At 66.8% G+C, this 57,631-nt stretch carries 47 protein-coding genes and 2 pseudogenes; 26 read left to right on the top strand and 23 right to left on the bottom strand.

All coding sequences use genetic code 11. From position 1 onward, the window contains the following. Positions 1-513: 513 nt before the first annotated feature. The 4 genes from ASD86_RS09245 (at position 514) to ASD86_RS09230 (ending at position 4,164) form a co-directional block, all read left to right on the top strand. Positions 514-1,848 (top strand): M20 family metallopeptidase, encoded by a 1,335-nt coding sequence (locus ASD86_RS09245; RefSeq protein ID WP_056109690.1) that lies wholly within the window; start codon positions 514-516, stop codon positions 1,846-1,848. A gap of 465 nt (positions 1,849-2,313) precedes the next feature. Further along, positions 2,314-3,126, top strand: a complete 813-nt coding sequence (gene queF / locus ASD86_RS09240) for an NADPH-dependent 7-cyano-7-deazaguanine reductase QueF (protein ID WP_056109688.1) — start codon at positions 2,314-2,316, stop codon at positions 3,124-3,126. Positions 3,127-3,295: 169 nt separating this feature from the next. Beyond that, positions 3,296-3,604, top strand: a complete 309-nt coding sequence (locus tag ASD86_RS09235) for a LysM peptidoglycan-binding domain-containing protein (protein WP_056109685.1) — start codon at positions 3,296-3,298, stop codon at positions 3,602-3,604. A gap of 50 nt (positions 3,605-3,654) precedes the next feature. Continuing rightward, the gene (locus tag ASD86_RS09230; RefSeq protein ID WP_056109683.1) at positions 3,655-4,164 is read left to right on the top strand and encodes a hypothetical protein; all 510 of its coding nucleotides are present in this window, start codon (positions 3,655-3,657) and stop codon (positions 4,162-4,164) included. 539 nt (positions 4,165-4,703) lie between these two features. Here ASD86_RS09230 and ASD86_RS09225 read toward each other — a convergent pair. Beyond that, positions 4,704-5,105, bottom strand: a complete 402-nt coding sequence (locus tag ASD86_RS09225; RefSeq protein WP_056109681.1) for a YchJ family metal-binding protein — start codon at positions 5,103-5,105, stop codon at positions 4,704-4,706. A 70-nt stretch (positions 5,106-5,175) separates the two neighbouring features. Between ASD86_RS09225 and ASD86_RS09220 the strand changes: the two genes are divergently transcribed. The 3 genes from ASD86_RS09220 (at position 5,176) to ASD86_RS09210 (ending at position 6,743) form a co-directional block, all read left to right on the top strand. After that, positions 5,176-5,883, top strand: coding sequence for a UPF0149 family protein (locus ASD86_RS09220; RefSeq protein WP_056109680.1), 708 nt, complete (start codon positions 5,176-5,178; stop codon positions 5,881-5,883). A gap of 102 nt (positions 5,884-5,985) precedes the next feature. After that, complete coding sequence (locus ASD86_RS09215; protein ID WP_056109678.1) at positions 5,986-6,306, top strand: hypothetical protein; 321 nt, start codon at positions 5,986-5,988, stop codon at positions 6,304-6,306. A gap of 56 nt (positions 6,307-6,362) precedes the next feature. After that, the gene (locus ASD86_RS09210; RefSeq protein WP_056109676.1) at positions 6,363-6,743 is read left to right on the top strand and encodes a YkgJ family cysteine cluster protein; all 381 of its coding nucleotides are present in this window, start codon (positions 6,363-6,365) and stop codon (positions 6,741-6,743) included. Positions 6,744-6,783: 40 nt separating this feature from the next. On the opposite strand, the gene ASD86_RS09205 is transcribed toward ASD86_RS09210, so the two are convergent. The 4 genes from ASD86_RS09205 to ASD86_RS09190 all read right to left on the bottom strand — a co-directional run bounded on the left by ASD86_RS09205 (position 6,784) and on the right by ASD86_RS09190 (position 8,847). Continuing rightward, positions 6,784-7,122, bottom strand: a complete 339-nt coding sequence (locus tag ASD86_RS09205; protein WP_082578207.1) for a zinc-ribbon domain containing protein — start codon at positions 7,120-7,122, stop codon at positions 6,784-6,786. Positions 7,123-7,390: 268 nt separating this feature from the next. Further along, complete coding sequence (locus ASD86_RS09200; protein ID WP_056109672.1) at positions 7,391-7,762, bottom strand: DUF4288 domain-containing protein; 372 nt, start codon at positions 7,760-7,762, stop codon at positions 7,391-7,393. A gap of 73 nt (positions 7,763-7,835) precedes the next feature. Further along, on the bottom strand, positions 7,836-8,306 hold the full coding sequence (locus ASD86_RS09195) for a hypothetical protein (protein WP_056109670.1): 471 nt from the start codon (positions 8,304-8,306) through the stop codon (positions 7,836-7,838). A 121-nt stretch (positions 8,307-8,427) separates the two neighbouring features. Next, complete coding sequence (locus ASD86_RS09190) at positions 8,428-8,847, bottom strand: hypothetical protein (RefSeq protein ID WP_157476367.1); 420 nt, start codon at positions 8,845-8,847, stop codon at positions 8,428-8,430. Positions 8,848-9,118: 271 nt separating this feature from the next. Between ASD86_RS09190 and icd the strand changes: the two genes are divergently transcribed. Beyond that, positions 9,119-10,447: an isocitrate dehydrogenase (NADP(+)) gene (icd, locus tag ASD86_RS09185; protein WP_056109666.1), complete on the top strand. Its 1,329-nt coding sequence runs from the start codon at positions 9,119-9,121 to the stop codon at positions 10,445-10,447. Positions 10,448-10,591: 144 nt separating this feature from the next. Here icd and ASD86_RS09180 read toward each other — a convergent pair whose 3' ends face one another. Further along, positions 10,592-11,626 carry a DUF4344 domain-containing metallopeptidase gene (locus ASD86_RS09180; protein ID WP_056109664.1) on the bottom strand — a complete coding sequence of 345 codons (1,035 nt, stop codon included), beginning with the start codon at positions 11,624-11,626 and terminating at the stop codon, positions 10,592-10,594. A gap of 308 nt (positions 11,627-11,934) precedes the next feature. Here ASD86_RS09180 and ASD86_RS09175 point away from each other — a divergent pair, with 308 nt between their 5' ends. After that, positions 11,935-12,309, top strand: coding sequence for a hypothetical protein (locus ASD86_RS09175; RefSeq protein WP_056109661.1), 375 nt, complete (start codon positions 11,935-11,937; stop codon positions 12,307-12,309). Positions 12,310-13,220: 911 nt separating this feature from the next. Here ASD86_RS09175 and ASD86_RS09165 read toward each other — a convergent pair. Then, the gene (locus ASD86_RS09165; RefSeq protein ID WP_056109657.1) at positions 13,221-13,763 is read right to left on the bottom strand and encodes a hypothetical protein; all 543 of its coding nucleotides are present in this window, start codon (positions 13,761-13,763) and stop codon (positions 13,221-13,223) included. A gap of 77 nt (positions 13,764-13,840) precedes the next feature. Here ASD86_RS09165 and aceK point away from each other — a divergent pair, with 77 nt between their 5' ends. Next, the gene (gene aceK / locus ASD86_RS09160; protein WP_056109655.1) at positions 13,841-15,583 is read left to right on the top strand and encodes a bifunctional isocitrate dehydrogenase kinase/phosphatase; all 1,743 of its coding nucleotides are present in this window, start codon (positions 13,841-13,843) and stop codon (positions 15,581-15,583) included. Between the two features lie 9 nt (positions 15,584-15,592). Here the strand turns inward: aceK and ASD86_RS09155 are convergent, their stop codons facing one another. Then, positions 15,593-16,873, bottom strand: coding sequence for a pYEATS domain-containing protein (locus ASD86_RS09155; RefSeq protein ID WP_056109653.1), 1,281 nt, complete (start codon positions 16,871-16,873; stop codon positions 15,593-15,595). A 107-nt stretch (positions 16,874-16,980) separates the two neighbouring features. After that, positions 16,981-17,286: a hypothetical protein gene (locus ASD86_RS09150; RefSeq protein ID WP_056109650.1), complete on the bottom strand. Its 306-nt coding sequence runs from the start codon at positions 17,284-17,286 to the stop codon at positions 16,981-16,983. A 213-nt stretch (positions 17,287-17,499) separates the two neighbouring features. Here ASD86_RS09150 and ASD86_RS09145 point away from each other — a divergent pair. The 4 genes and pseudogenes from ASD86_RS09145 to ASD86_RS09130 all read left to right on the top strand — a co-directional run. After that, positions 17,500-18,378 (top strand): annotated as a pseudogene (locus ASD86_RS09145) (LysR substrate-binding domain-containing protein); the annotation flags it as partial. Positions 18,379-19,206: 828 nt separating this feature from the next. Beyond that, positions 19,207-19,953 (top strand): annotated as a pseudogene (locus ASD86_RS27220) (methyltransferase); the annotation flags it as partial. 3 nt (positions 19,954-19,956) lie between these two features. Further along, complete coding sequence (locus tag ASD86_RS09135; RefSeq protein ID WP_056109648.1) at positions 19,957-20,214, top strand: hypothetical protein; 258 nt, start codon at positions 19,957-19,959, stop codon at positions 20,212-20,214. A gap of 70 nt (positions 20,215-20,284) precedes the next feature. Further along, positions 20,285-20,818, top strand: a complete 534-nt coding sequence (locus ASD86_RS09130) for a pseudouridine synthase (protein ID WP_056110653.1) — start codon at positions 20,285-20,287, stop codon at positions 20,816-20,818. A 51-nt stretch (positions 20,819-20,869) separates the two neighbouring features. Here the strand turns inward: ASD86_RS09130 and ASD86_RS09125 are convergent, their stop codons facing one another. Next, positions 20,870-21,268, bottom strand: coding sequence for a hypothetical protein (locus tag ASD86_RS09125; RefSeq protein ID WP_056109646.1), 399 nt, complete (start codon positions 21,266-21,268; stop codon positions 20,870-20,872). A gap of 683 nt (positions 21,269-21,951) precedes the next feature. Here ASD86_RS09125 and ASD86_RS09120 point away from each other — a divergent pair. Together ASD86_RS09120 and ASD86_RS09115 are read left to right on the top strand one after the other, a co-directional pair. Further along, positions 21,952-23,709, top strand: a complete 1,758-nt coding sequence (locus ASD86_RS09120) for a hypothetical protein (protein ID WP_056109644.1) — start codon at positions 21,952-21,954, stop codon at positions 23,707-23,709. A 115-nt stretch (positions 23,710-23,824) separates the two neighbouring features. Next, positions 23,825-25,615, top strand: coding sequence for a hypothetical protein (locus ASD86_RS09115; RefSeq protein ID WP_056109642.1), 1,791 nt, complete (start codon positions 23,825-23,827; stop codon positions 25,613-25,615). A 21-nt stretch (positions 25,616-25,636) separates the two neighbouring features. Here the strand turns inward: ASD86_RS09115 and ASD86_RS09110 are convergent, their stop codons facing one another. Together ASD86_RS09110 and ASD86_RS09105 are read right to left on the bottom strand one after the other, a co-directional pair. Then, entirely contained in the window at positions 25,637-26,608 is a 972-nt protein-coding gene (locus ASD86_RS09110; RefSeq protein ID WP_056109640.1) for a DMT family transporter, read from the bottom strand. Between the two features lie 132 nt (positions 26,609-26,740). Then, positions 26,741-27,694, bottom strand: coding sequence for an aldo/keto reductase (locus ASD86_RS09105; protein ID WP_056109638.1), 954 nt, complete (start codon positions 27,692-27,694; stop codon positions 26,741-26,743). Positions 27,695-27,945: 251 nt separating this feature from the next. Between ASD86_RS09105 and ASD86_RS09100 the strand changes: the two genes are divergently transcribed. Continuing rightward, complete coding sequence (locus ASD86_RS09100; RefSeq protein WP_162253639.1) at positions 27,946-29,052, top strand: hybrid sensor histidine kinase/response regulator; 1,107 nt, start codon at positions 27,946-27,948, stop codon at positions 29,050-29,052. 480 nt (positions 29,053-29,532) lie between these two features. After that, positions 29,533-33,396, top strand: coding sequence for a patatin-like phospholipase family protein (locus tag ASD86_RS27410; RefSeq protein ID WP_056109635.1), 3,864 nt, complete (start codon positions 29,533-29,535; stop codon positions 33,394-33,396). 91 nt (positions 33,397-33,487) lie between these two features. Here the strand turns inward: ASD86_RS27410 and ASD86_RS09090 are convergent, their stop codons facing one another. The 3 genes from ASD86_RS09090 to ASD86_RS09080 form a co-directional block, all read right to left on the bottom strand. Then, positions 33,488-33,856, bottom strand: a complete 369-nt coding sequence (locus tag ASD86_RS09090) for a hypothetical protein (RefSeq protein ID WP_056109633.1) — start codon at positions 33,854-33,856, stop codon at positions 33,488-33,490. Between the two features lie 195 nt (positions 33,857-34,051). Next, complete coding sequence (hrpB, locus tag ASD86_RS09085) at positions 34,052-36,598, bottom strand: ATP-dependent helicase HrpB (protein WP_056109631.1); 2,547 nt, start codon at positions 36,596-36,598, stop codon at positions 34,052-34,054. Between the two features lie 105 nt (positions 36,599-36,703). Beyond that, positions 36,704-37,132, bottom strand: coding sequence for a hypothetical protein (locus ASD86_RS09080; RefSeq protein WP_056109628.1), 429 nt, complete (start codon positions 37,130-37,132; stop codon positions 36,704-36,706). 170 nt (positions 37,133-37,302) lie between these two features. Here ASD86_RS09080 and ASD86_RS09075 point away from each other — a divergent pair, with 170 nt between their 5' ends. Next, positions 37,303-38,097 (top strand): TatD family hydrolase, encoded by a 795-nt coding sequence (locus tag ASD86_RS09075; protein ID WP_056109626.1) that lies wholly within the window; start codon positions 37,303-37,305, stop codon positions 38,095-38,097. Between the two features lie 37 nt (positions 38,098-38,134). Here ASD86_RS09075 and ASD86_RS09070 read toward each other — a convergent pair whose 3' ends face one another. The 3 genes from ASD86_RS09070 to ASD86_RS09060 form a co-directional block, all read right to left on the bottom strand. Continuing rightward, positions 38,135-38,593, bottom strand: coding sequence for a hypothetical protein (locus tag ASD86_RS09070; protein ID WP_056109624.1), 459 nt, complete (start codon positions 38,591-38,593; stop codon positions 38,135-38,137). Positions 38,594-38,927: 334 nt separating this feature from the next. After that, positions 38,928-39,350 carry a hypothetical protein gene (locus ASD86_RS09065; RefSeq protein WP_157476361.1) on the bottom strand — a complete coding sequence of 141 codons (423 nt, stop codon included), beginning with the start codon at positions 39,348-39,350 and terminating at the stop codon, positions 38,928-38,930. 236 nt (positions 39,351-39,586) lie between these two features. Continuing rightward, positions 39,587-42,754, bottom strand: a complete 3,168-nt coding sequence (locus ASD86_RS09060; RefSeq protein WP_056109619.1) for a TonB-dependent receptor — start codon at positions 42,752-42,754, stop codon at positions 39,587-39,589. A 481-nt stretch (positions 42,755-43,235) separates the two neighbouring features. Here ASD86_RS09060 and ASD86_RS09055 point away from each other — a divergent pair, with 481 nt between their 5' ends. Then, the gene (locus tag ASD86_RS09055; protein WP_056109617.1) at positions 43,236-44,102 is read left to right on the top strand and encodes a hypothetical protein; all 867 of its coding nucleotides are present in this window, start codon (positions 43,236-43,238) and stop codon (positions 44,100-44,102) included. A gap of 116 nt (positions 44,103-44,218) precedes the next feature. On the opposite strand, the gene ASD86_RS27405 is transcribed toward ASD86_RS09055, so the two are convergent. From ASD86_RS27405 to ASD86_RS09040, 3 genes are all read right to left on the bottom strand, one after another. Beyond that, entirely contained in the window at positions 44,219-44,776 is a 558-nt protein-coding gene (locus ASD86_RS27405; RefSeq protein ID WP_056109615.1) for a hypothetical protein, read from the bottom strand. A gap of 136 nt (positions 44,777-44,912) precedes the next feature. Continuing rightward, positions 44,913-45,731, bottom strand: a complete 819-nt coding sequence (locus tag ASD86_RS09045) for an ABC transporter permease (RefSeq protein ID WP_056109613.1) — start codon at positions 45,729-45,731, stop codon at positions 44,913-44,915. Next, positions 45,728-46,765: an ABC transporter ATP-binding protein gene (locus tag ASD86_RS09040; RefSeq protein WP_082578203.1), complete on the bottom strand. Its 1,038-nt coding sequence runs from the start codon at positions 46,763-46,765 to the stop codon at positions 45,728-45,730. The genes ASD86_RS09045 and ASD86_RS09040 overlap by 4 nt, the downstream gene beginning before the upstream one ends. Positions 46,766-47,073: 308 nt before the next feature. On the opposite strand from ASD86_RS09040, the gene ASD86_RS09035 reads away from it, so the two are divergent. From ASD86_RS09035 to ASD86_RS09020, 4 genes are all read left to right on the top strand, one after another. Continuing rightward, a complete protein-coding gene (locus tag ASD86_RS09035; RefSeq protein ID WP_056109610.1) occupies positions 47,074-47,820 on the top strand; it encodes a ferredoxin--NADP reductase in 747 nt (248 codons plus the stop codon). Positions 47,821-48,355: 535 nt separating this feature from the next. After that, positions 48,356-49,942, top strand: a complete 1,587-nt coding sequence (locus tag ASD86_RS09030; RefSeq protein WP_082578202.1) for an alpha/beta hydrolase — start codon at positions 48,356-48,358, stop codon at positions 49,940-49,942. A 106-nt stretch (positions 49,943-50,048) separates the two neighbouring features. Next, on the top strand, positions 50,049-50,795 hold the full coding sequence (locus tag ASD86_RS09025) for an ATP-binding cassette domain-containing protein (protein ID WP_056109606.1): 747 nt from the start codon (positions 50,049-50,051) through the stop codon (positions 50,793-50,795). Beyond that, entirely contained in the window at positions 50,792-51,979 is a 1,188-nt protein-coding gene (locus ASD86_RS09020; RefSeq protein ID WP_056109603.1) for an ABC transporter permease, read from the top strand. The genes ASD86_RS09025 and ASD86_RS09020 overlap by 4 nt, the downstream gene beginning before the upstream one ends. A 547-nt stretch (positions 51,980-52,526) precedes the next feature. Here the strand turns inward: ASD86_RS09020 and ASD86_RS09015 are convergent. Both ASD86_RS09015 and ASD86_RS09010 read right to left on the bottom strand, forming a co-directional pair. Continuing rightward, entirely contained in the window at positions 52,527-53,117 is a 591-nt protein-coding gene (locus tag ASD86_RS09015; RefSeq protein WP_056109601.1) for an SMI1/KNR4 family protein, read from the bottom strand. A 219-nt stretch (positions 53,118-53,336) separates the two neighbouring features. After that, on the bottom strand, positions 53,337-54,374 hold the full coding sequence (locus ASD86_RS09010) for an energy transducer TonB (RefSeq protein ID WP_056109599.1): 1,038 nt from the start codon (positions 54,372-54,374) through the stop codon (positions 53,337-53,339). Positions 54,375-54,816: 442 nt separating this feature from the next. Here ASD86_RS09010 and ASD86_RS09005 point away from each other — a divergent pair, with 442 nt between their 5' ends. Both ASD86_RS09005 and ASD86_RS09000 read left to right on the top strand, forming a co-directional pair. Next, positions 54,817-55,884, top strand: coding sequence for an SPFH and helix-turn-helix domain-containing protein (locus ASD86_RS09005; protein WP_056109596.1), 1,068 nt, complete (start codon positions 54,817-54,819; stop codon positions 55,882-55,884). After that, on the top strand, positions 55,884-57,245 hold the full coding sequence (locus ASD86_RS09000; protein ID WP_056109594.1) for a hypothetical protein: 1,362 nt from the start codon (positions 55,884-55,886) through the stop codon (positions 57,243-57,245). Before ASD86_RS09005 ends, ASD86_RS09000 begins: the two co-directional genes overlap by 1 nt. Positions 57,246-57,631: the final 386 nt, after the last annotated feature.

Raw genomic sequence — 57,631 nt, 5'->3', positions numbered from 1 at the left:
GGTCTAGGTCTAGGTCTAGGTCTAGGTCTAGGTCTGCGTGATTCTCGCCCTTACCTCAAACGCCCGCGCAACCTACCGACCGTCATTCCCGCGAAGGCGGGCTCTGCTTCACTTCGGCGAAGCCGAACATCCAGTGCCTTTCGTGCGAGAACGCTTGAAGTCGCTGGATTCCCGCGTTCGCGGGAATGACGTTCTGGAAGGATGACGCTTAAGTCTCTGGATGTTCGGCTTCGCCGAAGTGAAGCAGAGCCCGCCTTCGCGGGAATGACGGTAGGTGGGTTGCGCGGAGATCGTCTGACGAAAATCGTCCAGACGTCGCAACGGCATGAGCTTCGAGGTGAGCGCAGAGCGCCGCACCGCTTTTCCCGCCTCCCGCCTCCCGACGTCCGACGTCCGACTCCCAATCCCGAATCCCAAATCCCGAATCTCCGCCCCAACCAACCGACCAACGTAGCGCAGCCCGGCCGCCGCCCATCGGCTAGCATCGAACCTTTCCCGCCCGGAGTTCCGTCGATGAAGCGTCCGCTGTCCGTCGCGTTGCGTTGCGCCCTGAGTCTCGGCGTCCTCGCCGCCCTGCCGCTGGGCGCCGCCGCGCAATCGAGCGAACGGCCCGAGGTCGCCGCCGCCGCGGCCAAGGTCAAGGCCGACGTGATCGCCTGGCGCCGCGACTTCCATCAGCACCCGGAACTGTCCAACCGCGAGGAACGCACCTCGGCCAAGGTCGCCGAACACCTGCGCAAGCTCGGCCTCAAGCCGCTGACCGGGATCGCCCGCCACGGCGTGGTGGCGATCATCGAAGGCGGCAAGCCCGGCCCGAAGATCGCGCTGCGCGCCGACATGGACGCGCTGCCGGTGACCGAGCAGGTCGATCTGCCGTTCGCCTCCAAGGCCACCGCGAGCTTCCGCGGCGAGACTGTCGGGGTCATGCACGCCTGCGGCCACGACGCCCATACCGGCATCCTGCTCGGCATCGCCGATGCGCTGGTGGCGATGAAGAAGGACCTGCCGGGCCAGGTCATGCTGGTGTTCCAGCCGGCCGAGGAAGGCGCGCCCGCGAACGAGGAAGGCGGCGCCTCGCTGATGCTCAAGGACGGGTTGTTCAAGGACTTCAAGCCCGAGGCCATGTTCGGCCTGCACGTGTTCTCGACCCTGCCCGCCGGCCAGCTCGGCGTGCGCGGCGGGCCGCTGATGGCCGCGTCCGACCGCTTCAGCATCAAGATCAAGGGCCGCCAGACCCACGGCTCCACGCCGTGGGGCGGGATCGACCCGATCGTCGCCGCCGCCGACGTGGTCGGCACCGCGCAGACCATCATCAGCCGCCGCACCAACATCGCCAAGCTGCCGGCGGTGGTGACCTTCGGCTCGATCAAGGGCGGCATCCGCTACAACATCATTCCCGACGACGTGGAAATGACCGGCACCATCCGCACCTTCGACGAAGGCATGCGCCAGGCGATCTTCAAGGATCTCAAGAACGTCGCCGACCACGTCAGCGCCGCCCACGGCGCCCACGCCGAAGCGCAGGTGCCCGATCAGGACGGCAACCCGGTCACCTACAACGACCCGGCGCTGACCGCGCGCATGCTGCCCAGCCTCAAGGCCGTGGCCGGCGACAAGAACGTGATCGAAATGCCGCTGGTGATGGGCGCGGAGGATTTCTCGTACTACGCCAAGGAAGTGCCGGCGATGTTCTTCTTCGTCGGTTCGACCGAAGCCGGCGTGGATCCGTCGACCGCGCCGAGCAACCATTCGCCGAAGTTCAAGCTCGACGAGAGTTCGCTGGATGTTGGGTTGCGCGCGATGCTGCAGGTGACGCTGGATTATTTGAATGGGGCCAAGGCTGGTTGAGGCGCGGGTAAGCGGGTAAGCGGGTAAGCGGGTAAGCGGCGGAATTTTGCCGGCCGTGCGCCGTCGTGCATGTGGGCGGATCGTCGGATCGGCGACGCACGCGAACCTTTGCCCCCTTTAAAAAAGGGGGCGAGCGCCCGGCGAACGTCCCGGTTGCTGTACTTGAACCGGAGCGCGGGGGATTTGCTTTTGCCGGCAGATCGCTGCGATCTGACTGCAAAAGCAAATCCCCCCCACCCCCCCTTTTTCAAAGGGGGGAACCGTTCTGCAGCGGCTTGGAGATCGTCGGTTGGACAGTTAAACGATGCGATCGGCGTCCTTGTGGCGACTGCATCGGGTGGACATCGCCTGCANCTGCATCGGGTGGACATCGCCTGCAACACCCGCCGCGATCACCGCCCCCGCCCCTCCCACCCGCCCGATCCCACCCCGGCCGCCCCGACCCGGAGCGGCTAAAATCGCCGCATGACCACCCACGACCTCCCCCTCGGCCGCCACGTCGACTACCCGCGCGAGTACGACGCCTCGCTGCTGTTCCCGATCGCGCGCGCGCTCGGCCGCGAGCACCTCGGCCTGCGCGACGACGCCCTGCCGTTCGTCGGCCACGACCGCTGGCACGCCTACGAACTGAGCTGGCTCGACCGCCGCGGCAAGCCGCGCGTGGGCACCGCGACCGTGTCGGTGCCGGCGACCTCGCCGCACCTGATCGAGTCCAAGTCGCTCAAGCTCTACCTCAACTCCTTCAACGCGACCGCCTTCGACGACGAAGCCGCGGTGCTGGCGACGATCGCGCGCGACCTGTCGGCCGCGGCCGGCGCGGCGGTCGAGGTCGCCTCCGGGCTGCCGGCGATCGGCCACGACGAGGCCAGCGAATCGATCGACGAGCTCGAGGTCGCGATCGACGACTACGGCCCGCCCAAGGCCGAACACCTGGCGATCGAGTCCGACAGCATCGTCGAAGAGCGCCTCAGCAGCGCCCTGCTCAAGTCCAACTGCCCGGTCACCGGCCAGCCCGACTGGGCCCGCGTCACCATCGCCTACCGCGGGCCGAAGCTCGACCGCGCCGCGCTGCTGCGCTATCTCATCTCGTTCCGCGACCACGCCGAATTCCACGAGCAGTGCGTCGAACGCATCCACACCGACCTGAGCCAGCGCACCGCGCCGCAGTGGCTGTCGGTGGAAGCGCGCTACACCCGCCGCGGCGGACTGGACATCAATCCGTGGCGCGGCAGCCCCGGTCTGAGCCCGCCACGCGCCGGCCGCGACGAGCGCCAATAGACCGGTGCGCACACCGCCTACACAGGGCGTGTGCCACCGCGTTACCGGCAAAAACCCAGGTGTAATCCGCTCATTCAGTTTCGTTATGGGTGTTCACGCCGACGCTATGTCTTTTTAACAAGCGTCATGTCATGTTCCGCTTCGCCACTTCGGCAGGAGCCCTCAACCCATGACTACCCCGGATAAGAAAGCCGATTTTTCCGATGTGCAAGGCGGTGTGTCTAGCACCGACGAAATCAAAGAGAAGGCCGACTTCAGCGACGTGCAAGGCGGCGTGAGCTCGACCGATGAGATCACCGGCGGTGGCGAGCAGACCTATACGGTCGAGAAGGGCGACACGCTTTCGCATATCGCCAAGCAGGTCTACGGCAAGTCGAGCAAGTGGAACGCGATTTTCGAAGCCAACCGCGACCAGCTCGACGATCCCGACAAGATCCAGCCTGGCCAGGTCCTCAAGATTCCGACCCTCAACGACTGATTCGTCGACTGCGTTTCACCATCATTGCCATCGTTCTCAGGAGATCCACCATGTTGATCCGCACTCGTACGCATTACGCCGTTGCCGCCGCTCTGGTCGCCACCCTGGCGCTGGCCGGCTGCAAGAAGAAAGAAGAAGCCGCGCCGACCCCGCCGCCGGCCGCCGAAACTCCGGCGCCCGCTCCGGCTGAGCCCGCTCCGGCTCCGGTGGCTGCGACCGCTACCGTCGCCAGCGTCGACCTGGGCAGCGCGATCGGCGCCGACAAGAAGGTCACCGCCGCGGCCGCGTCGTTCAAGCCGAAGGACACGATCTACGCCTCGGTCAGCACCAGCACCTCCGACCCGGCCGCGACCGTCGCGACCAAGCTCGGCGCCAAGTGGACCTTCCAGGACGGCCAGACCGTTCACGAAGAGCCCGCGGTTGACGTGCAGGCCACCAACGGCGGCGTGACCGCGTTCGAACTCAAGAGCCCGAAGGGTTTCCCGGAAGGCAAGTACAAGGTCGAAATCACTCAGGACGGCAACGTCGTCCAGAGCAAGGAATTCGACGTCAAGAAGTAAGCGACTCTCTCCGCCTGCGTGGGCGGGCAAGCAGGGCGCGGCTTATTGCCGCGCCCTTTTTTTTTCGGTTGCGATTTATCCGGGCGCGGTCGACTTGTTCCGGCGAACTCGTTGGCTGCCGCGCCTCGAAGGCAACCGTCTATGGCGACGGTCCGCACACCGCTCTGCGCAAGCATTCCCCCCTTTGAAAAAGGGGGGTTAGGGGGGATTTGCTTTTGCTTTGCGAACTCCGAAAAGCGAAAGCAAAAGCAAATCCCCCGCGCCATGGCGACGATCCGAAACTCACCCGCGCCGGGCGCTCGCCCCCTTTGTCAAAGGGGGCGACGATTGACGCGACTGGTCGGGAGTCGGGAGATCCGCGCCTGGATTCGGCATGGCGATTCGATTCGATTCGATTCGATTCGATTCGANGGGAATCGGGAATCGGGAATCGGGAATCGGGAATCGGGAATCGGGAATCGGGAATCGGGAAGATCCTAAGCACCAGCAGAAGCGGAAGCGGAAAATCCCGCCAGCCACCCGCCATCGCCATCCGCGCCCTAAGCCCGCGGAAACTCCCCATCCACATACACCCACCGCCCATCGACCCGAACGAACCGGCTGACCTCGTGCAGCCGCACCGCCGAGCCGCCGCCGATCCGATAGCGCGCGACGAATTCGACCACCGCCGCGTCCTCGCCCTCGCGCAGGTGGCGCTTGACCTGCAAGCCCAGCCAGCGCACCGACGGATCCAGGTCCAGCTCAGCCGGACAGGTGTCCGCATGCCAGCTCGCGCGCAGATACTCCAGATCGCCGACCGCGTATGCGCTGTAGCGCGAGCGCATCAGCTGTTCGGCGGACTCGGCCGCGAGCGTGCCGGCATGCAGCCGCCCGCAGCAGGCGGCGTAGCGGCGCGCGGGATCGCAGGGGCAGGCGGAGGGCAGGGGCAGGCGGGCGGTCATGCGGTATTTTCGGCGCAGACACGCCGCTGCGACTACCATGCGCGTCCCCCTTCGCCGCACGAGTCCCACCATGAAAGCGCCCGCCTACCTCGACGACGCCCAGATCGAACGCCTGGCCGACCTGCTCGACCAGCGCGCCGTGCCGCACAAGGGTTTCAATCTGGAGGCGCTGGACGGCTTCCTGTCCGCGCTGGTGGTGAGCCCCGAACAGCCCGCCACCGAGCAATGGCACCCGGTGGTCTGGGGCGGCAAGGAACCGCGCTGGAACGACGAGGCCGAGGCCGCCGAGGTCCACGCGCTGCTGCAAGGCCACTGGAACATGGTCAGCGCGCGGGTCCGCTACGGCGACGACGACCTGCCCGACCACCTGGCCCCGCTGCTGTGGCTGCCCGAGGAACCCGAGACCGAACAGCCCGACGAACTCGACGTCGGCCGCGACTGGTCGTTCGGCTTCTTCCGCGCGGTCGAATTGAACGAAGCCGCCTGGGACGCGTGGCTCGACGACAACGACTGGATCGATGAGATCTTCACCCTGTTCGACCGCCTCGCCAGCGGCGAAGTCATGGGCGAAGACCCGGAAGCGCCGGGCACCCCGATCAGCTACCGCGAGCGCCTGGAAATCGTCGCCGGCCTGCCGGGCATGCTGGCCGACCTGCACCACCATCGCATCGAAGCGCTGACCCCGCGCGAACCGCTGCGCCGCGAAGACACCCCCGATCGCAACGATCCGTGCCCGTGCGGCAGCGGCAAGAAATACAAGAAGTGCCACGGGGCCTGAGGCCGACCATGCAATCTCCACCGCGCCTGCTGGCCTACTGGCAGGTGGCGGTTCGCTCGGTTAGGGTGCGCCCAACGCGGCGGGCATTCCCGGGGGGGCGGCATGCACGAATCCAAGTTCGGCTTCGAGTACCACGGGTCCGACCTGCAGCCGATCCGGCCGCTGGTATGGGTCGTCACCGCGGCGCAACTGGCCGGCGGCGTCCTGGGCTACACCGAGCTGAGCATGCCGGACGCGTTCGACCGCATCTGGACCGGCGGTGCGATGGCGTCCTTGCCCGGCTACTTGGCCGGTTGCGCCTTGCAAGCCTTGATGCGACCTGGCAGTTTCCCGGCGCATCGCGTGATGCTTCTTCGCCTGGGTTTGCTCGCGGCGCTGGTGAGCGTGGCGGGAGCGGTCAAATACTGGTGGAACCAGTACTGACCCGAGCCATCGGTCTCGGCATTCCCGACCACCCGCCCCGATCCGTTTCAGCCGCCATGTCCACCGCCCACCCCTGCCTGAGCTGCGGCGCCTGCTGCGCCCGATTCCGTGTCGCCTTCCACTGGAGCGAGACCGACGCGCACCCGCACGGCATGGTGCCCGGCGAACTCACCCAAGCGCTCGACCCGCACCGCGTCGCGATGCGCGGCACCTATGCCGGCGCGATCCGCTGCACTGCATTGCGTGGCGAAGTCGGCGCCGACGCGCACTGCGGCATCTATGCGCAACGTCCCTCGCCGTGCCGCGAACTCAAGCCGGCCTGGGAAGACGGCACCGCGAGTCCGCAGTGCGACAAGGCGCGCGCGGCGTATGGGATGGCGCCGTTGTCGCCGCAACTGTGGCGGACATTGAGCCCGGAGCCATCCGAAGCCGGCTAGGCCTCCAGATCGGGTTGCAGTAACGAATACCTCATGGCGATTAGCCCGATCCGGTATCTCGCCGATGCTCGGCGCTTAGCAGACGTTCCAGCATCGCGATCTGCGCCACATCCTGCCGGCACCCGTAGAACGGAAGTTGCCGCAACAGTTCGCGCCATCGCCGCAACGCGGAGAAGTCGCGTTTCAGCGTCGCGCGCTGTGCTCGCCATTGGCTTTGCAGCCGCCGCAGTTCGTCTGTCAGCGCAAGCCGCTGTCGCCAACACTGCGCGCACAAGGTCCGCTGTTGCCAGATGTAGGCCTTGCGCACCTCAAATGCCTCTCGTTGCTGAGACGCGGTGAATACGAATTCGCTGTCGCATCGACGGCAGCGCAGAGACATGTCCTGGTAATGCGTGCCGGCGAATTCGGCCGCCAGCGACCGGCGGCTTGGTGCCGACCAATTCTGCGTGTTCAGCTCAACTTTCGTAGCTCGCCCCGGCACATCGACTCCCTTTTCGACTTATCTGTGGATCGGCGTGACGCTACAGATCATCGCCTCGCAGCTGACCACATCACTGAACCTGTCGATCGTTGGCCCTCAACAGTTGATCAAGACATCAATCCACCGTCTGCTCATCGTAGCCGTGGGTCATGGCAACGATCCATCGTCATGGCCGCAACGCGGACAGCCTGCTTTCCTCCGGCAGCAGCTGCGCGGCGCGCTCCATCGGCTGCTTGCGCACGACGATGTCGTACCAGACTTCGTCGTCGTCGCATTCCGGCCCCAGTTCCAGCAGATCCATCACTCCGACGAACTCGAAGAACACCCGATTGCCGTCGCTGTTGGAATAGTCGTGTTGCGCCTTGCGCCCGCGCCGCTTCGCCTCGGCCAGCGCCTTGCGCGCATCTGCGGCGTGGAACACCACGATTCGCTCTTCGCAGGTCCGCATGATGCCGGGATCGGCGCCGATCATGACCCGGAACTGGAACAGCAGTTTGGCCGAATAGCGCGGTTGCGTCGGGTCGATCGATGGATTCATGGCGAAGCGTCCTGTTACAGCAACTTAAGGCGACTTACGGCGACTTTCAAAGCACCCTTCAACGAGCGCGAGTTCACGACGCGGCGTCGACTTTGTCGAGCTGCCAGAACGTCAGCTGGTAGTCCTCCAGCGCATCGGCCGATTCGGGAATCAGGAACTCCACTGCGCAAGGCCGATGCGGGAACTCCCGCGCGAGTTTGGCTTCATAGATCGCTTTCATCGCATGGCCCAGTACCAGGGCCTTATCCACGCTGAACCCTTCGGCATCGGGTCCATGCAGGTCGGCCAGATGCAGATGGTTCATCACCGCTTCCACGCCGCGCCGGTTCGCGCCGGCCGCGCGTTCGAAACCGCGCAACGAATCCACTGAGAAACCTTCGCGCAGCACATAGCCTTCAAATTCGACCAGCTGCGGCCAGAACAAGGTCAGATAGCCCACGGCCAATGCATAGTTGCCGGACCCGGCGAGCCAGCCTTCCAGATCGATGCCCTTGCCGCCGTTCCAGCGCGCGAGCTCGACTTTCATGCTTTGCGGCGTTTCCATAGGGGTTCCTTTATCCAGGCAAATCGCAAGCGCGATTGCTTCAGCGTATGCGTGAGGTCGGCCTCGTGAGGGCCGCAAGCGGCGGTATTGTTTCGGCAACGGTATGCGAAACGTCGGCCGTTCAAATCGCTTCGGGCTCTTCGTCGACACGGGCCAATACCGTACCCACCAGATGCGCGCCCAGATCGCTTGCCGAAACCAGCCGCAACCGGGGCGCCCACACGATCGCGCAGCCCTTCGCGCGAGCCAGCAACGCCCGATGTCCCGTCACGACTGTGGCGCGTTGCACTGCGTGGTAATCGGGAGCGAACGCTTCGCGCGCCAGTTCGTTGAGCGAACGTCGGGCGGGAATCGGCCCGAACTCGGTAAAGCCGCCGCGAAAGTCCAACCAATGCGAACTCCCCGGATCGGTGCGACGGATGCCGATGACGCGCTGAAATTTCGTCAACAAGGGACGCCCGTCGTCGTCCGCCTCCCAGATGCGCGAATCGCGCAAAGGACGTGGTTGGGTGAACAGCCAGATTCCGTATCGACGCAGCACATGCCCCTCCCCGCGCTCGGGCAGCCGGAGGTGGCATCGCCGCAAGCAGCCTGTTCGCAGTATCGCCGACGGCGGTCGGCTGCGGATCGGGCCGCATGCTCGTCGCGGCGCCTTCGGGTACAACGGCCTGAAACACAGCGACCCACCGCGCACTTTGCCTCGCCCCGCCCGAACCGCGACAATGGCGGGCCGGGTCGCAGCGCCATCGCGTCCCGCAAGGACCCTGCTCCGCCCCGTGCGCCCGCGCACGGTGGCCCCACTGGAGATCGTAATGACCGAGTTCGTAGCGACGCCGCCCGCAGGCGGCGCCAAGATCACCAAGAGCCCGACCGGCCTGAATGTGCCGGATCGCCCGATCATCCCGTTCATCGAAGGCGACGGCACCGGCCCGGACATCTGGCGCGCTTCGGTGCGCGTGCTCGACGCCGCGGTCGCCAAGGCCTACGGCGGCAAGAAGAAGATCGAGTGGCTCGAGGTCTATGCCGGCGAGAAAGCCAACAACACCTACGGCACCTGGCTGCCCGACGGCACCGTGCAGGCCTGCCGCGATTACCTGGTGAGCATCAAGGGCCCGCTGACCACGCCGGTCGGCGGCGGCATCCGCTCGCTCAACGTCGCGCTGCGCCAGATGCTCGACCTGTACGTCTGCCTGCGCCCGGTGCGCTGGTTCGAGGGCGTGCCCTCGCCGGTCAAGAAGCCCGGCGACGTCGACATGGTGATCTTCCGCGAGAACACCGAGGACATCTACGCCGGTATCGAATGGGCCGGCGGCAGCGCCGACTCGCAGAAGGTGCTGGACTTCCTGCAGAAGGAATTCCCGCAGGCGTTCGACAAGATCCGCTTCGGCACCGCCGAAAAGAACGCCGCGTGGCTGAGTGAACTGCAGGCCATCGGCGCTCCGGCGCGCGAGCTGCCGGTCGAAGTCGGCCTGGGCATCAAGCCGGTCAGCCGCCTGGGCACCGAGCGCCTGGTCCACAGCGCGATTTCCTACGCGATCGAGAACAAGCGCAAGTCGGTGACCCTGGTCCACAAGGGCAACATCATGAAGTACACCGAAGGTGGCTTCCGTGATTGGGGCTATCAGGTGGCGCGCGACTACTTCGGCGCGGTCGAACTCGACGGCGGCCCGTGGCACGTGATTCCGGAAGGCAAGCCGGGCGCGGGCCTGGTCATCAAGGACGCGATCGCCGACGCCTTCCTGCAGCAGATCCTGCTGCGTCCGAAGGAATACGACGTCTCGGCGACCTTGAACCTCAACGGCGACTACCTGTCCGACGCGCTCGCCGCGCAAGTCGGCGGCATCGGCATCGCGCCGGGCGCGAACATCAACTACGTGACCGGCCACGCCGTGTTCGAGGCGACCCACGGCACCGCGCCGAAGTACGCCGACCTGGACAAGGTCAACCCGGGCTCGGTGATCCTGTCGGGCGAGATGATGCTGCGTTACCTGGGCTGGACCGAAGCGGCCGATGCGATCATCTCCGCGATGGACAAGGCCATCGGCAGCAAGCGCGTGACCTACGATTTCGCCCGTCTGATGGACGGCGCGACCGAGGTCAAGTGCTCGGAGTTCGCCGACGAGATCATCAAGCACCTGTAACCGGGCGCGTTTTGATGATCGTGCAAGAGGGCGCTTCGGCGCCCTTTTGTTTTTGTCGCGTCAATCGGGCGCTCCTACAGAGGCTAAACAAAAAGGCCCGGCGGATGCCGGGCCTTTCGCATGCAACGGTCACCGCCAGCGCCCTCAGCGCATATACGGCGCCTGGGTGTTGTCGACCTGCTTGCGCTGGATCTCTTCGATCTTGGCGCGCTCTTCCTCGGCGGTCATGCGGTGCTTGGGCGCGATGTTGGGCTCGATCAGGCGCATCCAGTTGCGGGTGATCTGCTTGCTTTCCTCTTCGCAGCGCAGCGCGCGCGCTTCGGGCAAGCGGCCGCTGGTGACGATGCGCAGGTACTTGCCCGGGTTGTGGCCGTAGACCATGCACTGCAGGTTGAAGTAACGCTGCGCGCCGACCGAGTGTTCGTCGGCATAGGTCGCCATGTCGTGCTGGCCGTCGTCGGTGGCGATGAAGAAGGTCGCCGCCAGCTGCAGTTTCTGCGCGATGTCGCCGGCCGATTCGTCGGCGCTGACGAACGACAGCATCAAGGTCGTGGCGAGCTGATCGACCGCGTCTTCCTCGCGGCCGGTCGACGGCAGGTCGAGCATGTCGACCAGCGCGTGGCCGGTTTCGTGCAGCATCAGGAAACGCAGGTTGGCCATCAGGTAATTGAGCTGATCGCGGGTGCTGCCGCCGCTGGCCTGGGTCATGGCCGCGCCCTGGCGGACCAGGAACTCGAGCATCTCGTAGCACAGCACGATGTCGCCCTTGTCCTTGGCGTAGAACGCGTTGACCGTGCCGCATTCGGCGGCGATGTAATGGATCGGTCGCGGCAGGGTCAGCCAGCCGTCGAGCTGGTTGACCTCGGGCAATTGCTTGAGCACGTCGATCTCGCGCGCCATGTTGTACATCGGCAACAGATCGGGATTGCGCGGCGACACGTATTCGTAGGTGAAGTGGGTGCCGTCGGCTTTTTCGGCCGGCACTTCGGCGGCGACCGGCACCACTTCGGCCGGCGGGGTGATGGCTTCGACCGGCTTGACCGGCACCGCGGCGGTGGTGGCGAGAGGGGCCACGACGGGCGCGGCGGCCTGCTTGGCCTGCCACACGCTGTAGCCCCAGATCGAGCAGACCGCGATCAGGGCCGCTGCGAGAATGCCGATGATGATCTTCTGTACCATGTGGGTGGCTCTTGTCAGGAATGGCGCGGGACAGGACGATCCCGATTCCGAGCGCACAAGACGCGGCTGACGATTGGACTTCCCCGATGGCCGTTCCAACCGGCGCCAGTTGCCTCCTTGCACCGTCGGGATCGGATGGTACTCCGATATTTCTGAGGATTGCATCGAATTTTTGACAGTTGCGCTCGCCGATTTCCGGCCGGGCACGGGCCGCGCGCGACAGCGCGACAGGTCGGGCTGGCCGCCATCGGCGATACGCCGCGACCTTGCATACGATGTTGCACACGACGTTTTAGGGACGACACGCCATGACCGACACCGACCTGCCCCTAGACGGCCCGTTCGCCGGCATCAATCTCGGCCAGGTGGACCCCGCGCTGCGACGTGGCTTCATCGAAGCGGCGCAGGATTTCTCCGACGTGATCGCCGGCCGGCCGCCGCGTCACGCCGGTGAGGATCGCGAAGGCCCGGTGGCGTCCGACGGCGGCAGTCGCTGCTACCGCGGCCACGGCTATAACCTGCTGGTGCTCAAGCGCCTGTCGCGATTCGGCGGCGTGGACGGGCTGGTGTATGGGCCGATCCTGAGCTTCGACGAAGCCTTCAGCCCGCACGAGCGGCAACTCAGCGCCACCCGTTTCTACACCTACGATGCCTTGCGCGCGTTGCTCGGCGCATCGACCTGAACTATGCCGAGTTGGGCGCGCGGTCTTTGGTTGCTGTGGGTCGCGGTGGCGTTGCCGGCGTGGGTGCATTGGCATTACGTGGTCGGCCAATTCGACCTGGCCTCGTTTAGCGAGATGAGCCCGGCGCGGCTTCTCGGCGAACTGGCGCTGGTGGCGCTCGCGCTGTTCGTGGTCTCGGTGCTGCCGTGGTCGCTGTGGCTGGCTCGGCGGCGACGCCGGCATGGCCCGCGCCGTCGCGACGCCTGGATCGGCGCGCTCGCGATGGCAACGGCCACGCTGCTCGCGCTGCACGTCAACTTGGCCGCGTACGCGCCGTTCTACGGCAACACCTGGGCGCGGTGGGAACCGACGTTTGAACTGGTGCTGCCGCGGTGGCCGTGGTTGTTGGCTGTTGTGGCGGTGACGGTTGGGCTGGAACTGGCGGTGGCGGCGCGTGTGAGGCGACGGCTGCAAGAACAGAGCGTGCCGCGCTATNGGGCGGCGGCTTGCGCAACGCGATGCGCGCGAAAGACTGTCGCGCGGGGGATTCGCTTTTGCTCGCGCAGTAGAAGCAAAAGCGAATCCCCCCTGCCCCCCTTTTTCAAAGGGGGGAAAAGCATGAAGTGCGCGGTGACATAGCTACCTGGACCGAACGCGTGTGTGTTACTTGCCATGCCGACACGTGTTCGGGGGCGGCTACGGAAATGGAAAGCGCGGCGCCAANGGGCGGCGGCTTGCGCAACGCGATGCGCGCGAAAGACTGTCGCGCGGGGGATTCGCTTTTGCTGGCGGGGCAGGAGCAAAAGCGAATCCCCCTGCCTCCTTTTCCAAAGGGGGAAAGCACGGGGCGCGGGGCGTGGCGAAGAACGGGCTACGGGTGCAGTGTTACTGCGGCCATGGATCGGACAGCGCTTCGCTCAGCAATCGTCGCTTCAACAATCGTTGTTCTCGTACACCGTCCGCTCAAGCTGATCATCGAGCTTCTCGCGCTCGGCCTTGCCGACAACCGTCTTGCTCAACTGCACCGGCAGCAGCCGCTCACCATCGGGGCTGATCCATTTGCCCTTGAGTGTGCCGCGCTTGTCGACCAGCATCATCGCGCCGGTGACGCCGGTGCCCAGGCCCGATTCGACCAGGGCCAGGTGGCCCTTGCGATCGTCGGTCGCCTGCAGCAGCAGCCATTTCGATACGCCGTCGTAGCGGTAGATCGCGCTGATCAGGCGACGGTCGCCGCCGCAGGGCACCGGTTCGCTCTTCAGGTACAACGTCACCGCACGTTCGCCGACGCGGCCTTTGTACAAGGTCGTGGTGGTCGCGTCGCGGCCTTCAACCTCGGCTGCGTTCGCCATCGGCAGTTGCAGCGCCGCGCCCGCGCCGCACAGCAGCGCGAGCACGCACAACGCCCGCGGCCACAGCGCCTGCATCCAACGTGCGTGCGCCACGCGCGGCGTCGACGTCCCGGTCGGGTGGCTCATGATGGTTTCATCCGTAAACGAATCGATGCAGCCGCGAGCATGCCACAGGCCCGCGACGGTCGCCGTACACTGCGGCCATGGCCATCGCATCCGCCCCAACGCACGCCGCACCCGGCGAAGCCGAAGCCGTCGCCGGCCAGATCCGCGACGCCTTCGCCGATTACCACGCGCGCTTCGCCGCGATCACCCGCCGCGCCCAGGGCCGGTTCGAACGCAGCGACTGGCAGGGCGATCGCGCCGACGCGGTCGAACGCATCGAGTTGTACGACCGTTGCATCGCCGAGGCCAGTGATGCATTGCAGGCGCGGCTGGGCGAACGCGCGGGCGACCGCGTGCTGTGGTCGGCGGTGCATGCCGCGTATGCGCGGATCGTCGCGCCGTTGCTCGACGGCGAGTTGTACAAGACTTTTTTCAACACGCTGACCCGGCGGTTCTTCAAGACCCGCGGCGTCGACCCGTCGATGGAATTCGTTGCCCTCGACATCGAACCGACCGATTCGATCACCCATCCGGTCGCGCGCCACAGTTATGCGGTGTCGGAAGACCGCTTGGTCGAAACCTTCATGCGCGTGCTCGACGACTACCCGTTCGCGGTGCCGTACGCGCATCGCACCCGCTGCGCGGCGGGGATCGCGGTGCGTTTGCAGGAGGACCTGCAGCATTGGGGTCCGCACCCGGTGCGCGCGGTCGAGTTGCTCGACACGGTGTTCTATCGCGAGCGCCGCGCGTACTTGATCGGGCGTGTGTTCGGCGAGCGTTCGTTCTCGCCGTGCGTGATCGCGCTGGTCAACGAGGACGGCGCGCTCAAGGTCGACGCGGTGCTGACCGTGCGCAGCGAAGTGGTGCAGTTGTTCAGTTATTCGCGCAGTTATTTCCATGCCGACCTGGGCACGGTCGGCGATGCGGTGGTGTTCCTGCGCACCTTGCTGCCGGGCAAGCCGATCGATGAGTTGTACACCGTGCTCGGCCGCGCCAAGCAGGGCAAGACCGAGCGCTACCGCACCTTCTTCCGCCAGTTCGCGACGCAGTCGGGCGAGCGGCTGATCCGCGCCGAGGGCGAACGCGGCATGGTCATGGCGGTGTTCACCCTGCCCAGCTATCCGCTGGTGTTCAAGCTGATCCGCGACCACTTCGCTTATCCGAAGGAAGTCGCGCGCGAGGAAGTCGAGGCGAAGTATTCGCTGGTGTTCCATCACGATCGTGTCGGCCGGCTGGTCGATGCGCAGCCGTTCCGCTTCCTTCGCTTTCCGCGGTCGCGCTTCGCGCCTGACCTGCTGGACGAATTGCTGAGCACCTGCGCCCGGAGCATCAGCCTGGACGGCGACGATCTGGTTTTGCATCTGTGTTATGTCGAACGCCGCCTGCGGCCGCTCAATCTGTACGTGCGCGAACAGACGCCCGAGGCCGCGCGCGCGGCGGTGATCGACTACGGTCAGGCGATCCGCGATCTGGCCTTGAGCAATATCTTTCCGGGCGATCTGCTGCTGAAGAATTTCGGTGTGTCGCGGCACGGGCGCGCGATCTTCTACGACTACGATGAGCTGTGCCTGGTCAGCGACTGCCGCTTCCGGCCGGTGCCGGCACCGCGCAATCACGAAGAGGAAATGGAATCGGGTCCGTGGTTCTATGCCCACGGCAATGATGTGTTTCCCGAGCAGTTCCCGCGTTTTCTCGGCCTGTCGCCGCCGTTGCTGGGCGCGTTGATGCACGCGCACGGCGACATCTTCAAGGTCGAGTGGTGGAAGCAGGTGCAGGACGGGCTGGCCAGCGGTCAGCACAACGATGTGGCGCCGTATCCGTCGCAGCGGCGCCTGCCCTGAACGTCGCGCTCAGCGCGCCGCGAACGCGGCCGGCAGATCCGGCAATGTGGCCAGGTTCAACTCCAGCCGGGTCTCGCCGCCGTCGGCTTCGGCGCCGATGGTAAACACGCCGGCGGCGACGATGCGCAATTCAGCCTGTCCATCCACGACCGGCACCTCGCGCACCATCTGGTGGAAGGTCGGATGCAGGTGGATGGTGACCGTGCCGGTCAGCGGCCGGGCCGGGTCGAGCGAGCGCACGCGGATCGTGACCGCGCAGGTGCTGCCGGCGTCGTCCAGCGGCTGCACCTGAGCGCTGAGCTCGCGCTGGCGCGCGATCGGCGCGCCGCCGAACCGACCCAGATTCGGATCGGAATTCCATTCGCTCTCCAGGCTGTCCACGGAGTGCTCGACATGATGTTCGGGCGAACCTTCCGCCAGCGCCTTCACCCAGTCCTTCGTATCGCGCCGCTTCAGCACGCGCAGCGGCTCGACCGTGCCGCTGTCGAGATAACCGGCCATGCGGCTGTATAGGTCGGTCTCACGTTGCGCCTGCTGGGTTTGTTTCTCGGCCTCTTCGGTCTGGCGCGCAGCCTGCTCGGCTTGTTCGCGCGCCAGCAGCGCCTGGCGTTCGGCCTCGGCCTTGCGTTGGCGTTCAGCCAGGGTGTCGCGTTCGGCCTGCTCGGCCTGTTCCTTGGCCCGCGCCGCATCGGCCTCGGCCTGATGCGCGCGCCGCTCGGCGGCTTCGCGGTCGCGTCGCTCGCCCGCGACCGCGGTCTCGTTGTGTTCCAGGTAATAGACGAACGCGGTGCGGGTCCAGATGTAGAACCCGATGAAGCCGAACAACAGCGAAGCCAGCAGGACGAAGCCGGCGCTGGCCGCGCCGTTGGCGCCCAGGCCCCATTCCAGCGCGACCTGGCGCGACAGGCCCTGGAACGCGATGCCGATGCTCTGCGCTTCGACCAGCCCGATGCCGACCACGATCTTGGTCAGCCAGTCGCTGATCTGCTCCAGGTTGGTGTTGTGGGTGAAGCCGCCGCCATTGTTGCCACCGGCATGGCCGTCGGCACCCGGCAGTGCCACCGTCAGGGCGCGCGGGATGCCGAACAAGAAGCCCAGGGTGGCGCCGGCCAGCAACGCCGCGAGCACCGCGCCGAGCACCGCGCCGACCACGTAGTGGGACACCGCCAGCGCCGCGCTCAAGGCGATACCCGCGAACAGCCCCGCCAGCAGGCGCAGGGCGGTGCGTTCGATCGCGGCGACGCGCCTGCGCGAGTCGCTCGCCGCGTCGGGATCGCGTGGGTCGGTCATGACGGCATCCCCTGTTGCCTGATCTGTGTGCGTTCCTTCGCACAGACCAACGCATACAGACGGGAAGCTCGGCCAGCCTCACCACCGCGACGACGCGATGGCGCGGCTCACGTGCAGCCGTGCGCGCCGCAGTCGGTGAGGCTTTCGACCCGGGCGCTCTGCGCCGGCCACAGTTGCAACCACGCGCGCCAGCCGGTCGTCGCGCCGGTCCGCGTGGCTTGAACGCGATGCGAGGCCGTTGCGGCCGTGGTCCCGGCCTTCGCGCCGCTGACCGCCGTCTTGGACCCGGCGTCGGCCGCGACCGTCGACGCTGCACGACGCCCGATCTGCGCGCCGTCGTCGCTGTCGTCGTCCGCATCGCGCGGATCGACGAAATGGCCGTGCAGGAACATCAGGTTCTTGTAGATATTCATGGCCTCGTCTCCTTACCAATGCTCGGGTTAGCGCCAGCGCGGTCGGTGTGGACTTGCACTGGCTTATTGAGTGATTCGCAAGGTACGCTCGCCCGATTCGGCAAAAAAGCGACGTGTTTGCAAGCCAGACTTGAATCAGGTTGAAGGCGGCCGCGCGGTACGGCATCCGCCCTCAGGCCCGGGCCGAACGCCCCGTCCGACGGACCCCACGCGATGAACCGACCTCCGCTGCACGCCCTGTTGGGCTTCGCCACCGCCGCGCGCACCGGCAACCTGACCCGCGCCGCCGAGTCGATGCACCTGACCGTCAGCGCGCTCAGTCACCAGATCCGCACCCTGGAAGAACGCCTGGGCCGGCGCCTGTTCGAGCGCGGTCCGCGCGGGGTGCGCCTGACCGCCGACGGCGAGCGGCTGCTGTCGGTGGTCGCGCCGCACCTGGACGCGCTCGACCACGCCCTGCGTCCGTACAGCCCGCGCCGCGACGACGTGCTGACCCTGAGCCTGATGGCCTCGATGGCTTCGGCCTGGCTGGTGCCGCGGCTGGGCGGCTTCGTCGCCCGCTACCCGCAGCTCGAACTCAATCTGTTTTCCTCGACCGCGCTGGTCGATTTCGATCGCGAGCCGGGCATCGACGCGGCCATGCGCGGCGGCTACGGGCGCTGGCCGGGGCTGGTGATCGAGCATCTGTTCAACGAAACCCTGGTCCCGGTCGCCAGCCCGGCGCTGATCGAGCGCATGGGCGGTCTGCCGGCGCAGGAGGACCTGCACCGCTGGCCGCTGCTCGGCGACCTGTCGACGTATTGGCAGGACTGGTTCGACCGCTACGGCGGCAAGCGGCCGAACCGCTACATCGCCCATTTCGACGATTCCGAGACCATGCACCGCGCGGCGGTCGAAGGTCTCGGGGTCGCGCTGGGCCGGCTGGCGCGGACCCGGCTGCTGATCCAGAGCGGCCAGCTGGTGCCGCTGAGCCAGGGCCGGCTGCAGATCGACTGGGGTCATTACCTGGTCTACCCGGAACGCTCGGTCGATCACGCCGGGCTGGAATCGTTCCGGACCTGGCTGCACGAACAGGCGCGCGCCTATGTCGCGCAGATGGAGGCCGACGTGGCCTCGGGCCGCGGCGCCGACATCGAGGACCGTTCCTGCGGCAAACCGGGCGCGACGGGCGAGGCCGACGGTCCGCCCGATCTGGCCGACGGTGAGGGCGGGGCCGAGACGCCGGCCAAGCCAAAGCGCAAGCGACGCTGAGGCGGGCCTGCCGCGATCCGGTGGCGGCTGCGATCGCGACTTGAGCACGGGCCACGCTCGGGTCGCCCCGCATCCCCGATCCTGAACGCATGCGGTAGGCTGGCGCCCTCACCGAAGCTCACCGGAGTCTGTTGCATGGAACGTAACCGCCCCGCCCGATTGCTCCTGCTCGCCGCGCTGCTGCCCGGCCTGACCGCGATCGCGCATGCCCAAGACAACAAGTCCGAGCCCGCGCCCGCCACCGGCGAAGCGGCCCCGACCAGCGCGACGGCGGCCGACGCCGCGCCGAGCGACGCCGCTGAAGCCGCCGCGGCCGCAGCCCAGGCCGCCGCGAACGAAGCGGCCGCAGCCGCGGAAGCCGCCCGGGCCAGCGCCACCGCAGCGGCGGCCGCGACCGAGCAGAAGTCGCCCGAAGCGGCCCCACCCGTGCATACGGTCGAAATCAGTGAAGCCGCCCCACCGGCGCCAGGGCCGCAACCGCCCCCCAGAGCAGCAGCACCGGCTCCGGCGCCCACACCGATTGAAGCGACAGCACCGGCACCCAGGCCCGTCGAGGCCGCCGCCCCGGTCGCCGCGACCAAGCCGGCCGAAGCGACCAAACCCGCCGCCAAGCCCGCCGAACCCAAGCCGACCACCAAGCCCGCGGCCAAGCCGGCCGGCGACGTCGGTTCGCCGAGCCTGCGCGCCGCCGTCGCCGGCAGCTGGCGCGATCCGAAGAACGTCGCCCGCGACGGCTACCGCCATCCGCTCGAGACCCTGACCTTCTTCGGCGCCAAGCCCGACCAGACCATCGTCGAAATCACCCCCGGCGGTGGCTGGTATTCGGAAATCCTCGCTCCGTTCCTGCGCGAGCGCGGCAAGTACGTCGCCGCCGTGGTCGACCCGGACACCCAGTCCTCCGACGGCGCGCGCAAGTACCAGGCCAAGGCCAAGGCGTCGCTGGAACAGAAGTTCGCCGCCTCGCCGGCGCAGTACGACAAGGTCGCGATCGCCGCCTACGACACCTTCAAGCCCGCGTTCGGGCCGGCCGACTCGGCCGATCTGGTGCTGACCTTCCGCAACGTCCACAACTGGCGTTCGGCCGGCCAGGCCGAGGTGATGTTCAAGGGCTTCTATGACGTGCTCAAGCCCGGCGGCACGCTCGGCGTGGTCGAGCATCGCGCCAAGGCCGACGTGCCGGCCGACGATAAAACCGGGTATGTCGGCCAGGCCCAGGTGATCGCGCTGGCCGAAGCGGCCGGCTTCAAGCTCGAAGCCAAGAGCGAGATCAACGCCAACCCGCGCGACACCAAGGACTACCCGAAGGGCGTGTGGACCCTGCCGCCGGTGAACCAGCACGAGGCGGCCGACGACGCCAAGTACCAGGCGATCGGCGAAAGCGACCGCATGACCCTGCGCTTCCGCAAGCCGCGCTGATCGATGCGACGGCCGTTCGCTCCCGCCATCGCCGCGCTCGCGGCGGGCGCGCTGGCGGCGTGGGCGGCCGGCGAACTGGCGATGTCATTGATCGCCGGCTATTTCATGGCCGAGTACGGCCTGTCCTCGGTCAGTATCGGCGCCAGCGCGATCGCTTACTGGAAGGCCTGCGTGGTCGCGGTGTGGATCGTGTCGCCGCTCGCGTTCTGCGCGATCGGCGGCTTGCTCTGGCGCGCAGTGCGGCCGCGCAAGCGCGCTTGATCGTCGCCACCGCGCGGCCGGCGCCATCACCGGTTTGGCGCCGCGCGCGGGCCTGCGCGATCATCCTCGAATGCTGATCGCGTTCAACAAACCCTATGGCGTGCTGTGCCAGTTCACCGACCGCAGCCAACCGCCGCGGCCGACCCTGGCCGGCTTCGGCCTGCCGCCCGGCGTGTACGCGGCCGGGCGGCTGGATCACGACAGCGAAGGGCTGCTGCTGTTGACCGACGACGGCGGCCTGGCCCATCGCCTCACCGACCCGCGCCACAAACAGCCGAAAACCTATTGGGTGCAGGTCGAAGGCGACCCCGGCGAGGACGCCTTGCGCGCCCTGCGCGACGGGGTCGAGCTCAACGACGGCCGCACCCTGCCGGCGCGGATCGAACGCCTCGACCCACCATCGCTGTGGCCGCGCGATCCGCCGGTGCGCTTTCGCAAGACCGTGCCCGACTCTTGGCTCGCGATCACCATCCACGAAGGCCGCAACCGTCAGGTGCGGCGCATGACCGCGGCGGTCGGATTACCAACCCTGCGGCTGGTGCGGGTCGCGATCGGGCCGCATCGGCTGGACGCGTTGCAGCCGGGGCAGTGGCGGGCGGTCTGAGCCGTTCGCGGTTATTCCATCAGCGGTGTGGATAACCGGCGCGGTCCGCGCTTACGGCGGACAGTTGCGCAACGCCTCATCGGTCGTACGCACTTCCACCCCGTTGCAGAAATGGCCCGGGATCACGCAATCCAGATACGGCCGCGCCAGGCGCTTCGACTCGGCCTTGCTGGAGATCGTCTGCGGCGTCTGCGCGCCGACCTGGGCCACGCAGCGCTCGTGTTTGTTGGTCACGTACTCGCGGCACTTCGGCGGCGTCAGCGTGGTCGGCCCGGGCTCGTTGCCGTCGCACAGGGTCAACGCGGTCTCGCGCCACAACAGATAGAACTCGCGCTTGGGAATCGGGTTCTGCTCGATCGTGGGAATGCTGTACTCGGGCTTGGCGAACCATTGCAGGTAGGCGAACACCGCGGCAGCGGCGAGAACGATCAGCAGCAGGATCTTTTGCATGGCGGCTCCGTGGGTTCGCACCGATCACATCACGATGGTGATGCGCGAGGCCATTGTCTCGCAGTCGGGATTCGGAACTGCTAACGCTGCGCAACTCACAAGTCGATTGTGGGGCGGTCGACGCTGTCCGATTCGTCACGGTGATCCGAAAAAACGCGTCGGGGATGACGACTGGCTGCAACACCCTTCGCCACTGCGGAAACGCTTTCGTACAAGTTCAGACCCAATCCACGGACTGCGCAGCAAGCAAGCACGCCAGTCGCTTTCAAGGTTGAAAAATCCGCCCGGTTCGACGCCTGAGCAACGCCGGAAAGATGCGTGCCGCGTCATGGCGTCGGTCTCACCATACGTCGGGCGCTTTACTGACCGACGCGCCTGCTTGAGAGCGACCATGCCGGGCGTTCGATGGATTTCATTCGAATTCGCGACGGCCCGCTGCACCCTGACTGGGCACCTGCAAAATCCCGCCACTACCACCCGCGCCAACCCAAACGGACCCCCACCACACCCCATCTGCGACCTCGATCCCAACACCACTCCCATTCGCCGCGCCCCCTGAGAAACCGTCCCGGTTTGATCCCGCTACGACGCTGGAACCGCCCCAGCGCACGCCCTAGCGTCAACGGTTAGCTACGCGCCTGGCGCTACGCCACCGCGGTCTGCTCATCTCAGGAGCCCGACCCATGTCCACCCTGCGTTCGCTTTCCCTCGGCATCGGCGCCGTTGTGTGCGTCGGCACTGCCACCCTGCTGTCTCCCGCGACCGATGCCACCGCCGCCGGCCGGGTCACCGCCGCCGCCACCGACTTCGAACAGGCGCCGCCCGCGGTCGACGCCATCCACATCACCTCGCTCGGACAGCAGACCGGCGGCAACGCGCTGCTGGCGTTGACCTACAGCAAGGGCCAGGACCTGCCGACCCAGATCCCGTTCAACGCCGGCGACACGACCGTGCAGTTGCAGCAGGATCCGTCCAATCCCCAGCGCTACACCGCGCTCATTCCGTTCGACTTCGACGGCTTCGTCCGCGAGCAGGAAAACCGCCAGATCCTGGCCCAGTCGCAGGAGCTCGTGCCGGAATTCTCCGGCCGCGAACTGATAGGCCAGGCCACCGTGCAGTTCCTCAACCCGACCACCCTGCGCCAGCAGATCCTCGCCGGCACCCCGATCCTGGTGCCCGGGCCGGTGCTGCCGTGGCCGGCGGCGCTGGTGCGCCCGGAGCGCTCGCTGATGGTCACCCACCCCGGCGTGGTCGAAGACCCGACCCGCACCTTCGACGCCTGCACCGGCGCCGGCAATCCTAACGGCGCGTGGACCTTCAACCGGATGATGACCAACATGGCCAATCAGCCGATGACCGGGGTGCTGCCGGCGGATTTCGTCGAAAACTGGATGCGTACCTGGGGCACCTCGACCAGCATCAACACCTTCCCGGTGAACCTGCGCTCGCAGGTCATCACCCAGGTTCTCAACACCTGGCCGCGCATCGCCTCCACCGGCAAGCTCGACCTCAACCGTTCGCCGTTCCGCCTGCTGGCGATCGTCAACCGCATCGACATGCGCGGCAACAGCGCCTACGGCGGCGGCAACGCCGGCGAAACCCGCTTCGTGTTCGGCGTGCTGCGGCGCAGCGGCACGACCTGCGTGGCCGCGCCGTTCACGGTGATCCTCGAATACGCGCCGAACGTCAACGGCTGCCCGGCGGTGCGCAACCTCGCCAATCAGTGGGGCAACCTGGGCACGCTGAGCCTCGGCTCGGCCACCTACAACGCCGCGCTGCAGGCGATCACCGATCCGGTCATCGCCGCCAACGCTTCGCCGCGCAAGCCCAACGGCAGCGCGATCAACCAGATCCGCAGCAACGAGTTCCTGCAGAACCCGTGGGAACTGCGCGAGTTCAAGATCCTGCAGGGCAGCCCGCAACTGCGGATCGTGCCGGCCGCGCAGACCCCGCATCACACCCGCAACAACACCGGGCTGCTGGCCAACTACATCAACACCTTCAACACCCAGATCCTCAACAACACCTACATCGTGCCGTTGAGCTACCTGGGCACGCCGTTCCAGAGCGGGTCGGTGATCAATCCCAGCCCGCAGCAGGTGTGGAAGGCGCCGGGCATCGTCGACAACAACGGCCGCAACAAATTCTCGGTCAACACCTGCGACGCCTGCCATGGCGCCGAGACCCAGACCACCAGCTTCCTGCATGTCGCGCCGCGCTCGCCGGGCGCGCAGTCGGTGCTGTCGCGGTTCCTGATCGGCAACGGCAGCCTGGCCGCGCCGACCACCTTCACCATGCCCGATCCGGTCAGCGGGACGCCGCGCACCTACGGCGATCTGCAACGCCGCCAGAGCGACCTGGCCACCCTGCAGAGCAGCACCTGCCTGTCCGGCAGCCTGTTCCACGAGGCCACCCGGTCGCTGCTGACCGCAAGCCACTGAGCCATGCGCGGGGCGGCCGCGGCCGCCCCGTCGCGCGCGCACATCCGCGGCCGCGCCGCATGCGCCACCGCGCCGACGCCGCCCGAGTCCGACCCGCCTTCGCAGGAGCCTTGCCATGTCCGGTCTTCGTTCGATCACCTTCGGGTTCGTCGCCGCGGTATGCGCGGCGTCGGCCTATTTGCTTTACCCCGTTCCCGCCGACAGCGCGAGCGGTCGCGTCGTCGCCGCTGCGGACGACGGCGGCTTCGATCTGATCCCGCCGACCGTCGCCGACCTGTACATCACCGCGCGCACGCAGGACAGCCAAGGCAACAACGCGCTGCTGGCGGTGACCTACGCCGCCAACCAGGCGCTACCGGCCAGCCTGCCGCTGCAGGTCGGCGGCCGTCAGGCCACCCTGGTCCGCGACAGCCAGAATCCGCAGCGCTACACCGCGGTCATCGCCTTCGATTTCGACGCCTTCCTCGCCGAACAGACCCGCCGCCAGCAACTCGCCCCGAGCAAGCCGTGGGTGCCGCGCTTCGACGGTCGCGAACACATCGGCGATGCGCCGTGGGCGTTTCTCGATCCGGCTCAGCTACGCAGCGACATCGCGCGCCAGGTCGCGATCCGGATTCCGCGCGACGTCCTGCTCGGCCCGCCGATCGCGATCAGCGCGCCGCGCTCGCTGATGGTGGTCCATCCGCTGGTGGTCGAAGACCCGACCCGCACCTATGACGCCTGCACCAATACCGGCAATCCCAACGGCGCGTGGACTTTCAACAAGCTCATGACCGACATGGCCAACCAGCCGGTCACCGGGGTCGACCCGTCGGACTTCGTCGCCCAGTGGCTGCTGGCGCATGCCGGCGCCTCGACCGTCAACGGCTACACCGTCGACGGCTCGCCCGCGTTCTCGCAAATCCTGAGCGAATGGCCGCGGCTGTCCGGCGGCAAGCTCAACCTGGCCAAGTCGCCGATGCGCTTGCTGGCGATCGTCAACCGGGTCGACCTGCGCACTAATTCGGCCTACGGCGGCGGCAGCGCAGGCGAAGGCCGGTTCGTGTTCGGGGTGATCCGGCCGATGACCGGCGGCGGTTGCCAGGAAGTTCCGCTGACCGTGATCCTCGAATACGGCGTGCCGAAACTCGGATGCCCGGCGGTGCGCAGTTATGCCCAGCAATGGGCCGGCCTGAGCACGCTGGTGCTGGGCTCGTCGGGCTACAACGCCGCACTGCAGGCGCTGACCGATCAGTTCGCCCTGGCCAACGCCTCGCCGGGCAAGCCCAACCGCAGCGCGATCAACCAGGTGCGCACCAACGAAGAACCGTGGCATCCGTTCTGGGACTGGCGCCAGCGCGAGGACCAGCTGATCACCGCCGGCCCGTGGCTGCGGCCCGCGACCACCAAGCAGACCCCGGACCGGTCGTTCAACACCACCGCCTCGGCCAGCCCGCGCCTGCCCCAGTACGTCAATGCCAACGCGCCGGCGATTCTGGCCGGCACTTACCGGGTGCCGCAGATCTACGCGGGGACGCGATTCCTGGGCGGCGATACGGTCACCGAACCGTATTGGCAGCACAACCTGATCGCCAACAACAACGCCCGCCACAAGTTCTCGCTCAACACCTGCGGCGCCTGCCACGGCCCGGAAACCGACACCGACTTCACCCACATCGCCCCGCGCGCCAGCGGCGCCCAGGCGGCGTTGTCGGACTTCCTGACCGGCGCCCCCGCCGGCGGCACCCTGGACGTCCCGCAGACCTACACCCTGCCCGATCCGGCCGTGCCGACGACCCTGCGCAGCTACGGCGACCTGGCGTTCCGCCAGAGCCACCTGTCGACCCTGGCCAGCAGCAGCTGTCCCAGCGGCGGGCTGTTCACCGAACTGCATTTCTTCCCGATCGCGATGTCGGCCACGCACTGACGCGCGCGGCGCGCCGCGGCACTACTTCGGCGCCGTCGGCGTGGCGGTGATCGGCACCGAGTTGGCCCCGGGCCGGCTCAGGATCACCACCCCGCCGAGCACCACCGCGGTGCCGATCAGCTGGATCGCGGTGATCGGTTCGCCGAGCACCCAGGCGCCGAGGAACACCAGCGACACCGGCCCGATCACCGAGAACTGCGCCGCGGTGCCGGCGCCGAGCCGCGCGACCGCGGCCATGGTGAAGGTCACCGGCAGGAAGGTGCAGAACACCGCGTTGGCCACAGCCCAGGCGTACACCTGCCACGGCAGGCCGAACAGCGCCGACGGCGCGCGCGCGATCAGGTAATGGATCATCACCGCCGCGGTCGAGACGATCATCGCGTAGGCGACCAACTGCAGCGAACCCAGCCGCTTGACCAGCTCACCCGACATCGCCAGGTACAGCGCATAGCTCACCGCCGCGCCGAGCACCAGCGCGCTGCCGAACAGCACGTGGTCGCCCTGCACGCGCAGGTTCTCGACCATCACCAGCACCACGCCGGCGTAACTCACCGCCAGCGCGATCCATTCCTTGGCCGCGACCTTGCGCTTGAACGCGAACAGGCCGATCAGCAGCACGATGGTCGGATTGAGGAACAGGATCAGCCGCTCCAGCGACACCGGCACGTACTCCAGGCCCCAGAAATCCAGCAGGCTGGACAGGTAGTAGCCGAGCACGCCGAGGATCACGATCAGGCCCCAGTCGCGCCGCGACGGCAGCGCCCGGCGCGCGCGGGCGCGGCGGGTTTCGCGGACGCCGAGCAGGGCGAACAGCGGCAGCGAGAACGCCATGCGCAAGGTCAGCACCTGCAGCGAGTCCACGCCGTAGCGGTACTGCAACTTGGCCAGGATCGCCTTGGCCGAAAACAGGATCGCGCCGGACGCGGCCAGGGCGATGCCGACGCGGCGGGACGTGGCGACGGGTGCGGCGGCGGTGGACGTGGCGGCGTTCATGGCGGGGGCGTTCGTGGCAAGGCGCAGCCTAAGGCGAAAGCGGGCGAGGCGGCAGAGTCAGTTGTCGCGTTCGCGTGCCGGTACAGATGCGGGGCAGATGCGATATGGATGCGATGGCGATGCGATCGCGCGTCAGGCTTCGGCGCTCGCCGCATCCAGCGCCGCGATCTCGTCCGCCGCCAGGCTCAGCCGCGTCGCCGCGAGCAATTCCTGCAACTGCGCCGTGCTGGTCGCGCTGGCGATCGGCGCGGTGATCGACGGCCGCGCGATCAGCCAGGCCAATGCGACTTGCGCCGGGGTCGCGCCATGCGCGCCGGAGACCTCGTCGAGCGCGGCCAGGATGCGCAGGCCGCGCGCATCGAGGTACTTTTCGACCGCGCCGCCGCGCGCGCGGCTCTTGCCCAGGTCGGCGCGGCTGCGGTACTTGCCGGTCAGAAACCCGCTGGCCAGAGCGTAGTAATTGATCACCCCGATTCCGCGCTCGCGCACCAACGGTTCCAATTCGGCTTCGAACACCTGCCGGTCGTAGAGGTTGTAATGCGGCTGCAAGGTCTCGAAGCGCGGCAGCCCGTGCCGTTCGGCCACGTCCAGGGCCTGCGCCAGGCGCGCGGCGGAATAGTTGGACGCGCCGATCGCGCGCACCTTGCCCTGCTCGATCAGCCGCGCGAACGCGCCCAGGGTGTCTTCCAGCGGCACGCTCGGATCGTCCTCGTGGGCCTGGTACAGATCGATGACCTCGGTCCCCAGCCGGCGCAGCGAATCCTCGGCCGCGGCCTGGATATTGGCCGGCGACAGGCCCGGGCGCTGCGACCATTTGGCGACCTTGGTCGCGATCACCACCCGCTCGCGGCGACCGCCGCCGTGGGCCAGCCAGCGCCCGATCAGCGTCTCCGACTCGCCGCCGCGATTGCCCGGCACCCACGAGGAATACATATCCGCGGTGTCGACCAGGGCAAAGCCGGCGTCGACGAAGCCGTCGAGCAGGGCGAACGTGGTCGCCTCGTCGGCACTCCAGCCGAACACATTGCCGCCGAACGCCAGCGGCGCGACACGCAGGGACGAGCGACCGAGCGGACGCAGGCTCATTAGGATTTCCTTAATGGACAGGGCTGCATGATGCGCCGCCGCAAATGCCGCGGACAGGCCGGATTTGCAGGGCCGCATTGCCAACTGCGGCAGCTTGCCGCAGCGGCGTGAACAATTCAGCTTTATGGGTGACCATCCCGCCTTTGCGTGAAGGTTTCTGTTAACTTTCCACACGATTTCCATGCAATTCATGTATGCGAAATCGGCGTGAAATCACGCTTCCCCAGGTGATCCAGGGATCTACAGGACGTATGAGCACACCCGCGACATCCACCGGCCGAATTCTTGTCGTGGACGATCAGGCCGCGAACCTGCGCGTGGTGACCGCTTTATTGTCCCGGCAGGGCTATGAAGTGGTTTCGGCCTCCACCGGCGACGAGGCGCTGCGGCTGTACGCCGAATCCCCGCCCGACCTGATCCTGCTCGACGTGATGATGCCCGGCATGGACGGCTTCGAAGTCATGTCCGCGCTGCGCGCCGGTTCGCCGCTGCGCGTGCCGGTGGTGTTCGTGACCGCCGCCCACGACCGCGACCTGCTGCTGCGCGCGTTCGACGCCGGCGTGGTCGACTACGTCACCAAACCGTTCCTGCCCGAGGAACTGCTCGCCCGGGTCAACGCCCACGTCGGCCTCAAGCTGACCCGCGACCGCCTCGAGCGGGTCGCGCGCGAACGCGAGGAACTGGTCAACCTGGTCGCGCACGACCTCAAGAACCCGTTGACCAGCGTGCTGTTCGCTAGCGACCTGCTGATCAACCACGGCTGCAAGCCCGAGCGCGTGCCGCGCTATCTGCAGATGATCCACGAGAGCGCCGACGACGCGCTCGGCTACATCCGCCACTACCTGGAAAGCCAGGCCGGCACCCGCGAACGCGCGCAGCAGAACGGCCGCGCCGACCTGAGCGAAACCCTGGACTGGCTGGTGCGCCGCTACGAGATGCAACTCGACGCGCGCGGCATCCGGGTCGAGATCGCGCCGCCGCCCGGCGGCGCGGCGAAGGTCGCGATGGACCCGCGCGTATTGCGTCAGGTCAGCGAAAACCTGGTCACCAACGCGATGAAATACGCCCCCGGCAGCGACCTGCTGCTGGCCGCGCGCAACAGCGCGCCGGGCTTCTGGCAACTGATCGTCGCCGACCGCGGCCCGGGCATCCCGGCCGCGCGCCAGCGCGAACTGTTCAAGCCGTTCGTGCGCCTGCACGACGACGACCTCGACGACGGCCTGTCGAACGGCCTGGGCTTGTCGCTGGCCAAGCAGATCGTGGTCAACGCCGGCGGCCAGCTGTGGTACGAATCGCGCAAGAGCGGTGGTTCGCGCTTCATCATCGAGTTGCCGGAAGCTAACGCCGAACCGCAGTGATCGGGAACCGCAGCCGCTCGCACTAAGTCGGCATCGTTGATGCATCGCATGGGAAAATCGCAAACCACGTTTGCGGTCGATAAATTCGTGCGGCCTGCGGTGAGCTTTCGTGAGCCAATACGTTACCGGCATGAATCACATCGTCATGGATAGCCGATAAAACAGCTTGAATTTGAAATCGTGCGTATCGCGCGTGACTTATCGCGCTGAATATCGGCGAATTCGCGAAGACCCTGACCTGTACTTTCAACACTACGCGTTGAAGGGTCTATGAGGCCAAGGACAGGGGACTGGCGACCATCGTGACCGCCACACGGTGTGCGACCCGCGCGACGCGGATCGACACTTGGATCCGTCGGGGGTTGCCGCTCGCTTCAATCGTTTACTCCTTGATCATTGCGATGCAGGCCATGCCATGGCCTACGTGACGCTGTGTTTTCGGCCCCAATGCCCATCCGCGCGCGCAGGGGAGACAAGGACATGGTCGAGCACAGCAGTTCGAATGAGCGCAGATCCAACAGCGACAACGTTTGCGACGCCGATAGCCGCAAAAAACAGTACGACGAATTCTCCGAGTCGCTTCGCAATCTGGAAATCGACCGGATCATGGGCAGCGCCGCTCGTCACAGCGGCTGCGATACCCAGGAAGCGCTGTGGGGATTGGCGCTGTCGGGCGGCGGCATCCGCAGCGCGACCTATTGCCTGGGCGTGTTGCAAGCGCTGACCAAACGAGGGCTGCTCAGCGCCTTTCATTACTGCTCCACCGTATCAGGCGGCGGCTACATCGGGGGCTACCTGCAGGCAATGCTGCACCATCAGGATCTGGACGCAACCTTGACGCAGCTTTTGCCCACCTCCGACCAAGCCAGCGCGCGGGCGCAAGACACCGAAGCAGCGAGCGCAGAACCAGGTACCGCGCGGACCGCACAAGCTGCCGCCACCGCCAAGGCGGCCACGCCGTCAAGCGCGATCAGTAACTCGGTGCTCAAGCTCAGGAGCTACAGCAATTTCCTCAGCCCGAACAAGCGTCCGCTGTCCGGCGACCGGATTTCGATCGTGTCGACATACATCTCCAACATGCTGCTGACGCAGACTCAGTTGGGCGCCCTGATCCTATTTCTGGCGTTTCTGCCGCCCTTGCTGGTGATCGCACTGGAGCGCCTGGCCAGTGCTCCACTATTGGCCTGGGCGCTGGCGATGATCTGTACTGTGATCGCGTTGATTTCCCGACCTCGTGAGAAGATCGTCGAGCGCGACAACGTCAGCGCCAGACCGCGCGTTCTGTTCAAAGGATCGAGCGTGGTGCCGCCGGTCGGGCTCGCGCTGAGCTTCATTCTGCTGGCGTCGCTGCTGTGGTCCGGCGAATCGGCCAGACCCTTGAAGCTGGAAGTGCTCGGGGTTTTTTCCCGACTGACTGGCTTTCCCCTGTCCGCCGAAAGCAGCTATTTCGCGGTATTCGCCGTCGCGTCCACGTACTTGCTCGGGTTCTTCACCTGGTTGCTATGGTGGTGGCGCGAGGCATCCCGACGCGACCGGTTCGGCATCAGATTGGCCAAGCAACTGGTGTTCGGCACGGCCGCCATGATCGCCATCGGCGCGACCGCGTTCGTTCTCGTCCCGGCGTCGCAGGTCCTGCAGCACACCCTGTATCAATCCAATCAGTTCGCGGAAATCGCAACCCGCGCCGCGTGGCTGCAGCCCTATCTGGCGATCGGCCTCGGCGCGCCCGCGCTGTTTGCCGCGTTTTACTTCATCAACCTGTTGCATCTGAGCCTGGCCTACACCCCTGGCGATGCGGTCTCGCGCGAGCGCTGGACCAGGCTGATGGGACGCTGCGCCATCTGGCTCCTGTGCGGACTTACCTTGCCGCTACTGTTGACCGTTTACATCCCGGCCCTGCTTTATACGAGCAGGCACGTCGCCGACAAAAGTGGGCTTTTGTTGAGTACATGGGCGTTGATCAGCAGCGCCGGCGCGGCCGTCGGCTACTGGGACCGCGCAGCGCTGCTCACGCCGGGCATGTTCCAGGTCTTCAAACGCGTGCTTCTGGCCTGCGCCTTGTGGGTGTTCATCGGCGGCATCGTCATCATCGCCGGATCGGCGGTCGTGTTCTTGCTGGACCTGAGCTCCGAATCGACCGGCATCGATTTCCGCGGTTTCTGGGGGATGGCCGTGGCCACGGCGATCTGGCTGGTGCTGGCCTACTTCATCGACGAAAACGAATTCAGCATGAACGGGTTCTATCGCAATCGCCTGGTCCGATGCTATCTCGCGGCCAGTCGGACCAACGCGGTGCGCGATCTGGAAACCGGCCTGGATCCCGAGGGAGACGATATCAAGCTCAGTCGCCTGCGCAAGTTTCGCGATGTCGACGAGGAAAGCGAGCGTCCGCTGTATCCGCTGTTGTGCGGCGCGGTGAATCTGGTCCGAAGCCGGCGCCTGGAGTGGCAGGACCGCAAGGCCGCGTCGTTCGTATTCTCGCCGCTGTTCTGCGGTCATCAGCCGCTACCGGAAGGCCAGACCGGCCCGATCGGCGATCGCATCGAATTGCCGGTTTCGCGCCAGCGCGGACATTGTCTGTCGCCCTCGAAGCTGGCCAGCGAGCAGACGTTGGGCGCGGCCATGTCGGTCTCGGGCGCGGCCATCAGCCCCAGCATGGGGTATCACAGCTCCTCAGCGGTAAGCGTATTGCTGACCTTGTTCAATGCACGGCTGGGCTGGTGGGTGGAAAACCACAATGCCGAACCCAGCGCCGCCAATTTCGCCGGCTTGAATCTGCTGTCGGAACTGCTCAGCAACATGCACGAGAACGGCAAATACGCCTACGTCACCGATGGCGGCCATTTCGAGAATCTCGGCATCTATGAGCTGGTACGGCGGCATTGCCGTTTCATCCTGGCGGTGGATGCCACCGCCGACCACGACCGCCGTTTCGCCGATCTGGCCAATGCGGTGCACAAGTGCCGGGTGGATTTCGGCGCCGAGATCGACATCGACACAACGCTGATGCAGACCAATAGCAAGACCACCGGTCACGCACGCCGCTGCGCGGCATTGGGCAAAATCACCTACAAGGACGGCGCTCAAGGCGTCGTGCTCTACCTCAAGCCGTCGTTGCTCGGCGACGAGTCGGCCGACATCCGCAACTACGCCAACGTCCATCCGCAATTTCCACACCAGCCCACCAGCGACCAGTTCTTCGACGAAATCCAGTTCGAGTGCTACCGCCAACTGGGTTTCCAGAACATGCTATCCCTGTTCGAACGCGACAGCACCGCGCCGTCGCATCTGGATGGCCGCATCACCTTGGCAGACGTAGTCCTGAAGGAAAAATTCGTCAAACAGATCACGTACCGGCTGTATGAGCCGGCCGATGCCACTTCGGTGTCGCGCAGCCATCACGGCGGCGAGTTGCTGCGTCTGCTGGAAAAGCAGCGTACCGTCGAGGGTCTGGCCTGCATGGACCATCAGCTGTATCCGGGCCTGTTGAACATCGACCCGAACGCCGGCGGTAAAGCCGGCGCCCCGCTGGAGATGCGGCTCGCGCCGAAAGAACACTTCCGCGATTGTTTCTACTTCATGCAGGAAGTGATCCAGCTTATGGAAGGGGTCTACAACGACCTGGAACTGGAACGCAACTGGAATCACCCCGACAACCGCGGCTGGATCAATCAGTTCCGGCACTGGTCGTGGACGCCGATGTTCCGGTTGGTGTGGTCGTTGACCCTGCAGACACGTAGCAGCCGTTTCGTGCATTTCTGCGAAAGCCGTCTGGATATGTCCAAGATCGACGGTTACCTGAAGATCGAGTGGCCGACGCTACAGGCCGGCATCGACACGGATGGACCGGTGAATCTCTCGTACGAACTCGCGTGCCACGCGGATCAACTGTATGCCCAAGCGCAGATCAACTTCCTCGAACAAAGCATGCTCAAGTCAAAGGCGGTGCGCGACGCGCTTTGCGACGCATGCGACTACAAGTTGGGTGTGCTGCAGTTCTCGCGCGGAAGCTTTCTGGCCGCGGGGGCCGTCGAGGACAGCCAGATACCGAATATGTCGGTAGGCGTGGTGCTGCTGACCAGACACGAGGCCGACCGCGACGGCTGGACCATCGTCATGCTACGAGTCCACGACCACTTGCGTAAAATGGGATTGGGGCTGGCCTTCATGCGCGCTGTCGTCGGCAAAACGACGATGCCGACGCGCGTGAGGATTCATGAGGTCAAAATCGCACCAGGCCATTACGGCGAGATAGCTGGCGAGGTCAATCGCAATGCCGCTGCGAAGCACAGCAAGCGATTGAAACGGTTCCTGACCCAGGCCAGATTGATGGAAAACGGGTAGCCGGACGTTGGGCGACAGCGTTTTCGCCCGGCCACAAAAAAGCCGGTGCTCGCGCACCGGCTCTTTCGCCGATCGATGCAGCCAGACCGGTTCAATCCTCCGAGGAGGTCTCGCCGCCCGAGTTGCGCGCGGCTGATCGATTGCGACGCGAAGTCTGACCCGTGGCGCGACGCGCTTCGACGCGGCGGGCGCTGCCTTCGATCGGTTCCTCGGATTGCAGGCGCGCCTTGCGGCGGGCGGCGGCGTACCACAGCAGGCCGGCACCGGCGACGGCCGCGACGGCGACCACCGGGTTGCGGCGGATGAAACCGCCGGCGGTGCGGGCGCCGGTCTTGAGCGCGCCGAACTTGGCGCCGGTTTCCAGCCATTGGCCGGCCTTGGGCGCGGCTTCCTTCAGATTGGCGCTGATCGCATGGACCAGTTCCAACGCGCGGTCGGGCAGGGATTCGAACTTGCTCATCGTGTCAGTCCTGGACGAGAAACGATGCCCAGTGTCAGCCGATCACCGTTGAAATTTTGTGATCGCTGCGGCCGGTGACCGGCTGGGGGCTGAATGTCTCGAGGCGGGAATGGGGAATCGGGAATCGGGAATCGTAGAAGCCAGAGCGCCGCGCGGCCGCTTTTACGATTCCCCATTCCCGATTCCCGGCCCCAATCAAGTCCCGCGCGGCTTGGCCCGATGCGTCGCCGTCGCCGTCCACGGGTCGTCGGGCCAGGGGTGACGCGGGTAACGGCCTTTCATCTCTTTCCTGACTTCCAAGTAGCCGCGTTCCCAGAAACCGCGCAAGTCTTGTGTGACCTGTAGCGGCCGGCCGGCCGGCGACAGCAGGTGCAAGGTCAGCGGCACGCGGCCGTCGGCGATGCGCGGGGTTTCGGCCAGGCCGAACAATTCCTGCAGCTTGACCGCCAGCACCGGTGCGTCCGCGCCGATGTGCGGGTCGTGGTGTTCGGCTTCGAAGCGGTAGTGGATCGCGCGTTCCTGGCCTGACGGCACCGCGATGCGCGTGGGCACCAGGGTTTCGAGTTTCTGTCGCAAGCTCCAATCGGCGAGCGAACGCAGTGCATCGCCGAACGCGGCTTCATCCAGCGCATCGAGCCGGGTCTTGCCGCGCAGCGCGGGCTTAAGCCACTCGTCGAGCGTGGCCAACAGGCCTTCGTCGCTCAAGTCCGGCAACGCGTGTTCGCCCTTCGCCAACTCCGGCATCCACTCGCGCAGGCAACGCACGCGCGCGCGCCACTGGCGCAGGCCTTCGGTCCACGGCAACGCGTCCAGGCCGAGTTGGCGGACCGCGTCGACCAGCGCATCGGCGTAGCGCGCCGGATCGGGTTTCGCCAGCGGCCGGCTGTCGAGCACGATGCGGTCGTAGCGCCGTTCGCGCACCGCCGCGATACCGCGCGCGGCCGCGTCCCAGATCACCCGGTCTTCGCTGACGAAGCGCTGCGGGAATTCGCGCTGCAAACGGGTTTCGTCGAGCGGCGCGGCGCGCAGGATGCGCGCATCGCGCGGGTCGTCGCGCAGTTCGCTGATCACCAGCCACGGCTCGCCGTACACCGCGCTGTCGTCGAACAGCTTGGCGCTGCGGCCGTTGGCGAGTTGGTAACGGTAGGGATCGCTGGGATGTTGATGGGCGATGCGATCGGGAAACGCATGCAGCAGCAGATCGCCGAGCGCATGCGCGGGCACGCTGGCCGGCGGCGCGATATCGACACGCAGCCGGCGGCGCCATTGCTTGGCAGCCTGGTCGAGCGTCGCCAATGCCGAACGCGAGGCATCGGCCGGCGCGCGGCCATTGCGAAACGCGGCCAGCGCCTGCCAGCGCGCGGCCAGCGCATCGCCGCCGCTGCGCAGCGGGTCGCGCGCTTCGATCAGCGCAGCCAGGTCGCAGGCCAGGGCTTTTTCGCGCGCGTCGCTCGGCGCCAGCAGCATCGCGGCGAGCCGCGGATGGGTGCCCAGCGCGAGCATGCGTTTGCCGAACGCGGTGATGGTCGGCGCGGTCTGTTCGCTGCCCTCCAACGCGCCCAGCCGCAGCAGCAGTTCGCGCGCCGCGCCCAGTGCGCCGCTCGGCGGCGCGTCGACGAAACGCAGGCCGGCGTCGCCCCAGGCCGCGAGTTCCAGCATCAGCCCGGCCAGTTCGACCTGAGCGATTTCGGGGCGGCGCTGCGGCTCCAGCCGCTGCGATTCGGGCCACAGCCGGTACGCCCAACCTTCGGCGACGCGGCCGGCGCGGCCAGCGCGCTGATCGGCCGAGGCCTGCGCGATCGCCACCACGTCGAGGCGGGCGAAGCCGCTGTTGGGGTCGTAGCGCGGTTCGCGCGCAAGGCCCGAGTCGATCACGACGCGCACGCCGGGCAAGGTCACGCTGGATTCGGCGACGTTGGTCGCCAGCACCACCCGGCGGCGGCCGTCGGGATCGGGTTGCAGCACCCGGCTTTGTTGTTCGACCGGCAGTTCGCCGTGCAGGCTCAGCACGTCGACGCCGCGCAATGCCTCGCTGCCGGCCAAGGCGGCGTCGGCGCGTGCGATCTCGCGCTGACCGGGCAGGAACACCAGCAGGTCGCCGGGATGCTGCGCCAGCGCGTGTTCGACCGCGCGCTTGAGCTGGTGTTCGAGCTTCTCCTCGCGCCGCGCCGGGAAGTGGCCGATGTTGACCGGATAACTGCGCCCCGCGCTGCTCAGCCGTGGCGCATCGAGAAACTGCGCGAGGCGTTCGCCGTCGAGGGTCGCCGACATCACCACGATGCGCAGGTCCTCGCGCAGCGACGCCTGCACGTCCAGCGCCAGCGCCAGGCCGAGGTCGGCGGCCAGATGGCGTTCGTGGAATTCGTCGAACAGCAACGCGCCCACGCCTTCGAGGGTGGGATCGTCCTGGATCATCCGGGTCAGGATGCCTTCGGTGACCACCTCGATCCGGGTCGCGGCCGAGACCTTGTTTTCGAAGCGGATGCGATAACCGATGGTCTCGCCCGCGCTTTCGCCACGCTGCCGGGCCATGAAGTGGGCCGCCGCGCGCGCGGCGACGCGGCGCGGTTCCAGCACGATGATCTTGCGGCCTTGCAGCCACGGCGCATCGAGCAACGCGGGCGGCACCTGGGTGGTCTTGCCGGCGCCGGGCGGCGCTTCCAGCACCAGGCGCGGATGCGCGGCGAGGCTGTCGCGGATTTGCGGCAGCAGGGTGTCGATGGGGAATTGGGCGTTGGTCACGCGCGCAAGGATAGCCGCGCGGCGTCGTTACGCGGGCGGCGACGGCGTACGCGGGTCGGTTGCGGCGTTCGATTCGGAGGTGTTCGCGCGACCGCGTCGGAAACTTCAATCGGCGCCGAAATCGCCGCAGCCATACCACGCGCCGGCGCGGCCGCCGTTGGCGATCACCGCGTAGGGATGAGTCCGCCCGGCGCTGTCCTTGCACGGCGAACCGGCCGCGGCGGGCGCGATCATCACGATCAACACGTCCTGGCGCTCGCCGGATTTCAGCGGGCCCTGCAAGGCGTACTGGCCGATCCGGGCCTTGGCGACCACGCTGAGCGCGCCGAAAGACACCCCGACGCGCGCCGGCGCGACCAGGTTGTAGTGCAGGCTGCCGGCCTTGTTCGCACCGATCACCACGCCCCAGCCGGCGTTGCCGCCGCGGAAAGTGTGCTTGGGGAAATCGGCGGCCGTCGCGGGCATGGCCGTCGCGGCAAGAACCCCGCCCAGCATCAAGGCGAATCCGGCGACCGACCACGAGGCGCTGCGCATGAGGGGCTCCATGACGGCAAGCGCGCCGTCTTCATGGCAGCAAACGCTGCGGGCTGCGCGCCGTGAAGGCCACTACGCAGACTCTCGCGGCCGCGACGCGCCGGCCCGCGCTTGGGCGCCCGCGCCGCAGCCACTAGACTGCGCGCTGTTCTCCGCCTCGCCCCACCCGCATGCAACTGATCGACATCGGCGCCAACCTCACCCACGACAGCTTCGATCCCGACCGCGACGCGGTGCTGCAACGCGCCCGCGACGCCGGGGTGACGCGCATGGTGATCACCGGCGCCAGCCGCGAGCATTCGCCCAAGGCGCTCGAACTGGCGCGACAACACCCGGGCGAGCTGTTCGCGACCGCCGGCGTCCATCCGCACCACGCGACCGAGTACACCGCCGAATGCGACGCGGAAATGCGCGAGCTGCTGGCGCATGAGCAAGTGGTCGCGGTCGGCGAATGCGGGCTGGACTACTTCCGCGACTTCTCGCCGCGTCCGGCGCAGCGGCGCGCGTTCGAGATGCAGTTGCAGAACGCGGTCGACACCGGCAAGCCGCTGTTCCTGCACCAGCGCGACGCACACGACGACTTCATGGCGATGATGAAGAACTTCGACGGCAAGCTCGGCGCGGCGGTGGTGCATTGCTTCACCGGCACGCGCAAGGAGCTGTTCGACTGCCTCGACCAGGACTGGCATATCGGCATCACCGGCTGGCTGTGCGACGAACGCCGCGGTCTGCACCTGCGCGAACTGGTCAAGCACATTCCCGCCGCGCGGCTGATGATCGAAACCGACGCGCCGTACCTGCTGCCGCGCACGGTCAAGCCGGCGCCGTCGCATCGGCGCAACGAGCCGAAGTACCTGGCGCATATCGTCGAGGAACTCGCGCGCGATCGCGGCGAGGACGTGGCGGTCACCGCGGCGAATACCACCGCGACCGCCAACGCCTTTTTCCGCTTGCCGCCGGCCTGATCCCGCGCCGGCCGCGCGCCAGATCGGTGCTGGATGATCAATCCAGGGTGAAGTTGCCGCAGCCGTACCACAGCTTCGGCCAGGGCTTGTGCTTGCTGCCGGTCGCGGGTTTGACCGGCGCCGGCATGACCAGAATGGCGTAGGTGTACGGGCCGTAGACGCCGCCGATGTTTCCCTTGTTGTCCTTGCAGGTTTCGCCGAGCTTGACCGGCGCGATTTTCACCGTCAGCGCGCTCTTCTCCACGCCGATCACGCCGAGCAACTGGTACTGGCCCGGCTCGGCCTTGACGTGTTTCAGCGGACCGCCGAGGCGCGTGGCGGACTCGGGAACCTTCAGCTCGTAGATCACGGTCTCGCTCTGCGAGCTGAGCTTGATCTTCCAATCGGTATTGCCGCCACGGAACGCCGCCGACGGTAACGTGATGGCCTGCGCGGACACGCAGGGCGCCGCGAGCGCGGCGGCCAGGGCCAGGGCGGCAGCGAAGAGGATGCGCATGGATGAGTCCTGATAGGGGCGGCATGGCCGCCGGTATCGCTATCAACGCGCGGTCGCGGTATTCGTGAATGCCGGGCCGGCGCGTATCCAATCCCCGCAACGGCGTGCAAGCCTCGGCCCCTCGCGCTCACCCGCGATCGCGGCGAGGACGTGGCGGTCACCGCGGCGAACACCACCGCGACGACAACGCGTTCTTCCGTTTGCCAGCTTGATCGCCGCTTCGGCTACGACCACCACCGACGGACGATAGGACGGCTTGTGATACAGGCTCCGCGCCTGCAGGTCCGTATGTGATCGCCGCCGTGCCGAGTGGATACCCGGCACGGCGAACCACTCAACGCCGGATCAGAGACACGATCCGCTTAGCGCACACCGGTGATTGCATGACTGACTGCGGGTTGGCCGCCGCCATCAGCGTGCGTGCCGCGCCCCGCTCGGAAGTGGGCGCAGCTTGAGTCATGGGAATTTCCGGATTCAGACAGCCGCACGATGCAATGCAGTCGTTGTAGACCAGCGCGCAATCCTCCTGCTGGCGACCCAGTTCTTCGCATCGGGCGATGATCTCGTTGTAACAGTAGGCGGCGCAGCCGTGATTGCATTCGTACGGCGGCGGCGGGTCGGGCGGCAGACATCCCGGGTCGCTGGGGTAACACACGCCGGCGAAGGCGCCACCCGACAGCACGGCCGACGCGGTGAACAGCAGGGCCGGCATCCAGCGAACGATACGATGGTGTTTGCGAACGCGTTGCGGGTTCATCATTTCCTCCTTGAAGCGCTATGCCGCGATGACTAGCGGAGCGCGGCGAATCCGCGCCACGTTAAGGATTACTTCACTGGGTCAAACGCATTGCGAGACATGGCGCGGAGCGAAGCACCACGGTCAACGGCGTGAACCGCTCGCGCGGATCCCGGGGCGACGCAGCGGACCCGATCAGGCGATCGGGCCCGCTTTTCTAGCGATGGATTACGCTCAATCCACCAAGCCGCGGCCGATCAATATTTCCATTCGAACGACAGGTTGTAACGACGGCCGAGAATGTCGTACACGCCGATGCCGGTGGTCGGGAACGGCGGCTCCTTGTCGAGCAGGTTGCTGACCGCCAGGCGCACCTTGGTCCTGTCGCTGAAGCGATAGGCCAGGCCCGCGTTGACCAGCCAGTAACTGTCGATGCCGAGGATGTCACGCGTTTCGGCGGTGTTGAGCACGTCGAACTGGGCGCGGCTGAGGTAGTTCGCGCTCAGGTTGGCGGCCAGCTTGCCTTTTTCCCAGGCGCCGCTGAACTGGTACTGGCGCTTGGACGTACCGATCTCGCCGACCGACTGGTTCGGGCTGATGCCGGTGTTGTCGACGGTCAGGTCCTTGGGGAAATAACCGGTGACGCCGAAAGCGAAGCGGCCCAGATTTTCGGTGTCGAAGCGATACGACAGCTCGCCCGAATACGCTTCCATCTTGAGGTACTTGCCGTTGACGAAGCCGCTGACGAAGGTCGTGGCCTGGCCGCCGCTGCCCGCCGGACCCGGCGCGGTGCGGGTGATCCGGCCGCAGAAGTCGTTGGCGTTGGGGATGTTCGAGGCATCGAAGTCGTCGGAGTCGAAGCACGCGCGGGCGATTTCCGACGAGGTCAGGTTGCTGATGACGTCGACGATCTTGATGTTGTAGTAGTCGGCGGTGAAGGTCAGGCCTTCGAGGAACGACGGCGCCCAGGTGAAGCCGTAGGTGTACGAATCGGCCGATTCGTTGCGCAGGTCCGGATTGCCGCCGGAAATGCCCTGGATGGTGGCGTTGGAGGCGTTGGAGGTGAAGGTCGAACCCGGGCCGTAGCCGTAGTGGTTCAAGAACGCCTGGCAGTTCGCGGTGCGCTGCGCCTGGCGGCTGCCGCCGCTGTTGATGAAGCGCGAATCGCAGGGGTCGCCGGTGACCAGTTGGAACGAGCTGCCGCGCGGCAGGAACGCCTCGGCGATCGCCGGCGAGCGCAGCGAGCGGGTGAAGTTGCCGCGGATTTCCAGGTCCGCGTACGGCTTCCACTGCAGGCCGTAGGTATAGGTGTCGAACTTGCCGTTGATGCTGTTGTCGACCTGCCGGTATTTGCCGATCACGTCGAGCTTTTCCAGCATCGGGATGTCGGCGTCGGGATTGACCAGCGGCAGCACGAATTCGCCGAACCATTCGTTGGTGGAGTATTCGCCCTGCAACTGCGGAATCGCCACCGAGCGGCCGCGGCCGGCGATCAGCAACGGATCGGGATCGAACAGGCCGCTTTCCTTGCGGTATTCGTAACCGACGTTGTACTGCAGCGGGCCGCTCCACAGGTCGAACAGCGTGCTCGACAGGTTGACGTTGAAGACCTTCTGCTCCTGCAGCGCCTGCGAGGCGGTCTGCGCGGTCACGTAATTGCGCGCCGCCTGACTCGGCGCGCCGTCGCCGAACAGGTTCAGCGGCACGCAGTTCGGATCGGCCACCGGATTGACCGCGACGCCGCCGGGGCCGGGCACGCGCACGCCGGCCACCGCGGTCGGCGAGCAGACGATCTGGCCCTGCGCATTGCGCACCACGTGCAGCGAGTTGACGAAGTTCTGCTGGATGATCGAGGTGCCGTAGGAGCGGGCGTCGCTGCGGCCGTAATTGCCCGACGCTTCCCAATAGAACACCCGCTGGCCGAGTTCGAAGTTGCCTTCCAGGCCGACCACGAAGCGGCCCAGTTCGGTGGTCGCGCTGCCGTTGTTGACCACCAGGTCGCGCGAGGCGCGGGAGATGCCGAAGCTGTTCACGCCCAGGCCTCGCAAGGTGGCGCGGGCCTGGTCGTTGAGCAGCGCATACGTGCTCGGGAAGAAGATCCGGTCGCTGATCCCGTTGGGGAACGCGGTGCCGTTGAAGGCCCACTGATCGGTCAGCTCGGTGCTTTCGGCCGAGTAGAACTGGCCTTCGAAGAACACGTCGACGTTGTCGGTCAAGGCCCAGCGTCCGTTGGTGGCGAACGACATCCGCTTGAGATCGGAGGTGATCTGGCCGGCGTCGACCAGATTGATGCCCTGGCCGCCGCTGCCGTCGGTGCCGTTGAACGGCATGCCCGCGTCATAGGGAATCAGGTCGCCGTTGGGCCCGAACTGGAGCACGGTGTTGCCGCCTGGACCGAAACCGCCCGGGCGCAGGTTCGAACTGCCCGGCCGGAACGCGTTGATCGGCGCGCCGTTGGCCCCCAGGCCCGGCGTGAGCAGGCCGCCGTAGGTCATGGTCCAGATGCGGCGGTTGCGCGCCAGCACCGCGTTGGGAATCCCGTCCGCCGGACCGGTGTTGAACGGGATGTTGGGATTGACGCGACCGTCGTTGGCCGGAGTGCGGCCGGGATAGACCGTGGCCAGCGTGCTCGCGAGCGGGTTGGTGGCGTTGAAATAGCCTTCGCTGAAGAAATCGCGCTCGCCTTGCAGCACGCCTTTCTGGTCGTCGAAGGTCAGCGAGAAGGTCAGGTTGCCGCGGCCTTCGTCGAAATTGGCGCCGACCAGGGCCCAGATGTTGTAGTGCTCGCCGTCGCCGCGTTCGGTCATGCCGTAGCTGCTGCCGAACTCCACGCCCTCGTAGTCCTTGCGCAGGATCACGTTGACCACGCCGGCGATCGCGTCCGAGCCGTAGGTCGGCGCGCCGCCGATCGCGAGGTTCTCGATCCGCTCGACCAGCGAGGTCGGGATCGCGTTGAGATCGACCTGCACGCCCGGCGCCGCGGGTCCGAACAAGGTGGTCGGCGAGCTCGACACGAAACGACGGCCGTTGACCAGGGTCAGGGTGCGATTGCTGTCCAGGCCGAAGCGATTGACGAAGTTCACGCCGACACCGAACGAGGATTGCCCGCCCTCGGGGGTGATGCCGGTACCGAAGCCGGGAATCTCGTTGAGCGCGTCGGCGACGTTGGTCAGGCCGCGGTTGGCGATGTAGTCCTTGGTGACGACGGTGGCCGGTTCGAGCGTGTCGAAGCCGGCGCGGCGGATGCGCGAGCCGGTTACGACCATGCGGTCCAGATCGGTCGGGCCCTTGCCGGCGACCGCGCTTTCGGGCTCCGTCGCCGCGGGCGGCTGCTGGGCGAACGCGGGCGTGGCGAGCGCCACCAGGATGCCGAGCAGGAGCGGACGGCGGCGCAACGACGGTTTGCCGGAATGCAGATGAGTCATGAGTTCTCCCCCGAGAAAGTCCGGCCCGAATCCGGCCGGGGAGCCATTAATAGAAGCTCGGACTCGCCGCTTGCAAGAAAATATTAAATTTCGGTAATTAGCATAATTAACCGCATGATTTATATATAAATAATGTGGCACACATTTTCACCCCATAAATCAGTACGCACGGGTATTTGCGCCGATGCCGAAGGAGCGCCTGGATTAATATTTGTGGTTTATATCCATATTAATTGTGAGTAACTGCCATATCTGAGACCGGCCGGTCCACGGTGTCCCCAGCGCACGACCGTCAGCAACCCGTTCGCCCCCGTGACCTGGCCGCGGGCGCCCGCGGCGATAACGGCACGCCGTCGCGATTGCGCCACGCGCCCGGGATTGCGGCTCGCCCGCGAACCGATGCCGCTCTATCCTCGCGGACCTGATCGTCTCGCGCCGCCTCGCCGCGGGCGCCTCGCCCCACCGCCACCTGGATGACCGGATGTCCGACCTCGCCTCTCCCGTTCGTTCGCCCGCCCTGGTTCCGCTCGCGCTCGCCGCGAACCTGCTGGTGTTTTCCGCCGCCTTCGTCCTGATCGGGCTGATTACCGCGGCCAACGTCCAGACCGAGGTTTCCGGACTGGTGCAGGCGGTCGAATGGCTGTGTTCGATCGGCCTGCTGATCGGTTTCGTGCTGGTCGTGAGCTGCGCGCTGAGCGATCGCCACGGCGCCCCGCGGCGGTCGTGGGCGACGGTGCTGGCCGCGTTGGTGCTGATCTTCGGCCTGGGCGTGGGCTGGGCGATGCTGCAAGGCCAGGTGCTGAGCGGCTTGCGTTCGAGCTACAGCGTGCAGCAACTGCTCGCCTGGACCGCCGGCATCGCCGCGCTCAAGGTGGTGGCGATCAACCTGATCGCCCTGCCGATCGCCTGGCGCCTGGGCGGCCGCGGCACCACGCCGGTGCTGTGGCGCGGTTGGCATCGCCGGGTGATCGGCGCGCTGGTCGGCGGCTTCCTGTGCGCGGGCGTGGCGCTGCTGCTGCAGAACCTCGCCGCGGCCTACACCTCGCTCGGCCACGGCGAACAACGCGTCGGCATGAGCGTGGTCGCGCTGGCGGTCGGGCTGATCCAGGCGCTGATGATCCTGGCGCTGCCGGTGCGGCGTGGCTCCGGCGCGTTGCCGGCGCTGCTCTCGGCGCTGCTGACGCCGCTGCTGATCGTGGCGGCTTCGCTGGCGCTGCTGGCGGTGAACTCCAACAACTGGGAAATGACCAGCCTGATCGCGGTGGTGCTGCTGATCCTGCTGTTGGCGCCGATCCTGTCGTGGCTGCTGCTGCGCTGGCTGCACGCTCGCCAGTACCGCGCGGACTGATCGACGGTCGTCGGCTGGGTGGAACCGGCAACGAAAACGGCCCGCGATGCGGGCCGTTTTCGTATTCGCTGTCGTTCGGTAACGCCGCGTGGCGACACGCGGCTTGATACCTCGAATCAGTACACCGCCAGATCGCCGCAACCGCCGCTCAGCGCGTCCATGCCGTCGACATGCACCTGCACGCTGTGCATGTGCTTGTTGTCGCCGTCGTCGACGCACTCGCCGGCCTTGATCTCGATCGTCATCGGCTTGGCGCCCTGCTTGGTGTCCAGCTCGCCGCTGAGCACGATCAGGCTGCTCGGCGCGTCGGCCGGCTGGCCGTTGTAGCGGGCGCTGCCGCTGGCCTTCTCGCCGCCGCTGCCCCAGGTCAGCTCGACCTTGTGGTTCATCTCGCCGGTGGCGTGGATGTCGATGCTCCAGTGCTCGCCGAAGCCCTTGAACGCGGGCACCGGACTGACCTTACCGACCTGATCGGCGCCGATCTTGCCCATCGGCGGATCGGCCGGCGCGGCCGGATTGGGATCGGCGGCCGTCGGCGCGGTGGCGGCCGGCGCAGCCGTGTCGGGCGTGGCGCCCTTGTTCGCATCCACCGCCGGCGGATCGGCGACGGGCGGCTTGGAACACGCGGCGAGAACGGCCACGGTGAGGATCGCGGCTAGGGGGATCAGGCGCATGAGCGTTCCTTGGGGCGGAAATGAGTTCAGAGGAGTGAGGAGTGAGTAAGACAAAGCGTGAAGCGAGCGCGAAGAAGCGAGAGACGAGCGACGCTCTTACTCACTCCTCACTCCTCCAAACTCGTTCCTCAACTGCTCAGCTCCTCAAGCCCACGCCGCGCTTGAGCAACCACAGCGCCAGCGACGACAGCGCGACCACGAACGCGATCATCAACCCGTAGGCCATCGGCAACGGCACGTCGCTGCTGCCAAGCAAGCCGTAGCGGAAGGCGTTGACCATGTAGAAGATCGGGTTGGCGTGGGTCGCCGCTTCCGCCCAGGCCGGCAGCAGTTTGACCGAATAGAACACGCCGCCCAGGTAGGTCAACGGGGTCAGGATGAAGGTCGGCACGATCGCCACGTCGTCGAACTTCTTCGCGTACACCGCGTTGATGAAACCGGCCAGCGAGAAGATCGTCGCGCCGAGCAGCACGGTGGTGAAGGTCACCAGCGGGTGCGGGATGCGCACGGCGGTGAAGCACATCGCGATCATCAGCACGATCGCGCCGACCATCAGCCCGCGCAGCACGGCGCCGGCGACATAGCCCCACAGGATCACCCAGTTCGGCATCGGGCTGACCAGCAGTTCCTCGACGTGGCGGCCGAACTTGGCGCCGAAGAAGCTCGAGGAAATATTGCCGTAGCTGTTCTGGATCACGCTCATCATCACCAGCCCGGGGACGATGAACTCCATGTAGGTGTAGCCGCCCATGTCGCCGATACGCGAGCCGATCAGGCCGCCGAAGATCAGGAAGTACAGGGTCATGGTGATCGCCGGCGGCACCAGGGTCTGGCCCCAGATGCGCAGGATGCGCGCGACTTCGCGGCGCACGATCGTGCCCAGCGCGACCAGGTTGCGGCGCGCGGCGGTGGGTTCTACGGTGTTGGCCGGTTGCACCGGAAGGATCTGGCTCATGCGGCGGTCTCCGTCGATGCGGCGCTGGAATCGATGGGTTGGTTGATCATGCGCACGAACAGTTCTTCCAATCGGTTCGACTTGGTCCGCATCGAGCGCACGCGGATGCCGGCCTGGCCGAGCGCGGCGAAAATGCGGTTGAGGTCCATCGCGCGCGGCATGTCCACATCCAGCGTGTGATCGTCGCTGGCGAGCATGGTCACGCCTTCGATGCTCGGCAACGCGGCCGGCAGGGTGCCGTCGATGTCGAACAGGAAACCTTCCACGTCGAGCATCGCCAGCAAGGTCTTCATCGGCCCCTGCTGCACGATCCGGCCCTGGTCGATGATCGCCAGGTTGCGGCACAGGTGCTCGGCTTCTTCCAGGTAGTGCGTGGTCAGGATGATGGTGGTGCCGGCGGCGTTGATCTCGCGCAGGGTCTTCCACATGCCGCGGCGGATTTCGATGTCGACGCCGGCGGTGGGTTCATCGAGGATCAGCAGGCGCGGCCGGGTCATCATGGCGCGCGCGATCATCAACCGCCGCTTCATGCCGCCCGACAGGGTGCGGCTCATCATGTTGGCCTTTTCCCACAGCTGCGCGCGCTTGAGTTCTTCCTCGGCGCGGACCAGCGCGACCGCGCGCGGCACGCCGTAGAAGCCGGCGTAGTTGACCAGGATGTCGAGCGGCTTCTCGAACATGTTGAAGTTGAGTTCCTGCGGCACCAGCCCGATCAGGCGCATGGCCTGGTCGCGGTGGCGGATCAGGTCGGTGCCGAAGATCTCCACCGCGCCTTCGCTCAGGTTCACCAGCGAGCTGACGATGCCGATCATCGTCGACTTGCCGGCGCCGTTGGGGCCGAGCAAGGCGAAGAAATCGCCTTCGGCCACGTCCAGGGACACGCCCTTGAGCGCCTGCACCTTGTTGTCGTAGGTCTTGCGCAAGTCGCGTACGCGCAGGGCGGGCACGCTGGCGGACACGTTGGAGGAGGGGGCGGCGGGGATGCCGGCCGTGGCCGAACTGGGGCCCGTGGCGGGGGCCGTTGGCTGGGTCATTGCGGGGTGGTCTCGATCGCTGGCCGCGGGCCTCGCGGCGAATGGCTTAGTATAGGCGGCCCCGTGGCGGCACTCCGGCCACAGACTGTTGCGAAATCCCGCGTTGCGATGCCCGGCACGGGTCGCGCCCGGCCAACGCGGTCGACGGACGCGCTCGGGCTTTGCACAGTCAGGCATTGCGCGACCGCCTTGGTCGGGATCGGTGGTTCCAGCGCAGCAGCCCAGCCGGTCGCAACACCCGCGGATCCGATCGCTCCTTCGGCCGGACCGCCTACCGAAATCGCATTCCACATGAAGCCGCACCGCCCATGAAGCAATTCCCGCTCAAGCTCGTTTCGCGCCGGATGCTGGCCCCCACGGTCGGCCACTACGTGTTCCTGCGCGACGACGGCGAGCCGCTGGACTACATCCCCGGCCAGTTCATCCAGGTCCACTTCCAGTACGCCGACGGCACCTCGACCAAGCGCAGCTATTCGCTGGCGACCATCCACGACCACGCGCTGGGCGCGGGCGAGACGGTCGAGATCGCGGTCAGCTACGTGCCCGGCGGCGCGGCGACCGCGTTGTTCGAAGGCTTGAACGAGGGCGACCCGATCCTGGCCAGCGGCCCGTTCGGGCGCTTCTGCCTGATGCCGGCCGACACCAATCGCCGCTATCTGCTGATCGGCACCGGCACCGGCGTGACCCCGTACCGGGCGATGCTGCCGCAGCTGGAAACCCTGATCCGCGAGCGCGGCATCGAGGTGGTGCTGCTGTTCGGCGCGCGCACCCCGGACGAGCTGCTGTACGGCGACGAATTCCGCGCCTTCGCCGAGCGCGAGCCGAACTTCCGTTTCGTCCCGTGCTTCTCGCGCGAGCTGCCGGCCGATCCGCACCCGGACGTGCGCCAGGGCTACGTGCAGCAGTTCCTGGCCGAATTCAGCCCGAACCCGGACGGCGACATCGCCTACCTGTGCGGCAACCCGAACATGGTCGACTCGTGCTTCGAGGCGCTCAAGGAATACGGGCTGCCGGTGCCGCACATCCGGCGCGAGAAGTACGTTTCGTCGAAGTGAGCTGACGATCGGCGGGCGAATCTTCGCTCTTGAGCAAGTCGCTCGCGATGTCGACCCGGCCGGTAGCAAGCGGGCGGGTAGCGACCTTCTGAAATCGGCGCCCACTTTGAAAAAGGGGGCGAGCGCCTGCGTGGTCTCGTCCCGGGTTATTGATCGGTGCGCGGGGGATTTGCCCTCGGCGGTGCGCGGTGCGCGGTGCAAAAGCAAATCCCCCCTGCCCCCCTTTTGCAAAGGGGGGAACAGCATCGACGGGTCGCGAAGCGATGATGCGGCGGTGGGATGTCTGATGGTTCCTGAGGCCGCCACGGTTGGCCGGGCTTGGGCTGGCGACGTCGGGCTTTAACTTCTCCCGCGCCGCGCTTTCGTCGATGGATGACTACCGCGGACAGTGGCTCGTGCAAGCGGCCATGGTTGGCCGGACTTCGGCTGGCTACGTCGGGCTTTAACTTCTTCCCCTTCGAGTGGTCACATCCTCCGCGTCGCTCCCGTCTGTCATTCTTGAAGGCGCACCCGCCTTGGCGATGAGACACCGACCATGCATCGATTCGGAACTGGACACCGGCCGCGCTACGCGGCCGTGGGATTGGCCGCGACGCTCGCGGCACTGATTCTCGGCGGCTGCGGCCGCGACACCCCGCCCACCGCCGCGGGCGCGGCGAACAAAGGCGAAAGCACCGCCGCGATCAAGCGCCGTTACGGCCGGATCGTGTTCGACCCGTGCACGCTGTCGTCGCCGCAGGCGGCCGGCACCATCGCCGCGCAGTGCGCGCAGTTCGAAGTGCCGCAAAACGCAGCCGAACCCAACGGCAAAAAGCTCAAGCTCAACATGGCCTGGCTGCCGGCCACCGACGAAGCCGGGGTCGCGCCCGATCCGGTGTTCTTCCTCGCCGGCGGCCCCGGCCAAGCCGCGACTTCGTCCTGGCCGCTGGTCGACGGCGCGTTCCGCGAAGTGCGCAAGCACCGGCATATCGTGCTGATCGACCAGCGCGGCACCGGCCGCTCGGCGCCGCTGCTGTGCCGCGGCGCGGCCGGGGTGTCCGATGACGCATCGGGCGCGGCCCAGTCCGCGTCGTCGGATCCGCAGGCCGCGAACGACGCGATGCTGCGCGCGGTCGAACGCTGCGCGAAGGAACTCACCGTCGATGCGCGCCACTTCACCACCACCGACGCGGTCGCCGACCTCGACGCGGTGCGCGCCGCGATCGGCGCCGACAAGATCGATCTGGTCGGCGTGTCCTACGGCACCCGCGTGGCCCAGCAGTACGCCGGCCGCTACCCGCAGCACACCCGCGCGGTGGTGCTCGACGGCGTGGTGCCGAACGAACTGGTGCTCGGCAGCGAGCATGCGCAGAACCTCGACAGCGCCCTGGCCCAGCAATTCAAGCTGTGCCAGCAGACCCCGGCCTGCCGCACGCGCTTCGGCAGCGAACCGCGCGAGCAGTTGCGCAAGCTGATGGCGCGGCTGCAGGCCGAACCGGTCGAAGTCGATTACCGCGATCCGAACACCGGCGAGCAGAAGCACGAGCGGGTCACCGCCGGCCATGTGGCGATGCTGACCCGGATGTTCTCGTACGCGCCCGAGGCGGCCTCGCTGTTGCCGCTGATGCTCAACGAAGCCGACCAGGGCCGCTACGGCCCGCTGATGTCGCTGTCGACCATGATCGGCAGCCAGCTCGACGAAGACCTCAACTACGGCATGCAGCTGTCGGTGATCTGCGCCGAGGACGCCGACCTGTTCAAGCCCAACCCGGCCGACGCCGGCACCGTGCTCGGCGACGACATGCAGACGACGCTGGCGGCGCAGTGCAAGGTCTGGCCGACCGGCCAGCGGCCGAAGGAGTTCCACGCGCCGTTCAAGTCCGACGGCCCGGTGCTGCTGTTGTCGGGCGAACTCGATCCGGTCACCCCGCCGCGCTACGGCGAGCAAGTGCTCAAGCACCTGCCCAACGGCCGCCACCTGGTGCTGCGCGGCCAGGGCCACGGCGCGCTGCGGATCGGCTGCACGCCGAAGCTGCTGGGCCAGTTCATCGAAACCGCCGACGCCAAGAAACTCGAAGCGCGCTGCCTGGATTCACTGGGCTACGTGCCGCCGTTCGTTTCGTTCAATGGGTGGGAGCCCTGAGAGCCGGGATTGGGGATTTGTGATTCGGGATTCGAACGCCCGGACATCGCGACCCCACCCGCTTTTGCCAATCCCGAATCCCCAATCCCGAATCACGTGGAAAACCATGATCACCGCCCACGACCTGCATAAAGCCTTCAAGACCAAGACCGGCACCGTCAACGCCGTGCAAGGCGTCGATTTCGAAGCGCACGACGGCCAGATCACCGGCCTGCTCGGGCCCAACGGCGCCGGCAAGACCACCACCCTGCGCATGCTCTACACGCTGATGCAGCCCGACCGCGGCGAAGTGCGCGTGGACGGCGTCGACGCGCGCAAGGATCCGGCCGCGGTGCGCCGCGCGCTGGGCGTGCTGCCCGACGCGCGCGGCGTGTACAAGCGCCTGACCGCGCGCGAGAACATCGCCTACTTCGGCGAACTGCACGGCATGAGCCGTGCCCAGATCGAGCAACGCACCCGCACCCTGGCGCAGGCGCTGGACATGGGCGACATCCTCGACCGCCAGACCGAGGGCTTCTCGCAAGGCCAGCGCACCAAGACCGCGATCGCGCGCGCGCTGGTCCACGACCCGCGCAACGTGATCCTCGACGAACCCACCAACGGCCTGGACGTGATGACCACGCGCGCGATGCGCGGATTCCTGCGCGGGCTGCGCGAAGAAGGACGCTGCGTGATTTTTTCCAGCCACATCATGCAAGAGGTCGCCGCGCTGTGCGACCGCATCGTCATCATCGCCAAGGGCCAGGTCGTGGCCGCCGGCACCGCCGACGAGCTGCGCGCGCAGACCGGCGAAGACAATCTGGAAGACGCCTTCGTCAAGGCGATCGGCAGCGACGAGGGCCTGCACGCATGAAGACCGGTTCGTTTTCCGCCATGTGGGCGGTGATCCGCAAGGAACTGCGCGACATCTCGCGCGACCGCCGCACCCTGGCCATCGCCCTGTTGCTCGGTCCGTTGTTGTACCCGCTGCTGATGCTCGGCATGGGCGCGCTCGCCGAAAACCGCGCGCGCACCCAGCTCGACACCGAACTGCGGGTGCCGGTGCGCGGCGCCGAGCACGCGCCGAACCTGATCAAGTTCCTCGCCACCCAGAACATCGTCGCGATCCCCGCGCCGTCCGATCTGGACGCGGCGATCCAGCAGCAGGACTTCGACGTCGGCCTGATCATCGCCGCCGACTACGCCAAGCAGTGGAAGGAAGGGCAGCCGGCGCTGGTCGAAATCGTCCAGGACAGCACCCGCCGCGATGCCGAGATCCCCAGCCGGCGCGTGCGCGCGGCGCTGGAGGGTTACAGCCGCCAAGTCGGCGTGCTGCGTTTGTTCGCGCGCGGCATCGCCGCCAACGTCGCCCAGCCGGTCAACGTCGGCAACCGCGACGTGGCCACGCCCGAAGCCAAGCGCGGCCTGGTGCTGTCGGCGTTGCTGCCGTACCTGCTGATCATGACCTCGTTCATCGGCGGCGCGTACCTGATCATCGACGCCACCGCCGGCGAACGCGAACGCCAATCGCTGGAACCGTTGCTGGCCACGCCGGCGCCGCGCGGCGCGATCGTCAGCGGCAAGATCGCCGCGGCCTGCATCCTCGGCCTGATCTCGCTGCTGCTGACCTTGTTCGCGTTCAAGCTCAGCGCGCAGATGAGCAGCGGCATCGGCCAGATGCTCAACGTCAGCTTCGCGGCGATCGGCAAGATGCTGCTGATCTTGCTGCCGATGTCGTTCATCGGCACCGCGCTGTTGACCTATCTGTCGGCCGCGGCCAAGAGCCTGAAGGAAGCGCAGAGCCACATCACCTGGCTGATGCTGATGCCGCTGATCCCGACCTTCGTGCTGATGGTCAACCCGCTCAAGACCCAGCTGTGGCAGTTCACCGTGCCGTTCCTGTCGCAGAATCAGTTGTTGCTGAAGGTGATTCGCGGCGAAGCGATCTCCAGTCAGATCTGGGCGGTGTATCTGGCCACCGCGTTCGCGTTGGCGGGGCTGTTGTGGTTCGCTGCGGTGCGGCGCTATCACAACGAGAAGCTGGCAATTGCGGGGTGATGGGTTGGGGGATTTGGTTGGCGCTGGTGCGAAAGCAGGAGCAAAAGCGAATCCCCCCTGCCCCCCTTTTGCAAAGGGGGGAAAAGCACGGCTCGGCCTATCCCCAACTTTGCAAAGGGAAATACGGCTCGGCCTATCCCCAACTTTGCAAAGGGAAGTACGGCTCGGCTTATCCCCAACTTTGGAAAGGGAAGCACGGCTCGGCTTATCCCCAACTTTGCAAAGGGGAAGCACGGAACGGCATCTCCCCTTTGCAAAGGGGGAAGCATGGCTCGGCGCCTATCCCCCGGCGGTTTCCCCATCGGTGCGCGTGAATCGGTGCCCACTTTGGAAAAGGAGGCACGCGCTTGCGAACCTTCGAGGCCGAAGCATCATTCGGTGCGCGGGGGATTCGCTTTAACGACGCCGTCGTCATACACGGCGGTGCATCGGTAACCCATCGCAATGCCGGCAATTACAGGCTGATCTCGGTAAGTCCCGCAGCTCGGCCATCCAGCCGCCACGATCGACCACCCGCGCACGAATACCCAATGCGACCACGCCTCGTTCATTCGTCGACGAACACAAACGCCCGCTGCAGCAATCGCGAAAACGATTCGGCGATGAAGTACACGTTCTGATACTTCGCTTCCGCCGGCATCGCCCTGCCGGTCTCCTCGCGATAGTCGCTCTCGTCCCACTCGTGCTCGTGGTCCCACCAGTAGAACCCCGGCCTGCGATCGCGCGCATCGATGAGGCAGATCAGATTACCGACGCCATCGGTGGCGACCGGCAGACTGCGGTCGGGCAGGCGCCGTTCGTAATTGCGCAACGCCCAGTCGAAGCCCAGGTGGTCCGGCAGGCGCTCGTCGGCGCCGAAGAAGGTCGCGACGAGCGAACCGGCGAAGGTCGGGTTCGCGAGCCCCGTGTCCGCCGCGTGCAGGTACTCGGGGCTGTCGCGCACTGGCTCGCTGACCACTTCTTCCATGAAGTCCAGCCCGCCGCCCAGGCGCGCGAGGAAGTCGCGGTAGTCCTCGGGCAGTTCGAAGCCGATCCGGCGCTCAAGCTGCCGGATCGCGAACGGTTCCAGCGGCGCGAAGGCATCGGCCGTGGCCCGGGTCACGCCGCCGAGGCGCTGTAGTTCGTCTTGATAGCTCATCGTGTCTCCATCGCGGGATGTGCGGCCCGGGCTAGAGGCGCAACCGCATCGGCCAGGGCGCGCCGCATACGATCAGCGCCGCCCGTGGCCGGCACTGTACGGCAGCGCGCGACCGTTTCAGCGAGGTCGTCGGCCCACTCACCAGGCAGTCGAGCGCGAACGAAAAAGCCCGGCTCGCGCCGGGCTTCTTCGTTTCCGTCGATTACCCAATCCAGTCGATCAACCGCCCGGATTGAACCCGATCGTGCGACGCGTGGTGACCGGCGCCGGGACCGGCTGGAACCGCCACTTGCGCACCGCGTTGACCGCTTCGCGATCGAACACGCGAGCCGGGTTCGAGCGCACCACGCGGGCCGCGGTGACCGAACCGTCGGTGCCGACGGTGAACTCCACCTGGACCTCGCCCGAGGTGCCGGCGCGCAGGGCTTCGGGCGGATAGCGCGGGGCCGGCGTCGACACCGCGCGCAGATCGCTCGGCGCGGTCGCGGCGGCGGCCGGCGCGGGCGCCGGGGCGGGACGTTCCGGTGCGCGCTGCTCGCTGGCCCGCTGTTCGGCGGCGCGTTGCTCGGCCGCGCGCTGTTCGGCCGCGCGCTGGGTCGCGGCCTGACGCTCGGCCGCCTGCTGGGTCGCCAACTGCTGCGCGGCCTGCTGCTGCTGCGCCTGCTGCTGGGCCAGACGCTGCTTCTCCAGCTCGACCTGCTTCTTGGCCTGTTCCTCGGCGGTGAGCTTCTCCTGCTCGGCGCGCTTGGCCACCGCATCCTGCTGGGCGCCGATCGAGGCCTTCAACCGGGCCAGCGCCGGGTGCTGGGCGTCGGCGCGTTCGATCAGCGCGGCCAGGCGCTGGGCTTCGACAAAGTCCTCGCGGCCCACGCTCTGCTCGGTCGCGATGACCGTCATCGGCAACAGGTCGGTCAACGCGCTGGAGGCCACGGCGTCGGCCGGGGCTTTTTCGCGCAGGGCCAGGTAGTACTCGACGGCGTTGTCCTCGGCCGGCGCGTACAGACGGTTTTCCACATACGCCTTGCGCGCCGCTTCGCGCAGCTGATCGACCGTCAGCGACGAGACCTTGGCCGAAACCGCGGTTTGCGCGGTCGGTGCCGGGGCGCCGGTGGTCGGTGCGGGCGCCGCATCCGTGGGCGCGGCGGCCTCTTCTTTCTTGCCGCAGGCGGCGAGCACGAATCCGAGCGCGAGCACCGCGGACACCTGCTTTACAACGGACAGCCGGCTGCTACGCCGATTATGAATAGCGACGATCATTTGTTTAAAGCTCCCCTGAAATACGCGAGACCCGTCCGATACGGGGCCGGGCGCACGTCCGATAGGACGCGCTAGCGGGCCGCGTTTGTCAAGCGTTCAGGTAGTGGTGGGCTGCGGGATAGGCGTCAGACGCCGAGTGTGCCACCCATCGCGGCCGCTACCGATACCGGGTGTGTCGGTTTGCGCGGGCAGCCGCGATCGCGTCCACAGTTTTCGCCGGGTCGGCGACAGGCGGCGTGGGCGATGTCGCAGCGGTGAAACATGGCTGCGGGCCGGCCTGCGCCAGCCGCGGTCGGCCGGGGGTCGCGGCGCGCGGCAAAGACGTGCGTGCGGGCACCCTCGTGCCACACGCCGGCCCTGGGCCGCGCCGGCGGCGATGCCCGCGTGCTTGCCGCCGTCCGTCGTGTTCTAGAATCCCCGCACCACAGGCAGGGAGCGGGACATGAGCATTCTGGGTTTCATCAAGGGCGAGTTGCTGGAAATCATCGAGTGGACCGATGACTCGCGCGACACCCTCTCGTTCCGCTACCCGGACGACGACAAGGAAATCAAGAACGGCGCCCAGCTGATCGTGCGCGAGTCGCAGCAGGTCCAGTTCGTCGCCGCCGGCCAGTACGCCGACCTGTTCAACCCCGGCAAGCACACCCTCAAGACCGAGAACATCCCGATCCTGTCGACGATTCTCGGCTGGAAGTACGGCTTCAATTCGCCGTTCAAGTGCGACGTCTATTTCCTCAACACGCGCCTGTTCACCGGCAACAAGTGGGGCACCTCCAACCCGGTGATGATGCGCGACGCCGACTTCGGCATCGTCCGCCTGCGCGCGTTCGGCACCTACGATTTCCGCATCGTCGACGCGGCCCGGTTCCTCAAGGAAGTGGCCGGCACCGATCAGAATTTCCGCCTAGACGAATTCGCCGACACCATGCGTTCGCGCATCGTCAGCGTGTTCACCGACGCGCTCGCCACCGCCAAGGTGCCGGCGCTGGATGTGGCCTCGCGCTACGGCGAACTCGGCGACGCGTTGTTGCCGATCATCAACCCGGCGATGACCAGCAAGTACGGCATCGAGATCACCGGCTTCGTGCTGGAGAACGTCTCGGTGCCGCCGGAAGTCGAGAAGGCGATCGACGCGCGCTCGAGCATGGGCGCGGTCGGCAACCTCAACGACTACGTCAAGTTCCAGATGGGCACCTCGATGGCCAACGGCAGCGACGGCGGCGCGGCCGGCGGCGCGGCGCAGATGGCGATCGGCTTCGGCATGGCCCAGGAAATGATGCGCAGCATGCAGAACCAGGCCCCGCAGGCCGCGACCGGCGCCACGCCGCCGCCGTTGCCGGGCGCCGCCGGCGCGCTGGAGGTGCTCACGCCCGAACAGGCCGCCGCCACCCTGGGCGTGTCGGTCGAGGACGTCGAGGCCGCGATCGCCTCGGGCGACCTCAAGGCGCGCAAGATCGGCAACGCCACCCGCATCGCCAAGGCCGCGCTCGAAGAATTCCTGCGCGGCTGATGAACAACGCGACCGTCGGAAAACATCCCTGCCCGGAATGCGGCGGGGATCTGCAATGGAATGCGGCGAAGCAATCGCTGGCCTGCCCCTACTGCGGCACCGTGGTGCCGCTGGAACAGGCCGCGTCCGCGCCTGGCGACGGCAGCCCGGCGATGGTCGAGCACGACCTGCTCGAAGCGCTCAAGCGTATGCAGGAACCGGCGGCCGAGCCGCCGCCGCTGCCGCCACCTCCCTTGCCGGCGTCGGCGACGCCCGACGGCGCCGCGGGATCGCAAGAGCTCGATCTGGCCGCCGTGCACGCGGCGGTAGAGCAGCAGGCGCGCTCGCCCGGAGATGCGCCACGCCTGTCTGTCAGCTGGAGCGTGCAGACCGACGGCCAGCGCGTGCAGGGTTCACGCCAGGGCAACAGCGTGCTCGACCTACTGCAGAGCATGGCCGGCACGCCGCAGGCACAGCGCGGTTACGGCGGCACGCAGCGGCGCGAAGTGCAGTGCCAGAGTTGCCACGCGATTTCGGTGTTCGTCGACGGCAAGGTCGCCGACCGCTGCGAATTCTGCGGCTCGCCGTCGATCATCGAACACGAATCGCTCGGCGACGCGATCACCCCGCAGAGCGTGCTGCCGTTCAAGATCAGCGACGGCCAGGTGCGCGAGTCGATCCGCGCCTGGTACGGCACCCGCTGGTTCGCGCCGAACCGGCTCAAGACCGCGGCGCTGACCGACACGCTCAAGGGCATCTACCTGCCGTACTGGACCTTCGACGCGCACGTCTCGGCGAACTGGACGGCCGAAGCGGGTTATCACTACTACGAGACCGAAAGCTACACCGAGAACGGTCAGCGCAAGACCCGGCAGGTGCAGCGCACGCGCTGGGAGGACGCCTCGGGCTCGCTGCGGCATTTCTTCGACGACGAACTGGTGCCGGGCACGGTCGGCGTGCATCAGGACCTGCTGCAGCAGATCGGCTCGTTTCCGACCACCACCGACCTCAAGCCTTACTCGCCCGAGTTCGTGCGCGGCTGGATGGTCGAGCGTTACCAGGTCGACCTGCGCCGCGCCGCGCAATCGAACGAAACCCTGATGCAGGAACAGACCCGCGCCCTGTGTTCGGCGCAGGTGCCCGGCGACACCCAGCGCAACCTGCAGGTCGACGCGACCTTCCGCGGCCGCACCTTCAAGCACATCCTGGTGCCGGTTTGGCTGGTCAGCTACACCTACGGCTCGCGCAGTTTCCAGGTGTTGGCCAACGGCTATACCGGGCAGATCGCGGGTGAGCGGCCTTACAGCTGGGTCAAGATTTTCTTCGCGGTGATGGCGGCGTTGATCGCGGCGGTGGTGATTTTCGGGGTGTTGGGGCGTTGATCGTTGAGGCGATGATTTTCGGGGCACTGCGGCGATGATCGCGGAGGCGGTGAGCTTCGAAGTTCCGCGGCCTTGATCGCGCAGGTGGTGATGTACGCGGTACCGCGGTGCCGATCGCGTGGGTCGTGAGCCGCGCTGTGGATAACGCGCGTCATGACGATTCGCTCGGTGGCGGCGATCGGCCGGCTGTGGATATCCGCCATATCGGTAGCATTCGACGCGGCTGATTGGTTCGGTTTTCCGAACGCGTGCGCTCGAATCTGATGCAACCCGACTCGTCACCCAGCCTTTGTTGATTGACGGCTGCAGCTCGCCTCGCTCCTAGGCTTGGGCGATCAATAACTTCCATTGCATCAGTTGCCCTCTGTAGGAGCGGCGCAAGCCGC

The organism is Lysobacter sp. Root690, from assembly GCF_001427785.1.
Classification (GTDB): Bacteria; Pseudomonadota; Gammaproteobacteria; order Xanthomonadales; family Xanthomonadaceae; genus Lysobacter.
This window is presented reverse-complemented; position numbering and strand designations above follow the sequence as displayed.

Coding starts and splice junctions, on each gene's coding strand:
- ASD86_RS09245 (WP_056109690.1), top strand. CDS start 514: ATGAAGCGTCCGCTGTCCGTCGCGTTGCGTTGCGCCCTGAGTCTCGGC.
- queF (WP_056109688.1), top strand. CDS start 2,314: ATGACCACCCACGACCTCCCCCTCGGCCGCCACGTCGACTACCCGCGC.
- ASD86_RS09235 (WP_056109685.1), top strand. CDS start 3,296: ATGACTACCCCGGATAAGAAAGCCGATTTTTCCGATGTGCAAGGCGGT.
- ASD86_RS09230 (WP_056109683.1), top strand. CDS start 3,655: ATGTTGATCCGCACTCGTACGCATTACGCCGTTGCCGCCGCTCTGGTC.
- ASD86_RS09225 (WP_056109681.1), bottom strand. CDS start 5,105: ATGACCGCCCGCCTGCCCCTGCCCTCCGCCTGCCCCTGCGATCCCGCG.
- ASD86_RS09220 (WP_056109680.1), top strand. CDS start 5,176: ATGAAAGCGCCCGCCTACCTCGACGACGCCCAGATCGAACGCCTGGCC.
- ASD86_RS09215 (WP_056109678.1), top strand. CDS start 5,986: ATGCACGAATCCAAGTTCGGCTTCGAGTACCACGGGTCCGACCTGCAG.
- ASD86_RS09210 (WP_056109676.1), top strand. CDS start 6,363: ATGTCCACCGCCCACCCCTGCCTGAGCTGCGGCGCCTGCTGCGCCCGA.
- ASD86_RS09205 (WP_082578207.1), bottom strand. CDS start 7,122: ATGTCTCTGCGCTGCCGTCGATGCGACAGCGAATTCGTATTCACCGCG.
- ASD86_RS09200 (WP_056109672.1), bottom strand. CDS start 7,762: ATGAATCCATCGATCGACCCGACGCAACCGCGCTATTCGGCCAAACTG.
- ASD86_RS09195 (WP_056109670.1), bottom strand. CDS start 8,306: ATGGAAACGCCGCAAAGCATGAAAGTCGAGCTCGCGCGCTGGAACGGC.
- icd (WP_056109666.1), top strand. CDS start 9,119: ATGACCGAGTTCGTAGCGACGCCGCCCGCAGGCGGCGCCAAGATCACC.
- ASD86_RS09180 (WP_056109664.1), bottom strand. CDS start 11,626: ATGGTACAGAAGATCATCATCGGCATTCTCGCAGCGGCCCTGATCGCG.
- ASD86_RS09175 (WP_056109661.1), top strand. CDS start 11,935: ATGACCGACACCGACCTGCCCCTAGACGGCCCGTTCGCCGGCATCAAT.
- ASD86_RS09165 (WP_056109657.1), bottom strand. CDS start 13,763: ATGAGCCACCCGACCGGGACGTCGACGCCGCGCGTGGCGCACGCACGT.
- aceK (WP_056109655.1), top strand. CDS start 13,841: ATGGCCATCGCATCCGCCCCAACGCACGCCGCACCCGGCGAAGCCGAA.
- ASD86_RS09155 (WP_056109653.1), bottom strand. CDS start 16,873: ATGACCGACCCACGCGATCCCGACGCGGCGAGCGACTCGCGCAGGCGC.
- ASD86_RS09150 (WP_056109650.1), bottom strand. CDS start 17,286: ATGAATATCTACAAGAACCTGATGTTCCTGCACGGCCATTTCGTCGAT.
- ASD86_RS09135 (WP_056109648.1), top strand. CDS start 19,957: ATGCGACGGCCGTTCGCTCCCGCCATCGCCGCGCTCGCGGCGGGCGCG.
- ASD86_RS09130 (WP_056110653.1), top strand. CDS start 20,285: ATGCTGATCGCGTTCAACAAACCCTATGGCGTGCTGTGCCAGTTCACC.
- ASD86_RS09125 (WP_056109646.1), bottom strand. CDS start 21,268: ATGCAAAAGATCCTGCTGCTGATCGTTCTCGCCGCTGCCGCGGTGTTC.
- ASD86_RS09120 (WP_056109644.1), top strand. CDS start 21,952: ATGTCCACCCTGCGTTCGCTTTCCCTCGGCATCGGCGCCGTTGTGTGC.
- ASD86_RS09115 (WP_056109642.1), top strand. CDS start 23,825: ATGTCCGGTCTTCGTTCGATCACCTTCGGGTTCGTCGCCGCGGTATGC.
- ASD86_RS09110 (WP_056109640.1), bottom strand. CDS start 26,608: ATGAACGCCGCCACGTCCACCGCCGCCGCACCCGTCGCCACGTCCCGC.
- ASD86_RS09105 (WP_056109638.1), bottom strand. CDS start 27,694: ATGAGCCTGCGTCCGCTCGGTCGCTCGTCCCTGCGTGTCGCGCCGCTG.
- ASD86_RS09100 (WP_162253639.1), top strand. CDS start 27,946: ATGAGCACACCCGCGACATCCACCGGCCGAATTCTTGTCGTGGACGAT.
- ASD86_RS27410 (WP_056109635.1), top strand. CDS start 29,533: ATGGTCGAGCACAGCAGTTCGAATGAGCGCAGATCCAACAGCGACAAC.
- ASD86_RS09090 (WP_056109633.1), bottom strand. CDS start 33,856: ATGAGCAAGTTCGAATCCCTGCCCGACCGCGCGTTGGAACTGGTCCAT.
- ASD86_RS09080 (WP_056109628.1), bottom strand. CDS start 37,132: ATGCGCAGCGCCTCGTGGTCGGTCGCCGGATTCGCCTTGATGCTGGGC.
- ASD86_RS09075 (WP_056109626.1), top strand. CDS start 37,303: ATGCAACTGATCGACATCGGCGCCAACCTCACCCACGACAGCTTCGAT.
- ASD86_RS09070 (WP_056109624.1), bottom strand. CDS start 38,593: ATGCGCATCCTCTTCGCTGCCGCCCTGGCCCTGGCCGCCGCGCTCGCG.
- ASD86_RS09065 (WP_157476361.1), bottom strand. CDS start 39,350: ATGAACCCGCAACGCGTTCGCAAACACCATCGTATCGTTCGCTGGATG.
- ASD86_RS09060 (WP_056109619.1), bottom strand. CDS start 42,754: ATGACTCATCTGCATTCCGGCAAACCGTCGTTGCGCCGCCGTCCGCTC.
- ASD86_RS09055 (WP_056109617.1), top strand. CDS start 43,236: ATGTCCGACCTCGCCTCTCCCGTTCGTTCGCCCGCCCTGGTTCCGCTC.
- ASD86_RS27405 (WP_056109615.1), bottom strand. CDS start 44,776: ATGCGCCTGATCCCCCTAGCCGCGATCCTCACCGTGGCCGTTCTCGCC.
- ASD86_RS09045 (WP_056109613.1), bottom strand. CDS start 45,731: ATGAGCCAGATCCTTCCGGTGCAACCGGCCAACACCGTAGAACCCACC.
- ASD86_RS09040 (WP_082578203.1), bottom strand. CDS start 46,765: ATGACCCAGCCAACGGCCCCCGCCACGGGCCCCAGTTCGGCCACGGCC.
- ASD86_RS09035 (WP_056109610.1), top strand. CDS start 47,074: ATGAAGCAATTCCCGCTCAAGCTCGTTTCGCGCCGGATGCTGGCCCCC.
- ASD86_RS09030 (WP_082578202.1), top strand. CDS start 48,356: ATGCATCGATTCGGAACTGGACACCGGCCGCGCTACGCGGCCGTGGGA.
- ASD86_RS09025 (WP_056109606.1), top strand. CDS start 50,049: ATGATCACCGCCCACGACCTGCATAAAGCCTTCAAGACCAAGACCGGC.
- ASD86_RS09020 (WP_056109603.1), top strand. CDS start 50,792: ATGAAGACCGGTTCGTTTTCCGCCATGTGGGCGGTGATCCGCAAGGAA.
- ASD86_RS09015 (WP_056109601.1), bottom strand. CDS start 53,117: ATGAGCTATCAAGACGAACTACAGCGCCTCGGCGGCGTGACCCGGGCC.
- ASD86_RS09010 (WP_056109599.1), bottom strand. CDS start 54,374: ATGATCGTCGCTATTCATAATCGGCGTAGCAGCCGGCTGTCCGTTGTA.
- ASD86_RS09005 (WP_056109596.1), top strand. CDS start 54,817: ATGAGCATTCTGGGTTTCATCAAGGGCGAGTTGCTGGAAATCATCGAG.
- ASD86_RS09000 (WP_056109594.1), top strand. CDS start 55,884: ATGAACAACGCGACCGTCGGAAAACATCCCTGCCCGGAATGCGGCGGG.